At 48.2% G+C, this 57,671-nt stretch carries 43 protein-coding genes and 1 tRNA gene (2 of these 44 cut by a window edge); 18 read left to right on the top strand and 26 right to left on the bottom strand.

Features of this window, described 5'->3' with window-relative positions:
- A protein-coding gene (locus H6A28_RS05470) for an MATE family efflux transporter (RefSeq protein ID WP_204475754.1) crosses the window boundary here: on the bottom strand, window positions 1–637 show its beginning. 734 nt of this gene lie to the left of the window's left edge; only the first 637 of its 1,371 coding nucleotides appear in the window; its start codon is at window positions 635–637; its stop codon lies off the left edge, out of view.
- 356 nt (window positions 638–993) lie between these two features.
- Here H6A28_RS05470 and H6A28_RS05465 point away from each other — a divergent pair, with 356 nt between their 5' ends.
- From H6A28_RS05465 to H6A28_RS05455, 3 genes are all read left to right on the top strand, one after another.
- Window positions 994–2,337 (top strand): MATE family efflux transporter, encoded by a 1,344-nt coding sequence (locus H6A28_RS05465; protein ID WP_204479244.1) that lies wholly within the window; start codon window positions 994–996, stop codon window positions 2,335–2,337.
- A 39-nt stretch (window positions 2,338–2,376) separates the two neighbouring features.
- Window positions 2,377–2,952 (top strand): Crp/Fnr family transcriptional regulator, encoded by a 576-nt coding sequence (locus H6A28_RS05460; RefSeq protein WP_204479243.1) that lies wholly within the window; start codon window positions 2,377–2,379, stop codon window positions 2,950–2,952.
- A 262-nt stretch (window positions 2,953–3,214) separates the two neighbouring features.
- A complete protein-coding gene (locus H6A28_RS05455) occupies window positions 3,215–3,619 on the top strand; it encodes a hypothetical protein (protein ID WP_204479241.1) in 405 nt (134 codons plus the stop codon).
- Window positions 3,620–3,738: 119 nt separating this feature from the next.
- Here H6A28_RS05455 and dnaK read toward each other — a convergent pair whose 3' ends face one another.
- The 3 genes from dnaK to H6A28_RS05440 all read right to left on the bottom strand — a co-directional run bounded on the left by dnaK (window position 3,739) and on the right by H6A28_RS05440 (window position 7,272).
- Entirely contained in the window at window positions 3,739–5,661 is a 1,923-nt protein-coding gene (dnaK, locus tag H6A28_RS05450) for a molecular chaperone DnaK (protein ID WP_204475748.1), read from the bottom strand.
- 189 nt (window positions 5,662–5,850) lie between these two features.
- A complete protein-coding gene (locus tag H6A28_RS05445; RefSeq protein ID WP_204479239.1) occupies window positions 5,851–6,930 on the bottom strand; it encodes a PspC domain-containing protein in 1,080 nt (359 codons plus the stop codon).
- A 12-nt stretch (window positions 6,931–6,942) separates the two neighbouring features.
- Window positions 6,943–7,272 carry a PadR family transcriptional regulator gene (locus tag H6A28_RS05440; protein ID WP_148329615.1) on the bottom strand — a complete coding sequence of 110 codons (330 nt, stop codon included), beginning with the start codon at window positions 7,270–7,272 and terminating at the stop codon, window positions 6,943–6,945.
- A gap of 169 nt (window positions 7,273–7,441) precedes the next feature.
- Here H6A28_RS05440 and H6A28_RS05435 point away from each other — a divergent pair, with 169 nt between their 5' ends.
- Window positions 7,442–7,939: a GNAT family N-acetyltransferase gene (locus H6A28_RS05435; protein ID WP_072543017.1), complete on the top strand. Its 498-nt coding sequence runs from the start codon at window positions 7,442–7,444 to the stop codon at window positions 7,937–7,939.
- A 53-nt stretch (window positions 7,940–7,992) separates the two neighbouring features.
- Here the strand turns inward: H6A28_RS05435 and H6A28_RS05430 are convergent, their stop codons facing one another.
- The 5 genes from H6A28_RS05430 to H6A28_RS05410 all read right to left on the bottom strand — a co-directional run bounded on the left by H6A28_RS05430 (window position 7,993) and on the right by H6A28_RS05410 (window position 14,907).
- Window positions 7,993–8,625 (bottom strand): lysine exporter LysO family protein, encoded by a 633-nt coding sequence (locus tag H6A28_RS05430; protein WP_204479237.1) that lies wholly within the window; start codon window positions 8,623–8,625, stop codon window positions 7,993–7,995.
- Complete coding sequence (locus H6A28_RS05425; RefSeq protein ID WP_204475745.1) at window positions 8,622–8,900, bottom strand: LysO family transporter; 279 nt, start codon at window positions 8,898–8,900, stop codon at window positions 8,622–8,624. The genes H6A28_RS05430 and H6A28_RS05425 overlap by 4 nt, the downstream gene beginning before the upstream one ends.
- 551 nt (window positions 8,901–9,451) lie before the next feature.
- Window positions 9,452–10,741, bottom strand: coding sequence for a TolC family protein (locus H6A28_RS05420; protein ID WP_204479235.1), 1,290 nt, complete (start codon window positions 10,739–10,741; stop codon window positions 9,452–9,454).
- A 36-nt stretch (window positions 10,742–10,777) separates the two neighbouring features.
- Complete coding sequence (locus tag H6A28_RS05415; RefSeq protein WP_204479233.1) at window positions 10,778–13,867, bottom strand: efflux RND transporter permease subunit; 3,090 nt, start codon at window positions 13,865–13,867, stop codon at window positions 10,778–10,780.
- 14 nt (window positions 13,868–13,881) lie between these two features.
- On the bottom strand, window positions 13,882–14,907 hold the full coding sequence (locus H6A28_RS05410; RefSeq protein WP_239465270.1) for an efflux RND transporter periplasmic adaptor subunit: 1,026 nt from the start codon (window positions 14,905–14,907) through the stop codon (window positions 13,882–13,884).
- Window positions 14,908–15,117: 210 nt separating this feature from the next.
- Here H6A28_RS05410 and H6A28_RS05405 point away from each other — a divergent pair, with 210 nt between their 5' ends.
- The 6 genes from H6A28_RS05405 to H6A28_RS05380 all read left to right on the top strand — a co-directional run bounded on the left by H6A28_RS05405 (window position 15,118) and on the right by H6A28_RS05380 (window position 23,939).
- Window positions 15,118–16,035 (top strand): AraC family transcriptional regulator, encoded by a 918-nt coding sequence (locus H6A28_RS05405; protein WP_204475741.1) that lies wholly within the window; start codon window positions 15,118–15,120, stop codon window positions 16,033–16,035.
- Between the two features lie 171 nt (window positions 16,036–16,206).
- Complete coding sequence (locus H6A28_RS05400; RefSeq protein ID WP_204479229.1) at window positions 16,207–17,475, top strand: TolC family protein; 1,269 nt, start codon at window positions 16,207–16,209, stop codon at window positions 17,473–17,475.
- Between the two features lie 19 nt (window positions 17,476–17,494).
- Window positions 17,495–18,595, top strand: a complete 1,101-nt coding sequence (locus tag H6A28_RS05395; RefSeq protein ID WP_204475739.1) for an efflux RND transporter periplasmic adaptor subunit — start codon at window positions 17,495–17,497, stop codon at window positions 18,593–18,595.
- 12 nt (window positions 18,596–18,607) lie between these two features.
- On the top strand, window positions 18,608–21,730 hold the full coding sequence (locus tag H6A28_RS05390) for an efflux RND transporter permease subunit (protein ID WP_204479228.1): 3,123 nt from the start codon (window positions 18,608–18,610) through the stop codon (window positions 21,728–21,730).
- 273 nt (window positions 21,731–22,003) lie between these two features.
- Entirely contained in the window at window positions 22,004–22,681 is a 678-nt protein-coding gene (locus tag H6A28_RS05385; RefSeq protein WP_204475737.1) for a response regulator transcription factor, read from the top strand.
- Between the two features lie 25 nt (window positions 22,682–22,706).
- Complete coding sequence (locus H6A28_RS05380) at window positions 22,707–23,939, top strand: sensor histidine kinase (protein ID WP_204479226.1); 1,233 nt, start codon at window positions 22,707–22,709, stop codon at window positions 23,937–23,939.
- 144 nt (window positions 23,940–24,083) lie between these two features.
- Here H6A28_RS05380 and H6A28_RS05375 read toward each other — a convergent pair whose 3' ends face one another.
- The gene (locus H6A28_RS05375) at window positions 24,084–25,607 is read right to left on the bottom strand and encodes a DUF4301 family protein (protein ID WP_204479224.1); all 1,524 of its coding nucleotides are present in this window, start codon (window positions 25,605–25,607) and stop codon (window positions 24,084–24,086) included.
- Between the two features lie 132 nt (window positions 25,608–25,739).
- Here H6A28_RS05375 and H6A28_RS05370 point away from each other — a divergent pair, with 132 nt between their 5' ends.
- From H6A28_RS05370 to H6A28_RS05345, 6 genes are all read left to right on the top strand, one after another.
- Window positions 25,740–27,950, top strand: a complete 2,211-nt coding sequence (locus H6A28_RS05370; protein ID WP_204475734.1) for a RelA/SpoT family protein — start codon at window positions 25,740–25,742, stop codon at window positions 27,948–27,950.
- A 102-nt stretch (window positions 27,951–28,052) separates the two neighbouring features.
- Window positions 28,053–28,457, top strand: coding sequence for a DUF1573 domain-containing protein (locus tag H6A28_RS05365; RefSeq protein ID WP_204475733.1), 405 nt, complete (start codon window positions 28,053–28,055; stop codon window positions 28,455–28,457).
- A 315-nt stretch (window positions 28,458–28,772) separates the two neighbouring features.
- Window positions 28,773–30,761, top strand: a complete 1,989-nt coding sequence (locus H6A28_RS05360) for an OPT family oligopeptide transporter (protein WP_204475732.1) — start codon at window positions 28,773–28,775, stop codon at window positions 30,759–30,761.
- A 19-nt stretch (window positions 30,762–30,780) separates the two neighbouring features.
- Window positions 30,781–31,620 carry an alpha/beta hydrolase gene (locus H6A28_RS05355; RefSeq protein ID WP_204479222.1) on the top strand — a complete coding sequence of 280 codons (840 nt, stop codon included), beginning with the start codon at window positions 30,781–30,783 and terminating at the stop codon, window positions 31,618–31,620.
- A 107-nt stretch (window positions 31,621–31,727) separates the two neighbouring features.
- Window positions 31,728–32,279: a 30S ribosomal protein S16 gene (locus H6A28_RS05350; RefSeq protein ID WP_204479220.1), complete on the top strand. Its 552-nt coding sequence runs from the start codon at window positions 31,728–31,730 to the stop codon at window positions 32,277–32,279.
- A 116-nt stretch (window positions 32,280–32,395) separates the two neighbouring features.
- Window positions 32,396–33,727 carry an MATE family efflux transporter gene (locus tag H6A28_RS05345; RefSeq protein ID WP_204479218.1) on the top strand — a complete coding sequence of 444 codons (1,332 nt, stop codon included), beginning with the start codon at window positions 32,396–32,398 and terminating at the stop codon, window positions 33,725–33,727.
- 91 nt (window positions 33,728–33,818) lie between these two features.
- On the opposite strand, the gene H6A28_RS05340 is transcribed toward H6A28_RS05345, so the two are convergent.
- From H6A28_RS05340 to H6A28_RS05315, 6 genes are all read right to left on the bottom strand, one after another.
- Window positions 33,819–35,390 (bottom strand): peptide chain release factor 3, encoded by a 1,572-nt coding sequence (locus H6A28_RS05340; RefSeq protein ID WP_204475728.1) that lies wholly within the window; start codon window positions 35,388–35,390, stop codon window positions 33,819–33,821.
- A gap of 2 nt (window positions 35,391–35,392) precedes the next feature.
- Window positions 35,393–36,250, bottom strand: coding sequence for a dTDP-4-dehydrorhamnose reductase (gene rfbD, locus H6A28_RS05335; protein WP_204475727.1), 858 nt, complete (start codon window positions 36,248–36,250; stop codon window positions 35,393–35,395).
- 13 nt (window positions 36,251–36,263) lie between these two features.
- Window positions 36,264–36,809: a DUF4924 family protein gene (locus H6A28_RS05330; protein WP_204479216.1), complete on the bottom strand. Its 546-nt coding sequence runs from the start codon at window positions 36,807–36,809 to the stop codon at window positions 36,264–36,266.
- A 6-nt stretch (window positions 36,810–36,815) separates the two neighbouring features.
- Complete coding sequence (locus H6A28_RS05325) at window positions 36,816–37,475, bottom strand: LysE family translocator (protein ID WP_204475725.1); 660 nt, start codon at window positions 37,473–37,475, stop codon at window positions 36,816–36,818.
- Window positions 37,476–37,800: 325 nt separating this feature from the next.
- Entirely contained in the window at window positions 37,801–39,114 is a 1,314-nt protein-coding gene (locus H6A28_RS05320) for an anaerobic C4-dicarboxylate transporter family protein (RefSeq protein WP_204479215.1), read from the bottom strand.
- A gap of 276 nt (window positions 39,115–39,390) precedes the next feature.
- Window positions 39,391–39,579, bottom strand: a complete 189-nt coding sequence (locus H6A28_RS05315) for a DUF6722 family protein (protein ID WP_204475723.1) — start codon at window positions 39,577–39,579, stop codon at window positions 39,391–39,393.
- A gap of 221 nt (window positions 39,580–39,800) precedes the next feature.
- Between H6A28_RS05315 and purL the strand changes: the two genes are divergently transcribed.
- Entirely contained in the window at window positions 39,801–43,508 is a 3,708-nt protein-coding gene (purL, locus tag H6A28_RS05310; protein WP_204479214.1) for a phosphoribosylformylglycinamidine synthase, read from the top strand.
- A gap of 233 nt (window positions 43,509–43,741) precedes the next feature.
- Here the strand turns inward: purL and H6A28_RS05305 are convergent, their stop codons facing one another.
- The 4 genes from H6A28_RS05305 to H6A28_RS05290 form a co-directional block, all read right to left on the bottom strand.
- The gene (locus H6A28_RS05305) at window positions 43,742–44,917 is read right to left on the bottom strand and encodes a TlpA disulfide reductase family protein (protein ID WP_204479213.1); all 1,176 of its coding nucleotides are present in this window, start codon (window positions 44,915–44,917) and stop codon (window positions 43,742–43,744) included.
- 9 nt (window positions 44,918–44,926) lie between these two features.
- Window positions 44,927–46,342 carry a RagB/SusD family nutrient uptake outer membrane protein gene (locus tag H6A28_RS05300; RefSeq protein ID WP_239465269.1) on the bottom strand — a complete coding sequence of 472 codons (1,416 nt, stop codon included), beginning with the start codon at window positions 46,340–46,342 and terminating at the stop codon, window positions 44,927–44,929.
- 25 nt (window positions 46,343–46,367) lie between these two features.
- Window positions 46,368–49,622, bottom strand: a complete 3,255-nt coding sequence (locus H6A28_RS05295) for a SusC/RagA family TonB-linked outer membrane protein (protein WP_204479211.1) — start codon at window positions 49,620–49,622, stop codon at window positions 46,368–46,370.
- 158 nt (window positions 49,623–49,780) lie between these two features.
- The gene (locus H6A28_RS05290) at window positions 49,781–51,565 is read right to left on the bottom strand and encodes a helix-turn-helix domain-containing protein (protein WP_204479210.1); all 1,785 of its coding nucleotides are present in this window, start codon (window positions 51,563–51,565) and stop codon (window positions 49,781–49,783) included.
- Window positions 51,566–51,969: 404 nt separating this feature from the next.
- Here H6A28_RS05290 and H6A28_RS05285 point away from each other — a divergent pair, with 404 nt between their 5' ends.
- A complete protein-coding gene (locus H6A28_RS05285; RefSeq protein WP_204476342.1) occupies window positions 51,970–52,989 on the top strand; it encodes a branched-chain amino acid aminotransferase in 1,020 nt (339 codons plus the stop codon).
- 137 nt (window positions 52,990–53,126) lie between these two features.
- Here the strand turns inward: H6A28_RS05285 and H6A28_RS05280 are convergent.
- From H6A28_RS05280 to H6A28_RS05255, 6 genes are all read right to left on the bottom strand, one after another.
- Window positions 53,127–53,202, bottom strand: a tRNA-Trp gene (locus H6A28_RS05280).
- Window positions 53,203–53,275: 73 nt separating this feature from the next.
- Window positions 53,276–53,866, bottom strand: coding sequence for a uracil-DNA glycosylase family protein (locus H6A28_RS05275; RefSeq protein ID WP_239465268.1), 591 nt, complete (start codon window positions 53,864–53,866; stop codon window positions 53,276–53,278).
- Between the two features lie 2 nt (window positions 53,867–53,868).
- Window positions 53,869–54,498 carry a hypothetical protein gene (locus H6A28_RS05270; protein ID WP_204479209.1) on the bottom strand — a complete coding sequence of 210 codons (630 nt, stop codon included), beginning with the start codon at window positions 54,496–54,498 and terminating at the stop codon, window positions 53,869–53,871.
- A 58-nt stretch (window positions 54,499–54,556) separates the two neighbouring features.
- Window positions 54,557–55,240 carry an RNA-binding domain-containing protein gene (locus H6A28_RS05265; protein WP_204479208.1) on the bottom strand — a complete coding sequence of 228 codons (684 nt, stop codon included), beginning with the start codon at window positions 55,238–55,240 and terminating at the stop codon, window positions 54,557–54,559.
- A gap of 10 nt (window positions 55,241–55,250) precedes the next feature.
- A complete protein-coding gene (locus H6A28_RS05260) occupies window positions 55,251–56,546 on the bottom strand; it encodes a serine dehydratase subunit alpha family protein (RefSeq protein ID WP_204479207.1) in 1,296 nt (431 codons plus the stop codon).
- Between the two features lie 6 nt (window positions 56,547–56,552).
- A protein-coding gene (locus H6A28_RS05255; protein ID WP_204476347.1) for a protein-disulfide reductase DsbD family protein crosses the window boundary here: on the bottom strand, window positions 56,553–57,671 show its 3' portion. The gene runs 888 nt beyond the window's last position; 1,119 of the gene's 2,007 nt are visible here — the last part of the coding sequence; its start codon lies beyond the right edge, outside the window — the gene reads right to left on this strand; its stop codon occupies window positions 56,553–56,555.

Genomic DNA, 57,671 nt, shown 5'->3' with positions numbered 1-57,671 from the left:
AGATGTAGCACAGCAAAGCCGAAAGTCCTTGCGAAAAGACCGTGGCAATGGCCGCACCTGCAACGCCCCATCCCAGTGTCAGGATACAGAACAAATCGAGTACAATGTTCAACACCGTAGAGAGCAGCAGGAACCAGAACGGGGTCTTGCTGTCCCCCAGCGCACGGATGATACTGGAAAGCAGGTTGTAGAAAAACGTACACGGTACGCCGATAAAGGTGATGAGCAAATACATATAAGCTCCTTCAAAAATATTCTCAGGCGTCTGCATGGAACGCAAGATGAATCCGCAGAGCAGACTCGTGACAATGGCCACCGCCACCGACATCACGGCCGCCAGTTTCAAACTGACCGACACATAGCGCCGCATGGTCACATAATCATGGGCCCCGAATTTCTGTGCCACCGGAATACCGAAACCACCGCAACAACCGTTACAGAATCCCAATATCAGGAAAACGACCGACGTACTGGCTCCTACGGAAGCCAACGCATTAATACCTAAGAATCGCCCTACAATGGCCGCATCCACCAGTGAATACGTCTGCTGAAGCAAGTTGCCCAGCAACAAAGGAAAAGTAAAATTCAAAATCAGTGGCAGACTCGGCCCTGATGTCATCTCTCTCGACTGTGCCATATATTCTCTCGATATCCTTAAAATCTAATAAGCGTGCAAAATTACACTAAAGTTGTGATACCAAAGAAAATCCTCGCGTTAAATTAGCTAACCCGAGCAGCTTTTTTGCCTTAAATCAGGCCCTTAAAAAAACACAAGTGCGTTTCCACCCAAACGCAAGTACGTTTTATCTGAAACGCCTTTACGTTTTACTTCAAACGCAAGTGCATTTGAATCCAAACGTCCTTGCGTTTTCCGGCAAACGCAAGGACGTTTTCAGACCTCCATTTCAGACTGTGATTTATTATCATTTGTGAATTTTTTAGTGCCGAAATTGACTTACCTTCGCAACCAAATTCAAGAAACAGAGAAAAGACATGAAAGACAGTATTGACTTCGGAAGCATGGACATTTCGAAACTGTTCCGGAAATTACTTATTCCTACCGTACTGGGAATGATTTTCTCAGCCATCTTCATCATCACCGACGGCATCTTCGTAGGGAAAGGCATCGGCAGCGATGCCCTGGCCGCCGTCAACATCACGGCTCCCCTTTTCCTGGTTAATACAGGCGTGGGACTGATGTTCGGTATCGGTGCCTCGGTCGTGGCCTCCATTCACCTGTCGCAAGGAAAAGTAAAAGTGGCCCGCATCAATATCACGCAGGCTGTCGTGGTTTCCTCCTTATTGCTCATCGCTTACGCCGCAGTCATTCTCTGCAACGTAGAGAAAATCGCCTTGCTGCTGGGAAGTTCTCCCCGCCTGCTGCCTCTCGCCGCCGAATACATGTACTGGTTCGTACCTTTTCTGGTATTCAGTGCTTTGCTCAGCTCAGGCATGTTCTTCGTGCGGCTGGACGGCTCACCCAACTATGCCATGGTGTGCAACATCATCCCGGCCCTGCTCAACATCGGCCTGGACTACCTGTTCATCTTCGTCTGCAAATGGGGCATGTTTGGAGCTGCCTTGGCCACCAGCCTGGGCTACATCGTCGGCGCCGTGATGATTCTGGTTTATCTGATGCAACCTCAGCGCATCCTCCGTTTGTATAAAGTCAAGCTGTCCTGGAAAAGCCTGCGGCTCACCCTCCGCAACACCGGCTATATGTGTAAGTTAGGAGTGTCCAGTTTCCTTTGTGAAGCAGCCATCGCCACCATGATGTTTGCCGGGAACTACGTCTTTATCCACTACCTGGGTGAAGATGGAGTAGCCGCCTACAGCATAGCCTGCTATTTTTTCCCCATCATCTTCATGGTGTACAACGCCATCGCCCAGTCGGCCCAACCCATTCTCAGCTACAACTTCGGGGCCGGACACCCGGAACGCGTGCGGACGGCCTTCCGCCTGGCCCTGCTGACTGCTATCTCCTGCGGCATCATCGTATTCGCCGTCACGGCGTTGTTCTCTTCATCCATCGTTTCCTGGTTTATCGACAGCCGCTATCCGGCACACGACCTCGCCGTCGAAGGACTTCCCCTGTTTGCCTCCGGCTTCGTATGCTTCGGCATCAACATCGTATCCATCGGCTATTTCCAAAGTGTGGAACGCGACCGCCCCGCCATGGCCATCACCCTCCTGCGCGGCTTCATCCTCGTGCTGCTTTGTTTCTGGCTGATGCCTCTGGTATGTGGCGTACCGGGCATCTGGTTGGCCGTCCCCGTATCCGAGCTGCTGACCTTCCTTTTTGTCCTCACTCTCTACTGCCGCGGCAAACGAAGCTAAGATTTTATTACCTTTGTAGCGACATAGATACCCAAAGGAATGAAAACTTTTAGCGAGATACTGCACGAAAAATATGGACTGAGTGCCTCGGAATCTGAGCAATTGCTGGCACAGATGGAACGGCTCACCTACCGGAAAGGGGAACACATCGTACGGGAAGGGGAACGCAACAGCAGTCTCTACCTGGTGGCCCAAGGCATCTGGAGAGGACATTATCTTCGCGACGGAGTGGACATCTCACTCTGGTTTGCTTCCGAAGGAGACACACTCTTCTCTTCGTGGAGCTACGTGGCCGACCGTCCCTCCCTTACCTCCATCGAGGCCATGAGCTACAGTACGGTATTCCGCATCTCCAAGCAAAAGATGGAGACTTTTTTCGCCTCTTCCATCGCCTTTGCCAACATCGGAAGAGTCATTTTCGAACGACAGTTTCTGGACATGGAAAACTGGATGATAAACGGAGGAGCCGCACAGGCGAAACAGCGTTATCTTGCCCTGCTGGAGCAGAATCCGGAATTGCTGCAGCATGTTCCGCTCAAGCACATCGCCTCTTATCTGATGATTACGCCTCAGTCGCTCAGCCGCATACGGGCGGAACTGAGCAGAAAGAAATGAATCAAACTTAACCGTATTCGTATTTTCGTAGTCCGACAACCATATGATGCTGTTTAAGCCATTCTATGTCTGAAGATTCCATCGCGCTCTTTCCACAAACCCATTTTATCGTGTTTAGTTAAAGGATTTGAAGATTTATTCATTTATGAATTTACAAATGAACCATCCTGTCTATTTTTTTGTTGCCATGAAATAATAAACTCCTTGAATCACCAAGAATCCAGTGCTATAAAGAACCATATTTTTTACCAACCTGAACATTATGAAAAAATCTCTATTAATTATTTCATTGTGTGCATTTATTCTTTCTTGTTCTAAGGATCTACCAGAAAATCAAAGTACACAAAACTCAACGAGGCTTATAGGGAAAACTTTTAGTACTCAGAGCCTTTCCTTCACCTTTACAAGCAGTGATTCAGTCTCTTTCCAAAGCAAAAACACATTATATCTTTTGAAAGGAAAATCAAAATATGAAATGAATAATGACACCATCGTCATAAAAAATCCTTATGGAAAAAGACTGAAACCCAATGAAACTACCGACAGCTATATACTTAGCTTCATCGGTTACTTACGGAATGATAGAATAGAAGCTACGTTTTTCATCATTGGGCCAGAGGAAAAAGAACAGTACTTAGGACATGATGTCACATTGTTTATGGAATAAAATCCATAATAAAGTAAGCACTATCTATAGCATAGATACTCTAATAAAAACAAAAAAGGTGTGAAACCACTTGAGTTCCACACCTTTTCTTATGGATGTTTATCGTTTATTTATCGGAATCATTTGACTTCCTCGAAGTCAGCATCCTGTACATTGTCATTGTTCTTGCTGTTTGAACTCTGACCGTTGTTTGCCTGACCTGCATTAGGACCAGCCTGAGCACCGCCTTGTGCACCAGTCTGAGCGTACATTTCTGCACTTGCAGCCTGGAAAGCAGTCTGTAATTCAGCACTTGCAGCATCGATACCAGCCAAATCTTGAGCCTTGTGAGCGTCTTTCAGTTTCTGAAGGGCAGCTTCGATAGGAGCTTTCTTGTCAGCCGGAATCTTATCGCCAAGGTCTTTCAACTGATTTTCAGTAGTAAAGATCAAGCTATCTGCTTGGTTCAGCTTGTCGATACGTTCCTTTTCCTTCTTATCAGCTTCTGCGTTAGCTTCAGCTTCAGCCTTCATACGGTCGATTTCTTCCTTGCTCAAACCAGATGAAGCTTCGATACGAATGGCCTGTTCCTTACCAGTTGCCTTATCCTTAGCAGATACCTTCAAGATACCGTTGGCATCGATATCGAAAGTAACTTCAATCTGAGGCACACCACGACGAGCCGGAGCGATACCTGTCAAGTTGAACTGACCAATTGACTTGTTCTGAGCAGCCATCGGACGTTCACCCTGCAATACGTGGATGGTAACTTCTGTCTGATTATCAGCGGCAGTAGAGAAGACTTCACTCTTCTTGCACGGAATAGTCGTATTGGCATCGATCAACTTGGTCATTACTCCACCCATTGTTTCAATACCCAATGTCAACGGAGTGACATCCAGCAATACGATGTTACCTACACCGGCTTCCTTGTTCAAAACGGCACCCTGGATACAAGCACCTACGGCTACTACTTCATCCGGATTTACACCCTTAGAAGGAACTTTGCCGAAGAAGTCTTCAACCAGTTTCTGTACAGCTGGGATACGTGAAGAACCACCTACCAAGATGACTTCATCGATATCTGCATTAGTCAGACCTGCATCGCTCATGGCTTTCTTACAAGGTTCCAAACAAGCCTGAATCAAGTTGTGAGCCAAAGCTTCGAATTTTGCACGAGTCAATGTCTTCACCAAGTGTTTAGGCACACCGGCAACCGGCATGATGTACGGCAAGTTGATTTCAGTAGAAGTTGAAGAAGACAATTCAATCTTTGCCTTTTCAGCAGCTTCCTTCAAACGTTGCATAGCCATCGGATCAGTAGTCAAGTCGGCACCTTCGTCGTTCTTGAATTCCTGAACCAACCAGTCGATGATTACCTGGTCGAAGTCATCACCACCCAGGTGAGTATCACCGTTAGTTGACAATACTTCGAATACACCACCACCGAATTCCAGGATAGAGATATCGAATGTACCACCACCAAGGTCGAATACGGCTACCTTCATATCTTTGTTAGACTTGTCCACACCGTAAGCCAATGCAGCTGCAGTCGGTTCGTTCACGATACGTTTTACATCCAGACCGGCAATCTGACCAGCTTCCTTAGTGGCCTGACGCTGAGAGTCTGAGAAGTATGCCGGAACAGTGATGACAGCTTCAGTGACTTCCTGACCCAGGTAATCTTCAGCAGTCTTCTTCATCTTCTGCAGAATCATGGCTGAGATTTCCTGCGGAGTGTACAGACGTCCGTCAATATCTACACGCGGAGTGTTGTTGTCGCCTCTTACTACTGAGTAAGGAACACGAGCAATTTCTTTCTGAACCTGATCGTAAGTTTCACCCATGAAACGTTTGATAGAATATACCGTACGTTTCGGGTTTGTGATAGCCTGACGTTTAGCAGGATCACCTACCTTACGTTCGCCACCGTCAACGAAACCTACAACTGAAGGAGTGGTACGTTTACCTTCGCTGTTGGCAATTACCACCGGTTCGTTACCTTCAAATACTGCAACACATGAGTTTGTTGTTCCTAAGTCAATACCAATAATCTTTCCCATAATTGTATCTATTTTTATTATTTTCTAATCAGTTAATTCTGTAGCGCCGAAGCGTTACGCCCTATAAAAGACAAATCCCATGCCAGAATAAAAAAAAGTCCGTGCCAGCATTTTTTTCTGACACGGACTGCCATTTTGGCCGTTTTATGTGACATTCTTGTCTCCAGACACACTATGGAGACTGACAAATCAAAGAAGTTCTTCCCACAAAGGTTCCGTCAGGAAGGGGTCGGACAGGAAAGGCACTTGAAAGAACAGTACGATTCCTACAGCCACAGCTATCATCCAAAGCAACACCAGCACCACTTTCACAGAAGTACCCATGGGCTTCCAGCTTCCGAACGACTGCATGACGGCCTGAATTAGTCCAGCAATAGGGATACCCACCACCAGTAGTCCGCACACGGTCAGCCCGACAATCACGCCCGGAATGGTATGCACACTGCTCCAGTCTACCCAAGGTATGATATTATATATAAAGGTAGGCAGGTTGACAATCACCCCCGTGGCAGCCATCAGCAAGGCAAACAATACCACCAAACCGACCAGCAGGAAAGGCGCGCAGCAAATCAACAACAGCACCAGACACAGTTTCAGCAAAAAGCCGAACACGGCCACCACCCCGTTTCCCAACTTATGCAAGGCCGAACGGGGCCGTTCGGAATGTACGTAGTCGTTCACTTTCTCAAAACCGTCGGTCACCGTCCTGCCGATGTTCTCCACATTGATGGGCTCCCCACGCATCTGCAATTTCTCCGTAGCCGTTTGTGCCAGCGGAATGATAATCCAAGCCAGCAGATAAGCCAGAATCAGTCCATGAATCAGGAAACCGGCCAAAATAAAGACGATACGGGTCCAAGTTACATCCCAGCCGAAATAGGCCGCGAGACCGGATACAACTCCACCCAAGACACGGTCGTCCGGATTACGGAACAGACGGCGGCTGGTCCCCGTCGATTCGCTGCCATAAGCCTTCTCGCCCGAGGCGGATGCATTTTCCTCCTCCCCATCGTTCAATTCTTCGGGCTTGCCCATCCGGGCTATGACCTCTTCCACCTCTTTTATTGTAATTACCTGCAAGCCGCCACGCAAGGCTTCGTCAAACAGTTCGGCGATGCGGGCTTCCATGTCGCGCACAATCTCATCCGCCCCTTCTTCCTTGCGAAAATGATAGCGGAGGTTATTCAAATAATTATCCAGCAGGATATAGGCATCTTCATCAATGTGATATACGGTGCCTCCTAAATTTACAGTCAGTGTCTTTTTCATGTCATGCAGGTTTTAAATGTTCTTTCTTAAATGATTTACCGTGTCGGAAAGTCCGTCCCAGGCACTTTCCAGTTCTTTCAGGAAATTCTCTCCTTCCGGAGTCAGTCCGTAATATTTGCGGGGAGGTCCCTGGGTAGACTCCACCCACTCGTACGACAGGAGTCCGTCGTTCTTCAGACGGGTCAGCAACGGATAGAGTGTGCCTTCCACCACAATCAACCGGGCTTCCTTCAGCTTTTGGATGATGTCGGACGAATAGGCAGACTCCCGGTGCAACAGCAGCAGGATGCAGTATTCCAGCATCCCTTTGCGCATCTGTGATTTTACGTTGTCTACATTCATTTCATCTCATTTATCTTGTATGACACAAATATAGGTTTTATATAGATACTATGTATTACAAGGTATTATAATTTTAGAACATTTAACAAGATTCTATCTCCATAAAAGCAAAGCAATCGAAAGAAAAAGTACTTTTGTAGAAAACACACTTATTTATAACAAAACGCCTATGTTTAATATCAGAAAAGCGACAATCGAAGACATTGAGATTATCCGGGCACTGGCCAAGCAGACCTTTCCGGTCACTTACCAGAAGATTCTGACTCCGGAACAAATTGATTACATGATGGAGTGGATGTATTCCGCCGAAAGCCTGAAGAACCAGATGGAGAAGGAGCACCACATTTACTACCTCGCCTACGAGGAGTGCGAACCGGCTGGCTACGTATCCATCCAGCAGGAAGGGCCCGACCTCTTCCACTTGCAGAAAATTTATGTGCTCCCCTACTTCCAGAAATACAAACTCGGACGGCAACTGTTCGAGCAGGCCATCAAAGGCATCAAGGAACTTCACCCGGAACCTTGCCGGATGGAACTGAACGTGAACCGCCACAATCCGGCACTGGGATTTTATGAGCACATGGGCATGAAGAAGGTGCGCGAAGGTGACTTCCCCATCGGCAACGGATATTACATGAACGATTACATCATGGGGCTGGACATCTAAGCAAGCTGCCCCGTTCTGTTCATCTCTTTGGGCGGCAAGCAAGAATCAGGTTCTTACAGCTTGCAGAACAAAGAGATGAAAAACGGAACGGACATATCTACCAGGATGCCATGGAAAATGGCAATCGGCACCACGTCTTTACCGGACACCCGGATAATGGAGGGCAAGGCCACATCGACAGAGGTCACCCCAGCTACCGAAATAGGGGCCAGTTTTCCGAAATACTTGCAAATCAGCGGGGCTCCCACCAGCGCCACAAGTTCGCGGATGACATTCGTCAAGAGGGCGATGGTAGCCAGTTCCGTGGCCAACTGTGTCCCGATGACCGGGGCTTTCAGTTCCACAATCAGAATGGAGGCCAGGGAGTAATATCCCAGTCCGCTACCAATGGCCATGCAGTCGAACACGCTCCAGCGGGTCAGTAACACACTGACCAAGGCAGAGAACAACAAAGTTCCTCCAATCGTAGCCAAGGGAATCAGCAGCATCTTCCACCGGAAACCGTGAATCAGCGCCTTGAAATCCTCTCCTCCCCCAATGCTGACACCTACCTGAAACATCAGGGCATACAGGATATACAGCGACAACTGGTGCATATCTCCCATTTCCCAACCGGACACATTCCACACGTAACCCAACAGACAGCCCATGAAGAACATGGACAGTACCAACAGACTTCCTTTCATTTCTCACCTCCTTCCTTGAAAAACCACAGATACACCAGCCGTGCTAACAGCACGCTTCCAGTAATGCCGGCCACACTGAGCAGCAGGGCCTGTCCGCCGAACGAACCCAGATTCTTCACAATCAACGGGTTATAGCCCACGGAAAGTCCCAACACAAACAGCATCAGGCAAATGGTGATTGAAATGGTTTGATTCACTTTCTTCAAAAAATCACACGTACGAAGGACATATCCCAACAGAACCCCTGCCAGGACAGTCAATAGAATACTCCACATAACAAATCCGAAATTAAAAGTTTATAAGCAATTTCTACCATACGTCAGGAAGACGCAACTTCCTGTCTTACAAACTTTCGTGAAGGAATCCGCTGAACCAATGTGCACGTGAAAGGCACAGCCGGTACATCGCCGTACCCGCTTTTCGCTGAATGACCTTATGTGCTCCGTACACTTTCATACTTTACTCTTTTATTATTCTCCAAACTCTCCCTATGATATAAGAAAAACTTCTGCCCACCTTCTATGTTTCTCAGCCCGAAAACGTACGTTTCCGCTCCCAGAAACATAAGTTTCCCGATAGGAAAACGTACGTTTCCCTCATGGGAAACATAAAAAAGACCTCGAAGGCTGTCTTTCTTCTCCAAGGGATTTTTTATTTTATGTAGCGAACCTCTTCGCAAGCAAGCAGTCCCATCCGCTCCCTCAGGTTCTGAATCACGGTGCAAAGGTAAGCCATTTTAAATTAATATGCAATTAATATGCAATATTTTATAAGAAAAGGCCGCCAGAAGTACTTCCAGACGGCCTTTCGCACCAAGAAAAAACAATCAACGGCGCCCCGTGACTTGCAGATATTCCCGTTTTTTCAGTTCATAATCCGCGTAACTTTCCACGTATTTGTCACAGCTTTGCTGAAACAAGGTCTGCGCATCGAGCAAATCACTCATCGTACAGGTGCCCGACTTGTAATAATCGGTGTTCAAACGCAGGTTCTCCGTGGCCTGCTCAATGGACAGACGGGCAATCTTCATCTGTTCGTAGGCCTCATCCACCCCGTTCCACGCATTTTTCATGCGGATAACCAGCAGCTCTCCCTGGTCGGCCAACTGGTTTTCTGTATTCTTCACCTGGAGTTTCTCCTTCTTGAGGGCATGGCTGCCTCCCCACCATCCGGTCAGAGGAACGGTCACCGTGGCAAACCCCACCCAGAAGCGCTGGTCTTCCGACAAGAAGTTATGATACACATACCCTCCGCCAATGGCCACCGTAGGCAGATTCTTGCCCAACTCCATCTTGTATTGCAGACGGCTGGCCTTCACATTCTGCTGCAACAGCGCATATTCACTGGTCATTCCCAAAGCCGACTCCGGGTCGCAGTAAAGACTGTCCGGACGGGAAGGCAGCTGGTCGTCGACAGAAAAGGCCACCGCCAGGGAATCGGAGCCAAGACCCGTATATTGCGCCAGCATGTTCCGCGAAATGGACAAAGCGTTCTCCAGCTGCAGACGGCTACTCTTGGTCTCGTTCCGGCGAAGCTGTACCTGCAACAAATCGTTGCGTGTCACCACGCCTGCCTCCACCGAGGCCTCCACATCACGCAAGATACGCTCCAGTTGCGTTTCCACCTTGCCCAAAGTCTTGAGTTTCTCCTGCAGAGTGACCACCCGCCAGAAATACTGTTCCGTGGTCAGCGTCACCTCGTTGTCGGACAAGTTCTGCTGCAGGCGTTTCACCTCTACCCCCACTTTGGCCAACTGGTTCCCGTTGACAATCTGTCCACCGGTAAAGAGCGGCAGGGAGGCGCTCACTCCTCCCGCAATTCCGTTTTTGAGCATCGACATGTGCATGTCTGGAGCCAGATCCATCTGCACCAGCCCTTTATCGGCCATAAAGCCGGTACCCGCCGCCATGACACTCGGGAAATAATTGGTAAACGCCTTCTTCTTGTCCTGTCGGGCCATTTCCAGTTCATTACGGGCATTCTTCATCTTCACATTGTTTGTCAAGGCAGCCTGAATACATTCATCCAAGGTGTAGGCTTTCTGCCCAAAGGCCAGATTCATACACGCCCCACCTATCAATAGAAAAGCTATGATTCTGTTTCGATTCGTTTTCATAATGATTCTTCTTTATCTTGATTCCTAATCGCCTCGTCAGGCATTTTCCAAAGCCTCCAGCCGGGCACGTTTCCGAGTACTTCCCCTGAATATCACCAGATAAGCCACCGGAAGCACCGTCAGCAGGAAAAGCATGGTAATCAGCGTACCGTAGCAAATCACCGTACCCATCGGCATCCAAAGTCCGCTCTTGCCCAATATCATCGGGATGACTCCCATGGAAGCCGCAGCCGAAGTCAGGAAGATAGGCCGCATACGCCGGCGAGCCGAATGGTAGATGGCATCGCGCACACAGAGTTTCTCCGTAGCCCGCAACTCTTCGGCATAGTCAATCATGATAATGCCGTTACGTACAATGATACCCATCAGGCTGATGATACCCAGTGTACAAGTCACACCAAAGTCTACCCCCTGAATCAGCACACCCACAGCTGTTCCGAAAAGGCAGAGCGTCAAGCTGGCAAAAATCAGCAGGGCAATGCTGATGCGCCGGAAATGGGCCAGCAGGATGAAGAAGATGATGAAGGCGGCAATGGCCAGCGCTCCCATGATGGGAGGAAGATTCTCGTTGTCCTGCTCGTCATCTCCCCCGTAAGTCAGAGTCACTTTCTCCGGCAAAGGGATAGAAGCCAGTTTTTCCTTGATGACGCTGGTCAGGGAAGCCACATTCACATCCCGGCGCACATCGGCCATCACCGTAATCGTATAGACTCCGTTCCGGCGGACCAGCTGACCGTCTTTCACAGAGGGTACCACTTCTGCCACCTGACGCAAGGGCACCTGCGTACCTCCCAACACCGGAATCAGTTCGTTTTCTAGGTCGGAGAAACCGGCACAGTCGGCTTTCTCGCTTTTCAGGGCTACCGGAATGTCATAATCGCCTTCCCACACGTGGGCTACCTTCAGCCCGTCGCCGTAGCGCATGGCCAGCGTGGTTTCCAGCTGGGCGTTCTGGATGCCCAGGCGCGAAGCCTCATCTTCTTTCAGCACCACCTTGGCCGAAGTCTGCGGCTCACTGAAATTGGTCTGTGCCAGCCGTATTTCCGGCATTTGGCGCAACAGGCTCAGGTATTTTCCGGCTACGGTTTTCAATGAATCCAGGTTCTCGCCACTCAAGCGGAGTTCAATCGGATAAACTGCCCGACTGAAACTGATTTGCTTGAACCTTACCCGCACATCGGGGAAGGCATCGGTGTAGCGCGGGGAATACTCATCCAGCAGCTCCTCGGTTTCCTTGTTGCCCTTGGTGTTCACAATCAGCTGGGCATAGTTGGTTCCTCCTAACTGAGGGGCGTATGCCGTATGGAAACGGGGCGAAGAACAACCCACAAACGAAGTGACGGAGACCACTCTCGGGTCCTTGCGGAACACTTGTTCCATCGTATCGGCCGCCCAGGCAGTCTTTTCCACCGCCGTTCCCGTAGGCAGATAAATCTCCACAGCAAACTGGTTACGGTCGGCCGCCGGCATCAGTTTCTGTGGCAACTGTCCCATCAAGAAGATACCTATCACGACGGAAGCCACCCCTCCCATCAAGGTGATATAAGGATGGGCAAAACATTTATCCAACAATTTATTGTAATAGGTCTGCAGAAACTCCATGAACGAGAATCCCTTTTTGTGCGAAGGCACCGGCTTCCGGATGAACCAAAACTGCATGAACGGTACCAGCAGCATGGCTACCAACAGGGAGATGCCCAGAATCAGCGTAATAGACCAAGGGAAGCTCAGCAGGAAGTCGTGTATCATGCCCGGAATCACAATCAGGAAGGGGAAGAACGTGATACTGATGGCCAGCGTAGCCGAGAAGATGGATTTGAAGAAATGCGTGGCACTGTAAATGGATGCATGCCAGCGCGACATCCCCTCTCCGATTTTCTCCAGGTAGCTGTCGATAATGACGATGGAATTGTCCACAATCATTCCCAGAGTCACAATCAGGGCCGCCAGCGTCACGGTGTTCAGTTCGATGCCAAAGGCATAAAAAAGCCCCAGTGAAATAAAGATGGTAATCGGAATGGTGGAAGCAGCTACCAGTGCCACCCGTAACGGCAACAGCAGCATCACCACAATCACCACGGCCACAATGGCGATAACCAGCTCACGCAAGAACGAATTGACACTGTCGCCCACCACCTGCGCCTGGTCCGTGATGCGGTACATGTTCACTTCCGAAGGCAGTTCTTTCTTGAACTCTTCCAACACCTGGTTAATATCATCGCCCATCTGCACGATGTTCTTGCCTTTTTTCATCTCCACACTCAGCAAGATGCATTTCGTACCGTTGTTTTTGATGTAACTGTCGGCATGAGGGTATTCCTTCACCACGCGGGCCACATCCTGCAGGCGTACCACATTGCCTGAGGGGTCGCTGTACACAATCTGCTGCTGCACGTCGTAGAGGGTGTTGAACGTCTTTTCCACGTGTACCGGCAAGACATACTCAGGAGTCTGTATGCGTCCGCCGGTGGTCACAAAGCCCTTGGCGAACAACTGTCCGGCAATGAGCTGTTCGTTCAGCCCGTAATGCGACAGGCGTTCGGGATCCAGGTAAATGGAAATCTGTTCCTGCCTTTCTCCGCTCACACTCAGACGGCCTACACTGGGAATACGGCGCAGGCGGTTTTCCAGTTCGTCCATGTAGTCCGACAATTCCCGATAGGTCTTGTCCTTGCTCTCCATGGTAATCAGCAACGCCGAGGTATCGCCGAAATCATCCATCACCTGCACGGCCAGCACATTCGGCGGCAGCTCCGACTTGAACGCGGCCACTCCGTGCTTGAACTTGCTCCAGAACTCATCCTTGTTGTTCAGGTCGTCGTTCAGTTCCACCTGCACAAAGACAATTCCGTCGCGGGTGGTCGAAAAAGTCTTTTCCTTCTTCACCTCCTTGTAGGTAAAGATATAGTTTTCCAATGGCTTCGTCACCTGTTCCACCATCTCATTGACCGTGTTCCCGGGAGCCACGGCAATCACCATTCCCTGTCGTATGGTAAAATCCGGGAACTCATTTTTCTGCATCTGCGGCAGACTGTATATACCGAATGCCACCAGGCAGCATGTCACCAGTATCACAATCTGGCGATAATGCATGGCCCACTCTACTATGTTCCGTTTCTTTTCCATGTGCTTAACCTAATTTATATAGCCAACGGCGTGCCTTCACACACCTTCTGTTGGCCTTCCACAATCACTTCCTCTCCTTCACTCAATCCGGCCACCACCGTTACTCCGCTTGCCGTGAACTTACCACACGTCACCACGCGCTTGGAGGCTTTGCCGTCTGCCCCCTTCACCCACACGAAATAGTGGTTGCTTTCATCCAGCTGAATCACGCTGGCAGGAAGTACGCAGGTCTGACTCTTGTCGGCATCCTGCAGCCATACCTCCGTCACCATACCGGGAAGCAAGCCCGTATGCGGCGTCTGAATGCCGATGTTCACCTCGTACGACCGTGACAGCGGATTGGCCTGGATGCCTTTCTCCATCACCACCCCTTCTGCCTGTCTGCCGTTCAGCACCGGAGCCTCTATCACTGCTTTCTGACCTTTCGTCACGTGCATGATTTCCGTTTCCGGCACGGCAATCCGTACTTTCAGACGATCGTCGGACACCAGCTTCATGACCTGTACCCCGGGCACTACGTTCTGCCCCACTTCCAGGTTCTTTTCGGCAATTACCCCGGCAAACGGAGCCACCAGCCGACAGTCTGTCAGGTTCTTCCGGGCCACTGCCTCCATGGACTGGGCCTGCTGCAACTTGCTCTGCACTTCCACCCACTTCATGTCGGCCAGACTTCCTTTTTCATGCAGCTCCTTCATACGCCGGTAGGCATCTTCCGCCTGCTTCAAGGCCGCCTTTGCCGCCTGATACGTACTTTCTACGGACGCTTCGTCCAGGGTAGCCAGCAACTGTCCCTGCCGCACCCGGCTTCCTAAATCCACCTGTACCGACTTCACTCTTCCCATCAGCGGAAAACTCAACGCGCTCCCGTTTTCCTCTTGTACCGTACCCGAAAAACGGACGGTTTCATTCCGAACTGATGACGCTACGGTCATGACTTTTACCTTTACAGGTTCCACCTGCTGCGAAGCCTGCTCTCTGCTTCCGCATCCTGACATCAAGACCACCAATGAGCCTATGGCCATCCAATGCAATTCTTTCATAAATCTTATCCTATTTAGTATGTCTACGATTTGTGAGCGCAAAGAAAAAGGCATTACACACTACATAGGATAGATAGAACACCTTAGAAGTGTTCCATTTTTCCGTCTTCCTGCGAAATACACCAAATAGAATACTCCTAAAGAAAAATAGAACACCGATAAATGGAAAACATTCTGTTCATTTGCATCCGAATCAGAACTAAAGGAGTTATGGAAAAGGAAATCGAACTTATCAGGATGTCCAGCATCGAAATTATGGAGAAAGTAGCTGCCTACAAGGACGAAGAAATTATCAGAATGAACCAAACAAGCGAACAGAATGGAAACAAATCAACCTCAATGATAAGAGCTGGGTTCTTTTTAGCCATCCTGTGCCAAAAAGGGACAGCCTCCCTGTCCATCAATAACCAATCTTATGATATACGTCCCAATGACCTGCTGATATGTCATCCGCAGACTTTACTCAAACACGAAACCGTAGACAAAGATTTTATTTGCTATGGTTTCTGTCTTTCCTCTGAATATGCCAAACGTATCTTTGTCATGTCATCTTCCACCAGCAGCTGGTGTTCACGGTTGTATCTGGAACAGCATCCCATTCTTTCGCTCAATGAAGAAGAAAGTCAGCTTTTTTATCAATACTACAACCTATTGTATTCCAAACTGACCGGAGCTCCCCATCGCCACCAGAGAGAACTCATCAACTCCCTCCTGCAAGCATTCATTTATGAGTTTCAGGATGCATTGGAAAAATATATCCAGCTGCGTCCCACCAGCTTCAATTCCTCCAGCAACTTGTTCAATGCTTTCATCGAACTGCTGATTTCGTCCTACCCCAAGGAACGCGCCGTGAGCTACTATGCCAGCCGGCTGTTTGTTACCCCCAAATACCTGTCGTCCATCTGCAAGGAAAAATCCGGGGAAACCGCCTCCGACCTGATTACCAGCTACGTCATGAAGGATGTGGAATATCTGCTGAAATGTCCTGACAAAAGCATCAAGGAAATTGCCAACGAACTGAATTTCGCCACGTTGTCGTTCTTTGGAAAATATGTGAAAAGGAACTTAGGTATCTCTCCCAAAGAATACCGGGAAAAACTGTCACAACAAAACGAAGAGGCACAATAAAGATCGGTACAGTTATTTTTACAGGTATAATCACCATATAATCAAACACATATCAATAGAAAGCTTGTTTCTAATATTTTTCTAATGCCGCATTAATTTAGTCTAATTGACATGACTGCTCTTTGAAACAACAAATACATACATTTGCGCTTGTTTTAAAGTTCAGGATATATGGTGTTATTCAGTAAAAAGATTGTTTTATTAGGATTATTAATTTGGAAAGCAAGCACAGGATTCTGTCAGACAGTGGAACTGACTCTCCAGGAAGCCGACTCCCTCTTTTTGGCACGAAACATCGACCTGCTGGCCGAAAAGTGCAACATCAGCATGGCCGACGCTGCCATTACACAAGCCAAATTGTATCAAAATCCAGTAATTTCTCTGGAGGAGAACGTTTATAACAGGCTAAGCCATCGCTATTTCGACTTCGGCCGTGAAAGCGAACAACTGGTCAACGTAGACCAACTAATCAGCATAGCCGGACAACACTCCAATGTAGTGAAAGAAGCACGAAGCGGACACGACGTAGCCGTAGCCCGTTTTGAGGAACTGCTGCGTAACCTGCGAGCCGAACTTCACCAAACATTTGTCAAGCTCTACTTCGCACAGCGCAACATGAAGATTTATCAGAATGAAATTGTATCACTGCGCACGACGCTCGACCAGCTCATCGCGCAGGAGAAGAAAGGCAACATCTCACGCATTGAGACCGCCCGCATACAGGCACTTCTGCTGTCGGTAAGAAGAGAGCAGAATGAGTTTCTCGAAAATGTATCCTCCCTTCAGGGACGCCTGCGTCTGCTCATGGCGATGCCTTCCTCTATGAACCTCACAGCGGTGTTTAATCCCGACCCAGCGGTCCTTCCCGATGTATCTGAGTGTGACCGGCTGCTGACCGACAGTCTGATGCAGCGCTCCGACGTGCTCATGGCACTCCACCAAACCGAACAGGCCAAGGCCGCACTCAAGGTAAGCAAGTCGCAGGCATGGCCTGAGGTACACATCACAGGACAATACGACCGCAACGCAGGCTATTTCCCCAACTATTTCGCCGTCGGCGTAAGCCTCTCCGTACCCATCTTCAACCACAACCAAGGCCACATCCGTAGTGCAAAGGCACGCATCGTTCAGTGTGAACAGAACTATACCGGAACTCTGGAAAAGGCACAAAACGAAGTAGTGGTCGCAAAGGAGAACTTCCTGCGCTCACTGTCGCTCGAAAAAAGTGTGTCGGACAACTTTGACAAGGAGAACATCCAGAATCTGTTCCAAAGCGTAAACGAAAACTACCGCAAACGCAACATCAGCCTGCTTGAGTTTGTCGACTTCTACAAAACCTACAAGGAAGCCATGCTCGAAGTCTCTACCGTTAGAGAAAAGGTGTATCTGACAGCCGAAGAGCTTAACAAGGCAGCCGGACGTGAAGTTGTGAAATATTGACATTGAAAACAGACAAGATATGAATATGAAAAGAAACTACACTATTCTAATGACAGCCGCAATGGCGGCCATGCTGATGTGGTCGTGCTCAAAAAACAACGACCACAGCGACAATATACAGATACCCTATCTTACCGATTCACTGCGCAAGGTAGTCACAGTAGCAACTGTACAGAATCACGCTTTTGCCGACGAGCTGGTGCTCAACGGGCACGTGGATTGCGACCCCAACAACGTGGCGCACGTATTCCCGATGTACGGCGGAACAGTGATACACATGGGGGCCACTGTGGGCGACTATGTCCACAAAGGCCAGGTACTGGCTGTGGTCCGGTCGGGTGAAGTGGCGAATTACGAGAAACAGATGAACGACGCAGACCTGCAGATTCTGGCCGCTAGACGCGAGAAAATGGCCATGCACGACATGTACAACGGCGGAATGGCGTCCGACCGTGACTTGTTACAGGCCGACAAAGCGCTGAAGAATGCCCAAGCAGAAAAGCGACGCCTGCGCGAGATTTATGCCATCGATCACATCCTTGGCAAATCTACCTACGCCATCAAGGCGCCCATTTCGGGTTTCATTACCGAGGCAAACATCAACCCCAACATGCAGATACGTCCCGACCAGGATGAACAATTGTTCTCGATAGCCGGCCTCAACGACGTATGGATTATTGCCGACATTTATGAAAACGACATCAGCAAGGTAAAGGCGGGAGCTGCCGCCACGATTAAGACACTGGCTTATGGCGATGAGAAACCATTCTACGGCACGGTAGACAAAGTGTATCCAGAACTCAATCCCGAAAGTAAGACCGAACAGCTGAAAATCAACATGAACAACAAGGACTATCTGCTAAAACCGGGCATGTTTGCCAACGTATATGTTTCCGTGCCGACAGGTCACAAGGCTTATCCTGCTGTGCCTGCAGAAGCGGTAATCTTTGATGACGACAAGGACTATGTGGTTGTGGTGGACGACAAAGACGTGCTGTCCTATCACGAAGTGAAGCTGGTTAAAGAAACGGGGACCGTCGACTATGTAGCCTCAGGCCTAAAAGCCGGCGACAAGATTATCGTTCACAACGCATTGCTTGTGTATAACTCGCTAAAATAACCCAACTGCCTTATGAAAAATTTTATCAACAATATCATCACGTTTTCTCTCCGAAACAAGTTCTTTATCTTGTTTCTGACCTTGCTGGTGGTGATATTCGGAGTGTATTGCTTCGAAAAGACACCTGTGGATGCCTTTCCAGACATCACCAACACCAACGTAACCATCATCACGCAGTGGCCGGGCAGAAGCGCAGAGGAGGTGGAGAAATTTGTCACCATTCCGATTGAACTGGCCATGAACCCTGTACAAAAGAAGACCATCGTGCGAAGCACCACCTTGTTCGGCCTGTCTGTGGTCAACGTGCTCTTTGACGACCATGTAGACGACTCGTTCGCCCGCCAGCAGGTATACAACTTGATAAAGGGAGCCGACCTTCCCGACGGCGTATCGCCCGAAGTACAGCCGGCCACAGGACCTACGGGAGAGATTTACCGTTACACCCTGCAGAGCGACAAGCGCTCGGTGAGGGAACTGAAAACGCTGCAGGACTGGGTGCTCGACCGGCAGTTGCGTGCTGTACCGGGCGTGGCCGACGTGGTGAGCTTCGGCGGCGAAGTAAAAACATTTGAGGTGCAGATCAATCCGAACCAGCTTAACAGTTACGGAATCTCCAACTTGGAATTGTATGATGCCATAGAAAAATGTAATCTCAACGTAGGAGGCGACATCGTGAACAAAGGAGCACAGGCCTACGTAGTACGCGGTATCGGACTGATTTCCAACATCAAGGACCTTGAAAACGTGGTGGTGAAGAATGTCAACGGCACGCCTATCCTCGTCAAGAATGTAGCTACCGTGAAAGAATCGAGTCTACCCCGACTCGGGCAATGCGGCATCGGCGATAAGGACGATGTAGTGGAAGGCATGGTACTGATGCACCGCGGCGACGACCCGGGCGCTGTCATCCCGCTGCTGAAGAAGAAAGTGGCCGATATACAGGCACAGCTGCCAAAGGATGTCAAGATTGTACCATACTATGACCGTACCAATCTGATCAACGTATCTGTACACACCGTGCTGCACAACTTGGTCGAAGGACTTATCCTGGTGACTGTCATCGTATTTCTGTTCATGGCCGACTGGCGTACTACCGTCAACGTGGCCATCGTGGTGCCGTTGTCTCTGCTCTTTGCTTTTATCTGTCTTCACGTAAAGGGAATGAGTGCTAACCTGATTTCCATGGGAGCCATCGACTTCGGTATCATCATCGACGGAGCGGTAGTAATGGTCGAAGGACTGTTTGTAGCACTCGACGCCCACGCCCGCAAAGTAGGCATGGAAGAATACAACAAGCAGCTGAAACTCGGACTAATCCGAAAAATCGCCAACGACCGTGCCCGTGCCGTATTCTTCTCCAAGCTGATTATCATCACCGCACTCATCCCCATCTTCTCGTTCCAGAAGGTGGAAGGCAAGATGTTCAGTCCGATGGCCTATACGCTCGGCTTTGCACTGCTCGGTGCCCTGCTCTTCACGCTCACCCTCGTGCCAATGCTTACGTCGGTGCTGCTGAAGAAGAATGTCAGAGAAAAGCATAATCCGTTCACGGAATTCCTGACGAAGCACGCCCTCCGCTTTTTCTATATCTGCCGCCGCCACAAACGCAGGGCCCTCATCGTGTCGGTTGTAGTGATGGTAGCCGGTCTTTCGTGCTATTTTCTGCTCGGTTCCGAGTTCCTTCCGGAGCTGAACGAGGGGTCCATCTACATGCGTGCGTCCATGCCGAGCAGCATTTCGCTCGAACAGTCGGTCAAACTTGCCAACGAAATCAGGGCCAAACTGCGCAAATATCCGGAAGTGGAAAATGTGCTGAGCCAGACAGGCCGTCCCAATGACGGAACCGACCCTACGGGATTCTACAACGTGGAGATGCTGGTAAAGATTTATCCTGAAGAGACTTGGAAGAGCGGACTCACGAAAGAACAGCTCATCGACCAGATGGCAAAAGACCTGTCGATTTATCCCGGAGTCAATTTCGGATTCTCCCAGCCTATCTCCGACAACGTGGAAGAAGCCGTCAGCGGTGTGAAAGGCTCAATCGCCGTCAAGGTCTACGGCGACGACCTGACAAAGATTGCGGCCTACTCCAACAAAATCTACAAGATACTGAAAACGGTGCGCGGCATCACCGACCTCGGAGTGATACAGAACATCGGTCAGCCGGAACTGCGTATCGAGCTGGACGAAGCAGCCCTGTCACGCTACGGCATCGACAAGCAGACAGTCCAGTCGGTCATCGAGATGGCTATCGGCGGAAAGAGCGCTTCCATCATGTACGAAGGCGAAAAGAAATTCAACATCATGGTGCGCTATGAAAAGAACTTCCGTATGAACGAGAGCCAGATAAGCAAGATTTTGGTACCGACCGCCAACGGCACCATGGTGCCTATCGGCGAACTGGCTCGCATACGTACCCTTACTGGTCCGCTGCTGGTATTCCGCGACAACAACTCCCGTTTCGGCGCGGTAAAATTCTCCGTACGCGGACGCGACATGGGAGGTGCAGTAGCAGAAGCACGGGCCAAAGTGGACGCACAACTTCATCCCGACAAAGGTTATAAGTTTGTATGGGCTGGCGACTTTGAAAATCAGCAGCGTGCCACTGCCCGACTGGCTCAGGTGGTGCCAATCAGCCTTGTGCTCATCTTCATCATTCTGTTTGTGTTGTTCAACAATCCGCGCGATGCCGGTCTGGTACTGATGAACATCCCGTTTGCAGCTGTAGGCGGCATTGTGATACTGCTCCTCACGGGCTTCAACTTCTCTATCTCTGCAGGTGTGGGCTTTATTTGCCTGTTCGGAATCTGTATCCAGAACGGAGTCATCATGGTTACCGACATCAAGCATAACATCAAGGAACGTCTGCCACTTGACCAGGCAGTGGAAGTCAGTGTACGTTACCGTATCCGCTCCGTGCTCATGACGGCCATGATGGCCATGCTTGGTCTGATGCCGGCGGCACTGAGTCACGGTATAGGTTCCGAGAGCCAGCGACCCTTGGCGGTGGTCATTATCGGTGGACTTGTAGGAGCCACGTTGTTCACCCTGTTTGTTTTCCCGCTGATTGTACAAGGCGTTTACCGTCGCCAGCTCTACAACAAAACCGGAAAGCTCAATGAACGAAAGCTCTGAGCACACAAGAAAATAGTTATCATAAAAAAGATGCCGTTACTGGTTCGGAACACCTTTGCTTATTCCCTCCTTTGGAAATTTCGTCCAGTTTCGGCATACTTTTTGTAAGACAAATCCATCGGTCTACCCTGTAAGCAAAGGCTTGAAAAGACTGCTTTCCGGGAGGTCTCACAACTTGAGGTAAGCAAGGTAATCAGGCTTCCTATCTGCCCAGGTGGAGCATAAAAAGAAAATAGAATCATTTTTCGTTTGCATAGAAATAATTTTTGAGAAATGGATAAAGTACTGTTGGTAGAAGATGAGGTGAACATCGCCTCCTTCATCAAACGCGGACTCGAAGAGTTCGGATACGAAGTCACCGTGGCCTACGACGGTGAAAGCGGATGGAACGCGATACAGAACGGCGTGTTCAACCTGCTGATATTCGACATCATCATGCCTAAAATCAGCGGTCTGGAACTTTGCCGACGTTACAGGGAACAGTTTGGCTACACTACCCCCATCCTGCTCCTTACGGCACTCGGTACCACGCAGAACATCGTGGACGGCCTCAACGCCGGAGCTGATGACTATGTAATCAAACCCTTCAGCTTCAGAGAACTGCAAGCACGTATCGCCGCTCTGTTACGACGTGGCTCTACTAACGGAACCTCGGCTGCAGAACTCACCTATAACGACATTGTACTGAACCTGTCAGCTCACAGGGCAGAACGCGAAGGAGTCGTCATCGATTTGACGGTGAAAGAATGCCGACTGCTCGAATACTTCATTCATAACCACGGCGTGGTGCTCAGTCGCGAACAACTGCTGAAAAACGTGTGGGACAAGAACTTCAATACGAATACCAATGTCGTGGACGTGTATGTCAACTACCTGCGCAACAAGATAGACAAAGGTTTCAGTCATAAATACATACGCACCGTCGTCGGAGTGGGATATGTCATGGAATAACCCCGATGCAAATTCATTGAAGATTATGCTGAAGATTGCTCATAAGATTATTTTCATTTATTCGGCCATTACGCTGTGTGCCATAGGTATGGTGTTTGCCGTGTTATGGTACTGGATGTCTGACTATGCCGACAACCTGTATTATTCGTTTCTGGAAGAGCGCGCCGAACTCATCGCACAAAAGAATTTGGAACGATGCAGCGGCAACAGGGTCTACGATATTTATATGGAACACCGCACCGACACGGTAACTAAACCTGTATCCTCACAGATTGTGCTCGATGCCGACAAAGCAGAAGCTACCCGAAAAGCCTTGCTCAGATTCATGTCGCCCACACAGATTGAACGGCTGAAGAGCCATGGGGAGCTGAAATTTAAAAATGGCGACAACTTGGGCATTGCCGTATATTATCCCAAGCCGGAAGGCAACTTTATCGTCATCGTCATGCTCAACAGGCATCTTGGCGAATACCTGCACCGGCAGATGGGGTATTGGATTATTGGTGTCACAACCCTGTGCCTACTCATCGTCATACTGGCCAGCCGACTCTACACCCAACGGCACATCGACACCCTGCATGAAGCGTACCAGCGAGAAAAACAGTTCGTACACCATGCCTCACACGAACTCAACAATCCGCTCACGGCTATACAAGGAGAATGTGAGATTGCCCTGATGAAAAAGCGCGACGCAGCCGACTATGAAGAATCGCTCCATCGAATTGAGCAGGAAGCACTAAGGATGTCGCAGACCATCAAGCAACTGTTGTATCTGTCCATGGCAATGAATGAGTCTGACGGCGAAAGCCGTGAAAGAATCATCTGGAAAGACTTCCTGGGGCAGTTTACCACCAACGAACGAATCTGTCTTCACATCTTACCCGGTTGCGGCAACTGCTACATCCTCGCCAATCCGTATTTGCTGAAGATGGCTGTCAGCAACATTGTGCGCAATGCTTTGAAATATTCTTCCGACGAGGTAACCATTACACTCGGTGAAAAATCCGTAGAGATAAAAGACAAAGGTATCGGCATACCCCAATCGGACATCCCCTACATCTCACAACCTTTCTACCGTGCCGCCAACACCCGCTCGTTTCAAGGCAACGGCATAGGCATGAGTCTTGCCGTGAAAATATTCAAACTCTACGGCATGGTGGTCAAAATTGAGTCGAAAGAACGTGCGGGCACCGCAATCATCCTGCGCCTGGCCCACGGCAAATTTGCCAATGCCGCAGACAACGAGAAAAATGCATAATGGAATAATAAAATGAAGCCATTGGCTGTACCTGTCAGATACACTGTACATGATGGGCTTACACAAAAGCCTCAAAATAAAAAGTCCGCCTGTCTGATGCAGACAAGCGGACTTTTTTATGATTCAATCGGTCTATATCCCAATTTATTGATGCTGTTCACGCAGCAAATCGTTCACGGTCTTTACCGGATTGAACGTGCTCAATGGTACTTCTACGAACACCGTGTTCCAGTCGCTCATGGAACCGTTCCACAAGCCCGGCAATTCGAGGGCTTTCAAATCCTTTCCGTTCTTCGACTTGTAAGAGATGAAACCGGTAGCCTTATCCACGTGTTCCAGCAAGTTGAACTTGTTGCCTTTGTAATCGCGGATGGCGCATACCAAATCCACCGGATTGAAGTGGGTACCCTTCTCGAACATGGCCTTCTTTTCCGGGTCTTTCATGTCAATCTGTGAGCTTTCCAAAATCTGGAGAGAGATGGTTCCATCCGGATTGTAAGCCAGGAACGGACCGCCGCCCGGTTCACCCACATTCTTCACCATACCGCAGACACGCATCGGACGGTTCAGTTTCTTGCGCAGATAGATTACCAAATCGGCATCTTCCAGTTCTTTCAGATCCGTTCTGCGGCAACGCAACTGCTGCTGTACGAAACGGATAATCGTTTCCAACTGTTCGTGGCTATAGTGACCGCTGTCCAGCAGCTCCAGGTATTCAAAGGCCTGTTTCTGCAAAGTCACCAATACGCCTGCCAACAATTTCTTGTAAGTCACGGTATCCGCTTTCAGACGGTCGGGCACCACGTTGTCGATGTTCTTGATGAATACGATATCGGCATCCAAATCGTTCAAGTTCTCAATCAAGGCCCCGTGACCACCCGGACGGAACAACAGCTTACCATCTTTGTCGCGGAAAGGTTTGTTGTCCATATCGGCAGCTACCGTATCGGTACTCGGTTTTTGTTCTGAGAAACTGATATGGAATTTTGTACCATATTTAGCCTCATATTCACCCACCTTGGCAGCCACCAGTTTTTCAAACAAAGCCCGGTGTTCGGTAGATACCGTGAAATGTACGTTCACTTCCCCGTTCTTTCCGGCTGCATACAACGCACCTTCTACCAGATGTTCTTCCAACGGGGTACGTACGCCGTCGGCATAACGGTGGAACTTGAGCAATCCTTTCGGCAGAGCACCGTAGTTCAGTCCGGCAGCTTCCAACAGGTTCGATACAATTGCTTTGTAGTTCTGTTCCGACAACAAAGCATCAATGTTCTTTCCCGTATTATCCATGCAAGCCGCATTCAAGTCGTTGTAGAACGCGAAGTCATGGATATGGTCGAAGAATTTCTTTTCAAAATCCGTTGTCGGTTTGTCGTAATCTGCTCCCAAGAACTCGAACATATTCTTGAACATACGGCTGGCAGCCCCTGAAGCTGGCACAAACTTGACAATCTTCTTATCTCCATCCTTGTAGGCATCCCATGCCGCAAGATACCGTTCGAAATCTTTGCCTTCAGCTTTCATGATGCCTCCGTTTTCCACAGAAGCCGCTGCCGACAATTTCAAAAACGGAAAACCTTTTTCAAAACAAGCCAACTGTTCGGCAATTTTCTCTTCCGAAATGCCCTTCTTGGCCAACAATTCTTTGTCTTCGTGTGTTAACATATTGTTTTATTTAGGTAATGAATATTCTTTTCTTATTCAGAATCATGTTCAAAAATAGAAAAAATACGGTAAGAATGTACCATATCTATGAAAAAAAAGTAACTTTACCCACAAACAACAAAACGAGGCATTATGGAGAACAATGAATTTTTCACGCCGGAAGAGCACAAACAACTGATACAGCTTTACAAAAGATTGTTATTGCTGTCAAAAGACACGTTACAAAAAGATGACTGCCGCAAACTAAAAAATCATCTCATAAAAGCCATGTCGGAAGGAACCATTCCTCGGAATGTCTTCCAGATGAACCCCATCATCAAAGACATGCAGACAGCCGTTATTGTGGCTGAAGAAATCGGTATGCGCCGAGCTTCGATTCTGGGCATCATGCTTCATGAGTCTGTGAAATACAACTTGTGCAGCCTGGAGTCTGTCAAAGAGGAATACGGAGAAGACGTGGCCGGCATTATCCGAGGGCTTGTAAAAATCAACGAACTCTATTCCAAGAGCCCCATCATCGAATCGGAAAACTTCCGCAACCTGCTTCTGTCGTTTGCTGAAGACATGCGGGTGATTCTGATCATCATTGCCGACCGTGTGAACCTGATGCGACAGATTAAGGACAGCCCCAACGAAGAAGCCCGACTGGAAGTGGCCAATGAAGCGGCTTATCTGTATGCCCCGCTGGCACACAAACTGGGATTGTACAAGCTGAAATCGGAACTGGAAGATTTGTCACTGAAATACACGCAGCACGACGTGTACTATTATATAAAGGAAAAGCTGAATGCTACCAAACAGGCGCGCGACCGCTACATTGACGCATTCATCGAACCGATCAAGAAAAAACTGGAAGAGGCCGGACTCAAGTTCCATATGAAGGGACGTACCAAGTCTATCCACTCCATCTACCAGAAGATGAAGAAGCAGGGATGCCCCTTCGAAGGTGTGTACGACCTGTTTGCCATCCGTATCATCCTCGATTCTCCACTTGACAAGGAGAAACAGGAATGCTGGCAGGCCTACTCCATCGTGACCGATATGTACCTGCCTAACCCCAAACGTCTGCGCGACTGGCTTTCCGTGCCGAAGAGCAACGGATACGAGTCTTTGCACATCACCGTCATGGGACCGGAAGGAAAATGGGTAGAAGTACAGATTCGTACGGAACGTATGGATGAGATTGCCGAAAAAGGTCTTGCCGCTCACTGGCGATACAAAGGCATCAAGGGAGAAAGCGGTCTGGACGAATGGCTGAACTCCATCCGGGAAACCTTGGAAAACTCCGACAACGACCTGGATGCCATGGATCAGTTCAAGCTGGACTTATACAAAGACGAGGTATTCGTCTTCACTCCCAAAGGCGATTTGTACAAGCTGCCGCAGGGAGCCACCGTGCTCGACTTTGCCTTCTCCATCCACTCTAACTTAGGATGCCGGTGTACGGGTGCCCGCGTGAACGGCAAAAACGTACAGCTCCGTCAGAAGTTGAACAGCGGCGACCAGGTGGAAATCATGACCTCGAATACCCAGACGCCGAAACGCGACTGGCTGACCTTCGTCACCACGGCGAAAGCCCGCAACAAGATACGTCAGGCACTGAAAGAAATTGCAGCCCGACAGACCCAGTTTGCCAAGGAAACTCTGGAACGGAAGTTCAAGAACCGGAAAATGGAATACGACGAAGCCATCCTGATGCGCCTCATCCGAAAACTGGGCTTCAAGACCGTGACCGATTTCTACCAGAGCATTGCCGACGAGTCGATTGATGTAAACGACATTATCGACAAGTACCTCGACATGCAGAAGAAGGAGACCGAGCAACGCGAAGAAATCAGCTACCGCAGTGCGGAATCGTTCAACATCCAGCAACCGACCGATGCTAAGGACTACAAGGACGACGTACTGGTCATCGACCAGAACCTGAAGGGACTGGATTTCACTCTGGCCAAATGCTGCAACCCGATTTACGGCGACGAAGTGTTCGGCTTTGTAAGCATCAACGGAGGTATCAAGATTCACCGTTGCGACTGTCCGAATGCCAAAGAAATGCGCTCCCGCTTCCCTTACCGTATCGTCAAGGCACGCTGGGCCGGAAAGAGTCAGGGCAAGCAATACCCCATTACCCTCCGTATCATCGGACATGACGATATCGGTATCGTGACCAACATCACGTCCATCATCAATAAGGAAAACAACATCCTGCTACGGTCTATCAGCATTGACTCACACGACGGACTGTTTTCCGGCATGCTGACCGTGACGGTAGACGACAATACCAAGCTGGAATCGCTGATCAAGAAGATAAAAACCGTGAAAGGAGTGAAGCAGGTAAACCGATAACAACACTTCAAGTATGTTAATAAAACTGCACGGACACACTCTTTTAGCATAAAAACACTATCTTTGCGAAGTTGTCAAGAGTAAGGATTAAAACAAAAGAAAATGAAAAAGATTTTATTTACTACTTTGTTGTGCGTACTGAACATCCTGTTCGTCATCGCACAGGGAACGGCACAGATTACGTTTGAAAAGACTTCATACAATTTTGGCTCTTTCTCTGAAAACAGCCCGAAGGTGACTTGCAAATTCAAATTCACCAATACAGGTGACGGACCGCTGGTGATTCATCAGGCCATCGCTTCCTGTGGATGCACCGTACCACAGTACCCGAAAGAACCCATCAAACCGGGTGAAAGCGGCGAAGTGACAGTGACTTACAACGGAGCCGGAAAATTTCCGGGACATTTCCGCAAGACCATCACCCTGCGTACTAACTCCAAGAACGAAATCACCCGCTTGGTAGTGGAAGGAGACATGACTCCGGCATCGGCTGATGCAAACAAATAAGAAAACCATCACTTTTAATATCGAAACAGGAGATACATTTCAGGATGTTTCTCCTGTTTTTTTATGCCCCAAAAGCCGTTCAAAAAAACGTCCTTGTGTTTCGTTTCAAACGCCAAAGCGTTTTGATCCAAACGCAAGGACGTTTTACTTCAAACGCACTTGCGTTTAAGTTGAAACGTAAAGGCGTTTTATCTGAAACGCACTTGCGTTTTTCCAACGCGCAAAAATAAGGTGCCTTTTGCATGAATATGAATGATTTTTACTACTTTTGGACACTCAAAAGAATATTAATCAAATCATAATGCAATATTATTCATGAAAGAGACACAAGAAAAACCGACGGGATTGCCCGAAAACGCGTTCCGTCCGCTCAAACCCGGGGAAAAGTATGAACCGCTCATGTCGCCCGGGAAAACGTATCCTGAAGTAAACCTCTGGTCTGTGACATGGGGACTCGTCATGGCCGTCATCTTCTCGGCTGCCGCCGCTTACCTGGGCCTGAAAGTGGGACAGGTGTTTGAAGCCGCCATCCCTATCGCCATCATCGCCGTGGGTATCTCCAGTGCTACCAAACGCAAAGGCGCACTGGGTGAAAACGTCATGATCCAGTCCATCGGTGCTTGCTCGGGCGTCATCGTGGCAGGGGCCATCTTTACCCTGCCTGCCCTCTACATCCTACAGGAAAAATATCCGGAAATGACGGTCAACTTCATGCAGATGTTCATCAGCTCCCTGCTGGGCGGCGTGCTGGGCATTCTGTTCCTGATTCCCTTCCGTAAATATTTCGTGAAAGACAAACACGGCGAATATCCCTTCCCGGAAGCGACCGCCAGTACCCAAGTACTCGTATCGGGTGAAAAAGGAGGCGACCAGGCCAAACCGTTGCTCATCGCCGGACTGGTGGGCGGTATTTACGACTTCATCGTGGGTACCTTCGGCTGGTGGAACGAGAACTTTACAAGCCGTATCTGTGGATGGGGCGAAACCATCGCCGACAAGTTCAAACTGGTATTCAAAATCAATACGGGAGCTGCCGTATTGGGACTCGGTTATATCGTCGGACTGAAATATGCGGCCATCATCTGTGCCGGTTCGCTGGTGGTATGGTGGGTCATCGTGCCGGGTATCTCCCTGTTCTGGGGCGACCAGGTACTGAATGCCTGGAACCCGGACATCACCATGGCCGTGAAAGACATGTCGCCCGAACTTATCTTCAAGGAATATGCCAAGAGCATCGGTATCGGAGGCATCGCCATGGCAGGTATCATCGGTATCGTACGTTCATGGGGCATCATCAAGAGTGCGGTCAGCCTGGCTGCCAATGAGATGAAAGGAAAGAAAACCGAAGAAAGCGTGGAACGCACACAGAAAGACCTGTCCATGAAAATCATCGCTTTCGGTTCTTTGTTCACCCTGCTGCTCGTGGTACTCTTCTTCTATTTCGACGTGATGCAAGGTAACCTCCTGCATACCATCGTAGCCATCCTGCTGGTAGCGGGAATCTCCTTCCTCTTCACCACCGTGGCGGCCAATGCCATCGCCATCGTCGGTACGAACCCGGTATCAGGCATGACCCTGATGACTTTGATTTTAGCTTCCGTCATTATGGTAGCTGTAGGATTGAAAGGGGCTACGGGTATGGTCGCTTCCCTGGTGATGGGTGGCGTGGTCTGCACCGCACTGTCCATGGCTGGCGGTTTCATCACCGACTTGAAAATAGGTTACTGGCTGGGTAGCACACCCAAGAAGCAGGAAAGCTGGAAGTTCCTCGGTACCCTGGTATCTGCGGCTACCGTAGGCGGCGTCATTATGGTACTGAACGATTCGTATGGATTCACCAGCGGACAACTGGCTGCCCCGCAGGCAAACGCTATGGCAGCTGTCATCGACCCACTAATGAACGGAGTGGGCGCTCCGTGGCTGCTCTACGGCATCGGCGCCGCACTGGCATTGGTACTGACCTTCTGCAAGGTGCCTGCCCTGGCCTTCGCGCTGGGTATGTTCATCCCCTTGGAACTGAACCTCCCGTTGCTGGTGGGTGGGGCCATCAATTGGTACGTGACTTCCCGCAGCAAGGACGAAGCCGTCAACACGGCACGGGGTGAAAAAGGTACGCTGCTGGCTTCCGGATTCATTGCCGGAGGTGCCCTGATGGGCGTGGTAAGTGCCATCATGCGCTATTGCAACATCAACCTCATCCACGAAGAATGGCTGAGCAATCCGATGAGTGAACTGGTATCACTGATTGTGTACCTGTTGCTGATTGCCTACCTGGTAAAGGCCAGCATGAAACTGAAAAAATAACCTCTGACTCATACGACACATGAAAAAACTACTGCTTATGGGGTGGCTGCTGGTATCCAGCCACCTCTTTGCCCAAAAAGGCATTGAAATCAAGATATGGCCCGAAGGTGCCCCGAACACCAATGAAATGACCCAACAGGTAAAAGATGGACCGCTTTACGTGGAAGAACCCGTACTGACCGTCTATCCGGCAGAAAAAAGTAACGGAATGGCCATCATGACCTGTCCCGGAGGAGGATACTGGACGTTGGCCATGGGACACGAAGGGCACGATATGGCCGCCTGGTTCAACAGCCAAGGCATCACCTACGCCGTACTCCGCTACCGCATGCCCAACGGACATCATGAAGTACCGCTGAGCGACGCCCAGCAAGCCCTACGCATTATGCGGCAGCACGCCACAGAATGGAACGTGAAGAAGTTAGGCATCATGGGGTCGTCGGCAGGAGGACATCTGGCCAGTACGGCTGCCACTCATTTCACCGATGCGGAAACCCGCCCGGATTTCCAGATTCTTTTCTACCCGGTCATCACCATGGACCCGAGCTATACACACATGGGCTCTCATGATGATTTGTTAGGCAAGAATCCATCGAAGGAATTGGAACAGAAATATTCCAACGAACTACAGGTTACTCCACAAACCCCACCGGCTTTCATCCTGCATAGCAGCGACGACACGGTAGTGCCTGTAGCCAACAGCGTAAACTACTATACCGCCCTCGTCAAACAGAAGGTCTCTGCCAGCCTGCACATCTATCCGGTAGGAGGACACGGCTGGGGATACAACGACAGTTTCCCCTACAAACGCCAATGGACAGGCGAACTTGAAAAATGGCTGCGCGAAATCAATAAATAATTGGCGCAACTCTTTGTAGAACAAAAGAAAAGTTGTACCTTTGCACCCGCTAATACGGGTTATTAGCATAATTCAAATCATTTACATTAAAAAACTAATTAAGAAAAATGGCAACTAAAATCAGATTGCAAAGAAACGGACGCAAAGGATATGCGTTCTATTCAATTGTTATTGCAGACGCAAGAGCACCACGTGATGGTAGATTTACTGAAAAAATTGGTACTTACAATCCGAACACCAATCCTGCCACAGTAGATTTGAATTTTGAACGTGCATTACACTGGGTATTGGTAGGTGCACAGCCTACTGACACAGTACGCAACATCCTGTCTCGTGAAGGTGTATACATGAAGAAACACCTGCTGGGCGGTGTAGCTAAAGGCGCATTCGATGAAGCACAGGCTGAAGCTAAATTCAACGCTTGGAAAGAAAACAAACAGTCAGGTCTGGCTGCTTTGAAAGCTAAAGAAGAAGAAGCTAAGAAAGCTGAAGCTAAAGCACGTCTGGAAGCTGAAAAGAAAGTAAACGAAGAAATCGCTAAGAAGGTAGCTGAAAAGAAAGCTGCTGAAACTGCTGCAAAAGCTGAGGCTGAAGCTGCTGCCAACGCAGAAGCTGCTCCTGCTGAAGAAGCTGCTACTGAAGCTCCTGCTGAAGCATAATTCTTCTTTCAGAAAAAGACAAACAAAAGACTGTCCTTGCAAAAGGATGGTCTTTTTTTGTGCAGAATTGTCGTATCTTTGCACCGCATTCCTCTGATTATCCAATACTCGTTTTTATGCATACAAAATATACCAACCGCGAAATATGGAAGGTGGCCTACCCCATCCTGATCAGCCTGCTCATGGAACAGCTTATCGGAATGACCGATACAGCTTTTATGGGACGCGTAGGCGAAGTGGAACTGGGTGCCTCGGCCATTGCGGGAGTATATTACCTGGCCATCTTCATGTTAGGATTCGGGTTCAGCATCGGTTCACAGATTCTGATTGCCCGCCGCAACGGAGAAGGTAATTTCCGGAAGATCGGTTCCATATTCTACCAGGGCATTTATTTCCTGCTGGCCATGGCCTTGGTCATGTTTACCCTCTCCCAACTGTTCTCTCCCTGGATTTTATCGCACGTGGTATCATCTCCCCGCGTCTGTGAAGCCGCCGTAAGCTACATCAACTGGCGGGTATTCGGATTTTTCTTCTCGTTCGTGGCCATCATGTTCCGGGCCTTCTTTGTGGGCACTACCCAGACCAAGACCCTCACGCTCAACTCCATTGTCATGGTGACATCGAACGTGGTATTCAATTATATTCTGGTATTCGGGAAATTCGGATTTCCGGCATTGGGTATTGCCGGAGCGGCCATCGGCTCTTCACTGGCAGAACTGGTGTCCATGCTCTTCTTCATTATCTACACCACCCGACGAGTGGACCGTGCCAAATACGGCCTGAACCAACTGGTGAGCTTCCAATGGGCAGAACTGAAACGCATCATGGGCGTATCGCTATGGACCATGATACAAAATGCGGTATCCATCAGCACCTGGTTTCTGTTCTTCATCTTCATCGAGCACTTGGGCGAACGTTCATTGGCCATCACCAACATCGTGCGAAACGTGTCGAGCGTGCCGTTCATGACCATTACGGCTTTTGCCTCCACCTGCAGCGCTCTGGTCAGCAACCTGATTGGGGCCGGAGAAGCCCACTACGTCATGCCGACCATCCGGCAACACGTACGACTCTGCACCTGCATTGTCTGGCCCGTCATCCTGCTGATAGCCTGCCTGCCCACGTATGTGCTCCGTATCTACACCGATATGCCCGACTTAGTGGATGCTGCCGTCCCTACGCTTTGGGTACTCTGCTCCAGCTACCTCTTCCAGTGTGCGGGATTCATTTTCTTCCAGTCCGTATCGGGTACCGGCGATACCCGGGCCGCTTTCTTGCTGGAGATGATTGCCCTGAGCTGCTACCTGGTCTTTATCGTCCTCATCATCCTGATTCTTAAGATGGATGTAGCCGTCTGCTGGTTCTCCGAACACGTATATGCAGGCGCCATCGGCCTACTGAGTTATATTTACCTGAAAAAAGGAAGCTGGCAAAGGAAACAAATCTAAATTTCCTCAAAAGATAATTCCCTGTATAAACCGATTTAATAAAAAAAGCCTCCTTTTTGGGAGGCTTTTATAATAGGTCTTAATCTTATCTTTAGAACTCACTGGTAAAATGGAATTTAATGTGTTTGAAGTCCATCTGCGCCATCTGAAGCACATAACCGCTGTCGGCCAGGAACACATCGCGCCCGTCACGGTCTTTGGCCATATACTGGTACTTACGCTTCTTGAAGGCTTCCAGTTCGGCCGGGTCGTCACTTTCAATCCAGCACGCCTTGTAGAGGCTCAACGGTTCCCAACGGCATTTGGCATTGTATTCGTTTTCCAAACGATACTGGATTACTTCAAACTGCAACTGACCAACTGTACCGATAATCTTCCGACCATTGAACTGGTTGATAAACAACTGAGCTACACCTTCGTCCATCAACTGGTCGATTCCCTTGTTCAACTGCTTGGTCTTCATCGGGTCGGCATTCTCGATGTACTTGAACATTTCCGGTGAGAAGCTGGGCAATCCCTTGAAATGCAGGATTTCACCCTCAGTCAACGTATCACCAATCTTGAAGGTTCCATTGTCCGGCAAACCGATGATATCGCCTGCCCAAGCCTCATCCACCGTAGTCTTACGCTGGGCCATGAACTGCGTGGGTGAAGAGAAACGCATGGTCTTGTTGTGACGAACATGCAGATACGGCGTGTTACGGGTAAACTTACCGGAACATACCTTACAAAAAGCCACACACGAACGATGGTTCGGGTCGATATTAGCTGTAATCTTGAACACGAAACCCGTGAACTTGGGCTCTTCCGGCATCACGATACGTTCCTCTGCCTGTACCGGACGCGGACTCGGCGCAATCTCCACAAAGCAGTCGAGCAATTCCTGCACGCCGAAGTTGTTCAAAGCCGAACCGAAGAACACCGGAGCCAGTTCACCTTTCAAGTAATCGTCTACATTGAATTCCGGATAAACCCCCTCAATCAGTTCCAGTTCGCTGCGCAACTTCTCCGCCAGCGGCGTACCGATATGATTGTCCAGGTCTTCCGTATGGATATCCACTTCCACCTTCTCCGTCACCACCTGCTTGGACGGCTGGAAAAGATTCAGCTTCTGCTCGTAAATGTTGTATACCCCCTTGAAACGCGGACCGCTCTCAATCGGCCATGTCAGCGGGCGTACGTTGATGACCAGCTCTTCCTCCAGTTCATCCAGCAAATCAAACGGATCCTTGGCTTCCCGGTCCATCTTGTTCACGAAGATAATCACCGGCGTGTTACGCATACGACAAACTTCCATCAGCTTACGGGTCTGCGATTCCACACCCTTTGCTCCGTCCACCACGATGATAACACTGTCCACCGCCGTCAGCGTACGGTACGTATCTTCGGCAAAATCCTGGTGACCCGGCGTATCAAGGATATTAATCTTATAGTCATGGTAGTCAAACTCCATCACGGAGGTAGTAACCGAGATACCACGCTGTTTCTCGATGTCCATCCAGTCGGACGTGGCCGTTTTCTTAATCTTGTTTGACTTTACGGCTCCGGCCACCTGAATCTGCCCACCGAAAAGCAACAACTTTTCCGTCAACGAGGTTTTACCGGCATCCGGATGCGCGATAATCGCAAATGTTCGTCTTCTTGCTATTTCCTGATTTGCCATATTTATTGTTTTAATTTTTCAATACATTCCGCCAGACTATCCATCCAGTAAGGAACCTCCACTCCGTAGGTCTTTTTCAGCTTGGTCTTGTCAAGCACGGAATAGTGCGGACGGCAAGCCTTGGTGGGATAATCTTCTGTGTGAAGCGGGGATACGTGACAAGTGGTAATACCTGCCAGCCGATGGATGGCCTTGGTAAAATCATACCAGGAGCAGACACCTTCATTGCTGAAATGATAGATGCCCGGCACAATACCTTTCTCCAATGCCACGAAAATAGCCTGAGCCAGGTCGCGTGCATACGTCGGGGTACCAATCTGGTCGAAAATGACGCCCAATGTTTCTTTTTCCTTTCCCAGACGAATCATTGTCTTCACGAAATTATTGCCAAAGGTAGAATACAGCCACGCCGTACGAATAATCATCGCATTCGGACAATACTTCATCACCTCCTGTTCTCCTCCTAACTTAGTAGAACCATATACGGAATTCGGACAGGGAGTATCTTCTTCCTTATACGGGATATGGGCCGTACCATCAAACACATAGTCGGTAGACACTTGTACCAGCCAACCTCCCCGGCTCTGTGCCGCCTTGGCCAGGTAACCCGGCGCCACACGATTCAGCTTGTCACAGAGTTCCACATTATCCTCTGCCTTATCGACAGCCGTATAGGCCGCACAGTTCACAATGACGTCAATCTGATGGGCTGTCACAAAATCCATCACCGCCTTCTCATCGCAGATGTCCAGCTCTGCCACATCCGTAAAAAAATACTCAAAATTGGTGTGTTCTTCTGCCAGCAGACGCATCTCATTGCCTAACTGTCCGTTGGCTCCCGTCACTAATATCTTTTTCATATTTCTGTGTATGTTAATCCAAATCCAAATCGCCTTCCTTGTCCTTTATATAATAATCAGCCAGCATGGCCAGCAAGTCACTAATGGATTTCATGGCCTTAGCCGTTCCCTCACTGATTTCCTTTTTCTGCAACTTCAGCATCAGCACCCCATAAAGGGCATCGAAACAGGTCTCCAGTTCAGGCACATCCTTGTCGCCTCCCTTGGCCCGCAACTCCACAATAAAAGGCAATACTTTATAATAAGCTGCCGTATAATACGGAAACTTAGGTGAACGCAACAGACGCAGATGTAAGTCGGTCAGCCAGACAATGATATTCTTGTTAATCTGCAGGTGACCTTTTTCCATCACTCCCTCCTGCTGCATCATGTGAATCAGGTCTTCATACCAGCGGGCCAGCTCCTGTTTCTGCTCGTCCGTAGCCGGATAAGGATCAATAATGTTCTTCCGGATTTTCTCCATATCGCAGCCATTGGCCCGAATCAAATCCTCTACCTGCCACATATACAACAGGTATTCAGCAATATTCTTTTTTTTAAGTTGTTGAGAAATATACATATCCTATCAAGAAAAAGATTTGCCGGCAATGGCCAGGACGATTCCCACCACAGCCGCTATCATGACCACGACACCGATGATGCGGTTGAGCACCCAGATGCCGCGTAAGTTAAACCGCGAACGTACTTTATTGACGAAATACGTAATGCTGAACCACCAGCCCAACGCCCCTGTGAGGATGGCCAGATAGCCTACCAGCTGAAAACCGATGGGACTGCCCGGCATCACAAACGAGAAACGGGCAAACAGACCGATGAACAGGAAAATGATGAGCGGATTGGACAGGGTCACAAAAAAAGCCGTCACGAAATTGTGCAGATACGTACCACGCGTACCCGAAGACGGACGAAGGGATTTTACCGGATTGCTGCGAAACGTGTAAATACCGAAGGCCAGCAACATGATGCTACCTACTACCTGAAGAAAAATATGATGTTTCAGGATGATTTCATCCATGAAACTCATTCCATATCCGGTAATCAACGCATAACATATATCGCTCAACGCTGCTCCTACTCCTGTGACAAAACCAAACCAGCGACCCTTGTTCAACGTACGTTGAATGCAAAGCACACCGACCGGGCCCAAAGGAGCAGAAACCACGATTCCGACAATCAACCCTTTCAGCAACAATTCAAGTATAGTAACCTGTTCAATCCAATTCATAGTGCAAAGATGCTACTTTTTTACGAAAGTACCTACAAATTTTTATACGATTATCATCTTCTGTCTACCGAGAAAAACCCTTTCACAAAATTTTAACCTCCCATCCATACCCTCTTTTCCTCCAGTGTTTTCTTCAAAAAACTCTTACAAATTCTCTGTTTCACACTGTGGGATACAAAAACCACAGTGTGGGATATATATTTCACACTGTGAGATACAAATCCCGCAGTGTGAAACAGAGAAAATTCAAGGGAAAAAAAGATAAATGAGACGGGGCGTTTTCGTTTATCATCTCTACCACCTCCGAGAAATACCTTTACTCAGCCTACAAATCCACCAGTACCGCTAAAATACCCAGACCTACGGCTACAAACGTAGAAATCAATCCCGGCATCATAAACGAATGATTGAGCACATACTTCCCAATGCGAGTGGTGCCTGTAGTATCGAAATTGATAGCTGCCACTACCGTCGGATAGTTCGGAATGAAAAAATACCCGTTCACCGCTGGAAAAAGCGCAATCAGCATATAGGGGGAAATGCCCAATGCCATGCCCAAAGGAAGCAAGGCCCGGATGGTAGCCGCCTGACTGAACAACAGGATGGACATGACAAACAAAGCCACGCCGAAAAGCCAGGGCATATCCGTCACCATACCGAAAATACCTTCTTTTATCACCGCAATGTTACCCGAAATGAAGGTATCGCCCATCCAGGCAATACCAAAGATAGCTACTACCGCCTGCATACCCGCATTGAATACCGAACTCTTGGCCGCCTTCATACCACTGGTACCAGTCAGCAGCAAAATCAGTGCAGCTACCGACAACATAAGAATTTCAATGATGTGTGCCATCTGCATCACGACCACGCCTTCGGAGGTCTGGAACGACGGGCGGAGGCTGTCGATGGAGCCAAACAACACAATGCCCACCGTGGCAGCCAAAAACAACAGCACAGAAGTCAGCGCCTTGCCGGGATGAAGTACCTCGGCCGTACAATAATTGGCCCCCGACAACTCCCCTGACTTCAAACGTGCCTGGTACACAGGGTCATCTTTCAATTCCTTGCCCACATGCATGGAATAGAGAGCCCCTACCAGCACACCCACCAAAGTACAGGGAATGGAAATCTTCAGGATATCAAACAAGGTAATATCGTATCCGGCCAACATACTCAAAAGGGCAACCGTAGCCGCAGAAATGGGACTGGCGGTAATGGCCTGCTGGGAAGCAATGACGGCAATTCCCATCGGACGCTCCGGACGGATGCCTGTCTCACGAGCCACTTCGGCAATCACCGGAAGTACGGAATAGGCCACATGCCCCGTTCCGGCAAAGAAAGTAAAGAGGTAAGTCACCAGCGGACTCAGCAAGGTGATACGCTGGGGATGTCGGCGCAAGATTTTCTCCGCCCATTTCACCATCAAATCCAATCCTCCGGCAGCTTGCATACAACCCGCCGCTGCAATCACTGCCACAATCATCAGCATCACATCAATCGGAGGAGCAGTCGGTTCCAGTCCGAACACAAAGGTGAGGACAGCCAGCCCGAGACCTCCAAACACACCCAGTCCGATGCCGCCCACCCGTGCGCCGACCACAATGGCCAGCAAGACAAACAGTAATTGTAACCACATAAAATAGAAACAGTTTTTGGTTTAAAGCGCAAAGATAGGCATATTCCGCGGAATGTGAAAACGAAGAACAGAATACAAAGTCCTCTACCCTCCCATAAACCGGATATCAAAAAAAAGCTGTTCCAAAACCCCTTAGTTGTTTTGAAACAGCTTCTTTACCCTAATTTTTAATTTATCGTATGTTCTTTTTCGCTTCTTTCTTGTCTTGGTAATTAAAATACGCCAAACTGACGAGCGCAATAACAATCACCATTACCGATACAATAATTGCTCCCATTATTTGTCCTCCTTCTTATCTTTAAGCAACGTAAGTCCTGTCACAAGAGTTACTAATACGGCAAGGACTACAAGTCCATACATATACCATGCCCATTCATTCACCCCGCTAAAAAGGGACGTCAGTAACACGGCTGTGGTCATATACTTGGCTATATCTAAAAACCATTTGCCTAACTCTTTTCTCATGACGCAAATATAACAATTTATTTCTAATAGCCAATTATTCTTACCTTTCTATTTTATTTTAAGAAACTTCTTACCCCTCATCCCATCTACCAGCTAAAAGCCAATTCCTCCCTATGCAACATACGCAATTACTTTTATTTTTCTTCGTAATTCCGAGGATTTTCCCTACCTTTGTACCACTTTTAAAGCGCATTGAATTTTCATTATAACATACAAGTGCTATGATTCTATTTTTCAGAACACCCACAAACAGTGTGATTGCCACAGAATGCAATCAGGAGCTGAATGCTGAAGACGTCAAGAAACTATGCTGGCTTTACAGCGACGCTACTGTGGAAAATGAAGACAACCTGAAAGGATGGTTCATCGGTCCACGTCGTGAAATGATTACCCCCTGGAGTACAAATGCAGTAGAAATCACCCAAAACATGGGTCTCAAAGGCATCCGCCGTATCGAGGAATATTTCCCGGTAAAGGATGAGAACGCTGACCATGACCCGATGCTGCAACGTATGTACCACGGACTGAATCAGGACATTTTCACGGTGGACATCAAACCGCAGCCTATCATATACATTGATAATCTGGAAGAATACAACGAAAAGGAAGGTCTGGCGCTGTCACGCGAAGAAATGGACTACCTGCTGAAGGTAGAAAAAGACCTGGGCCGCAAGCTGACTGACTCGGAAGTATTCGGTTTCGCACAGATTAACTCAGAGCACTGCCGCCACAAAATCTTCGGCGGAACTTTCATCATCGACGGACAGGAAATGGAATCGTCTCTGTTCCAGATGATCAAGAAAACCACGCAGGAAAACCCCAACAAGATTATCTCGGCCTACAAAGACAACGTGGCCTTCGCCGAAGGTCCGGTGGTAGAACAATTCGCTCCGGCCGACCACTCTACTTCTGACTATTTCATTATCAAAGATATCAAGACCGTCATTTCACTGAAAGCGGAAACTCACAACTTCCCGACTACCGTGGAACCGTTCAACGGAGCTTCTACCGGTACCGGTGGTGAAATCCGCGACCGTATGGGTGGTGGTAAAGGTTCCTGGCCGATTGCCGGAACTGCCGTGTACATGACTTCTTATCCGCGTACAGACGAAGGCCGCGACTGGGAAAACATCCTACCGGTGCGCAAATGGTTGTACCAGACACCGGAACAGATTCTGATCAAAGCATCAAACGGTGCTTCCGATTTCGGTAACAAGTTCGGACAGCCGCTGATTTGTGGTTCTGTACTGACTTTCGAACACGAAGAGAACAACGAAAAATATGCTTACGACAAAGTCATCATGCTGGCAGGAGGTGTAGGTTACGGTACACAGCGTGACTGCCTGAAAGGTACTCCGGAAGCCGGTGACGAAATCGTCGTACTCGGTGGTGACAACTACCGCATCGGTCTGGGAGGTGGTTCCGTTTCTTCCGTAGATACCGGACGTTACTCTTCTGGTATCGAGCTGAACGCCATCCAGCGTGCCAACGCCGAAATGCAGAAACGTGCCTACAACGTGGTACGTGCCCTGTGTGAGGAAGATGTAAACCCGATTGTGTCTATCCACGACCACGGTTCTGCCGGACACGTGAACTGTCTGTCTGAGCTGGTGGAAGACTGCGGTGGTCTGATTCACATGGACAAACTGCCTATCGGTGACGAAACCTTGTCGGCCAAGGAAATCATCGCCAACGAATCACAGGAACGTATGGGCTTGTTGATTGAAGACGAAGCCATCGAACATGTACGCAAGATTGCCGACCGTGAACGTGCCCCGATGTACGTGGTAGGTGAAACAACCGGCGACCATCGCTTTGCCTTCGAACAGGCTGACGGTGTCCGTCCGTTCGACCTGGCCGTAGACCAGATGTTCGGTTCTTCTCCGAAAACTTATATGGTAGACAAGACCGTGGAACGTCACTATGAAAACGTTTCTTACGATGTCACCAAACTGAATGAATATTTGCGCCGCGTACTGCAACTGGAAGCCGTAGCCTGCAAGGACTGGTTGACCAACAAGGTAGACCGTTCCGTCACAGGTAAGATTGCCCGCCAGCAGTGCCAGGGTGAATTGCAGTTGCCGTTGAGCGACTGTGGTGTCGTAGCCCTCGACTACCGTGGTGAAAAAGGTATCGCTACCGCACTGGGACACGCTCCGCAGGCTGCCTTGGCTAATCCGGAAGCAGGTTCCGTACTGGCTGTATCGGAAGCATTGACCAACTTGGTATGGGCTCCGCTGGCCGACGGCATGGACAGCATTTCTTTGTCAGCCAACTGGATGTGGCCTTGCCGTTCACAGGAAGGGGAAGATGCCCGTCTGTACAAGGCTGTGAAAGCATTGTCTGATTTCTGCTGCGAACTGCAAATCAACGTACCGACCGGTAAGGACTCTCTGTCCATGACACAGAAATATCCGAACGGAGAAAAAATCATCAGCCCGGGAACCGTCATCGTTTCTGCCGGTGGTGAAGTATCCGACGTGAAGAAAGTGGTTTCTCCGGTCATGGTCAACAAACCAAAATCAACCTTCTATCATATCGACTTCAGCTTCGACCAGCTCCGTCTGGGTGGTTCTGCCTTTGCACAGTCACTCAACAAGGTGGGCGACGACGTGCCGACCGTACAGAATCCGGAATACTTCCGCGATGCCTTCATGGCTATCCAGGAACTGGTCAACAAGGGCTTGATTCTGGCCGGACACGATATCTCTGCCGGTGGTCTGATTACTACCCTGCTAGAAATGTGCTTTGCCAACGTGGACGGCGGTATGGAAATCAACCTCGACAAGATCAAGTGCGACGACATCGTGAAGATTCTGTTTGCTGAAAACCCGGGTGTAGTGATTCAGGTAGCCGACAAGCACAAGGCAGAAGTCAAGAAGATTCTGGAAGATGCCGGTGTAGGTTACGTGAAGATTGGTGTACCGACCGAAGAACGTCACATCCTGGCTACCTTCCACGATGCGACTTACCAGTTCGGTATTGATTACTTGCGCGATGTATGGTATTCTACTTCTTACCTGCTCGACCGCAAGCAGAGCATGAACGGCTGTGCCAAGAAACGTTTCGAAAACTACAAGCAGCAGCCGCTGGAATTCGTATTCGACAAGTCATTCACCGGCAAACTGTCACAGTTTGGCCTCAACCCGGACCGTCGTACACCGAGCGGCATCAAGGCAGCCATCATCCGTGAAAAGGGAACCAACGGTGAACGTGAAATGGCTTACATGCTGTACTTGGCCGGCTTCGACGTAAAAGACGTGACCATGACCGACTTGGTCAGCGGACGTGAGACACTGGAAGACATCAACATGGTAGTTTACTGCGGTGGATTCTCCAACTCCGACGTATTGGGTTCTGCCAAAGGATGGGCCGGAAGCTTCCTGTTCAACCCGAAAGCCAAAGCAGCCCTCGACAACTTCTATGCCCGCGAAGATACTCTTTCACTGGGTGTCTGCAACGGTTGCCAGCTGATGATGGAACTGGGACTGATTACTCCTGAAGACAAGAAGAAAGGAAAGATGCTGCATAACGACTCCCACAAGTTTGAATCTGCCTTCTTAGGTGTGACTGTACCGATGAACCGCAGCGTGATGTTCGGCTCTCTGAGCGGCTCCAAACTGGGAATCTGGGTAGCTCACGGAGAAGGTAAGTTCTCATTGCCTTATCCGGAAGACCACTACAACGTGGTACTGAAGTATTCTTACGATGAATACCCAGGCAACCCGAACGGTTCAGACTACAGTGTAGCAGGTATTGCCAGCCAGGATGGACGTCATCTGGCCATGATGCCTCACTTGGAACGCGCTTGCTTCCCGTGGGAGAATGCTTATTATCCGCTCGACCGCAAGAACGAAGACCAAATCACTCCATGGATGGAAGCCTTCGTTAATGCCCGCAAGTGGGTGGAAGCCAACCGCAAGAAATAATCCGGAACTACCGGAAAATAATATAAAGTGGAGGTGCACCTCAAGCGCACCTCCACTTTTTTTATCCTTTCTCCCATCCGAGGTCCGGAATTTCCTCCCCCACATCGGAACGGATTCCTTTCTTCAGTCCATAAAAAAACGGTACACAAATCTGACTGCCCAGATTCATGCACCGCCTGTGTTCGGAATCCCTTACAGGGCTTTCCGTATCAAATTCTCGCTTAGTTCAACTCTTACTGGAACAACTCCTTCAATTTCTCGGCCAGGGCCTCGCCACGCAGGTTCTCGCCCACCATTACCCCATCTGCTGTAATCAGATACATGGTCGGTACGAATTTCACCTTATAGAGCGCAGCCACACCCGTTTCGTCCAAGAAATTCGGCCAAGTCAATCCTTCTTCCTTCAACGCCTTTTCCCAGTCTGCTTTCTTCTGATCAATGGAAATGCTCACAATTTCAAAACCTTTTCCGCTATACTGCGCATACAGTTTCTTCAGGTTCGGAATTTCTTTCCGGCACGGATTGCACCAGGAAGCCCAGAAGTCAATCAGCACATACTTCTTTCCCTGACTTAATGCAGAAAGCGACACTTCCTTTCCGGTTTTGTCTTTCACCTTGAAGTCGGGTACCTTTGTCCCTTCCTTTCCTGCCGGATAAAGTTCTTCTTTCACCTTCTGTCCGTAATAAGACTGTTTAGCGGCAGGAGAAAGTGCTTCGTACCACGGTCTCATGTCTTCACTCAGGTAGCTGGTAAACGAAATCATCATCAAAGGTCCCCAGAAAGAATCCTTGTTGGCCATGACTACCTGATGATACAATGAATCTACCGTAGTAAAGAATACCTGATCGGCAGCTGCTCTGGCTTTACCCTCCTCGCTTTGCCGCAGTTCCCGAATCTTCGCCTGGTCTTTAACCTGATAAGCTGCCCGCATCAGGCTGTCAAAAGCAGCAAATTTACGGGCATTGAACGCATACAACGAATCCAGATACGTCCGCGTAGACATCAACGAATCATAACGTGCACTCAGCGGAGAGCCCTTTACCGACAAAGAAGAGAGATTATAGGAAACTCCCCCGTCAGATTCCTTCTTGGCCACCAGCTTTCCTGTTACCTCCATTTGGGCATTTTCCAACATAAGATTGCGCGAACCGTATGCATCTTTCACCAACAAATGGAAAGCTCTCGGTTCCTCCATTTTTCCTGTAAACACAAACTGTCCGTTAACCACCGTCGTATCGGCAAAAGGCAGTTCACTGTCGTGGCTTACCGGCACCAACTGCACATGTGTGCCGTCGGGCAAGCCTTCAATATTACCTTTCAACACATAGCCATCTACTGCAGGCTGGCTGGTACATGCCGTTGCCATCAACCCCATAATGGCCATACAAGAGAAATTCTTCATTTTCATAATTCGATTTTATTTAGTTACATTTTGTTCAATTGTTCCATTTCCGGGATTATTGAGTGCCCCAGCCGGGAAAGGCATAGTCCACAAATGAGACGTAGGGCTCAAAGAATATTCCTGCCCCTCATAAGTTTTAGTCAAAGTCCGGGCATACGTACCTTCCTGATTATACCGGCGGGCATCCGCAAAAGGCACAATAGAGAAAATCAGTTCATTGTCTTTGGTGCGGCGAATCAGTGACAGCGCCTCTTCCAAAGTGGAAGCCTCAGCCGGACAATAGACTTCTGAACGGATACGGGTAATCCGCACGGCATTCAGCGTATTCATTGCTTCGGAATAATCGTTGCCTTCGGCCAACCGTGCCTGACACTCTGCCTTGATAAGATACACCTCACAGGTGGTCAGTCCTCCATGATTGAAATAGCCCGACTCCAGCGCCTTGTAATACGTATCATTATTATCTGTTTTCAGCTTCCAACGTGACAGGAAACGGGCATCCCCTTCTTCGAAACGTGCCGCTCTTTCCACCGGGATGTTCTTCTCATAGCTGTCATACACAGACTGTTCTCCGAGGCGCAGATAATAGTTCTCTACATAATCATACTGCATAGGAGTGGCAATCTTGTCATAATTGTCCGGATCATCAAGGGCAGTCTTATGTTCTTCATAGAATGCGTTCCAGTCGTAAAGCTGGTCATTCTGTTCCAAAGCTAAGTTGGCATAACGCAAAGCCTCACTGTAGTTCTGCATCTGCAGGTACACACGGGCCAGCAACGCATACCCCGCACCCAAATTGGGATGAATGGCCGTCATGGACTGGGCCGGTAAGCCCATTTCAATGGCCTCCTTTACATCTTGGATAATGAAATCATACATATCCTGAATGGACACCTGCGTGTAAGGCGCATCAATATCGGCACTGGTAATAAGGGGTACACTGCGCTTCTCGGCAGCCGTTGCCGCATCATACGTATCGGCATAATAATTGACCAGCACATCGTAGCAAAGCGCACGTATCACCTTGGCATACGCCATCACCTCGTTCCGTTCGGCATCTGTTGCTTCCGTAGCAGTCGGCACATTCTCTACAATCAGATTGCAACTGGAGATGGCACCATAAAGCACATAGTAAGTTCCTTCATCGGAATTATTCAGCACAATGCGGTCGGCCGATTCGTCCCACATATAATTGGCACGGCTCAAGCTTGGCGTATTCACCTGCGAATTGGTCAGATAGATATCATTCAACAAATACAACGCATTAGTCACAGGAGTCCGGCCGATGGTATACTGGTCACGCAGCAAGGCTTCAAAATCTTCCAGGGTGGTAGGAATCTTGTTCCCCTTCGGCGCTATATTCAAATAATCATTGCATGAGCTGAACAACAGGCAAACCAGCGCAGCCCCAAAATATAATATCTTATTCATACGTTTCATACTATAAAAATCGAGGTTAGAAATTCAGATACACACCACACAAGTAGTTAGGTTTGGCATAACCGCCCAGCAAATATTTGGCATTGCTGCTCTTAGCCACCATAAACACATTTTCCATACCCAACATAATACGTGCATTCTTTACATACAGTTTGTGACACACACTGGCCGGAATGCGATATGTCAATGACAAGTTTCTCAACCGCCAGTTAGTAGCATCCAACACATTAATAGAGGAATAGGCATACATATTCTCGTAGTTATAGTTATAGAGTTCACTCTCTGCCGAAATATAACGCGGCACATTGGTATAAGCCTCATCTCCCGGTTCCCGCCAACGGTTTTCGATATCTTTGCTTACAGGACTCATGCCAGAACCGATGAACGCCACGTTGGTATTCCGCATCTTGTATCCGCCTTCAAACAAGAACTGAGCTGCCAGTTCCCAGTTCTTCCAGCGCAAATTCGTATTAATAGAGCCATTGTAAACCGGTACGGTAGTTCCTAAATAAACCAAGTCTTCAATTTCGGTAGGAGTCATGTCTGTGTACAAGTTTCCTTTTGCATCGTACACCTGCGGAGTACCTGTCGCACTCAATCCAGCCCACTGGTATCCATAAATCGCATTGTACGGATTTCCTACCCGAGGATAAGCCGTCGGATAATCAATCACCAGATAAGAAACCGGGGCTTCCACATTGATGTAAGTCACCTTATTCTTATTGTAACCCAATACCCCGCTCACATTCCAGGTCCAGTCATTATTCCGGATGATATCCCCCGACAAGGTCAGTTCAAATCCCCGGTTTGTCATTTTTCCATTGTTGATGGAATAGGTGCTGTATCCCCATCCCTCCGTAGGAACGCCATTGGTATTGGCCAGCAAGTCTGTACCTAACTTGTTATAAATTTCAAACGAACCGTTCAACCGGTTGCCCAACAAGGCAAAGTCTACACCGATATTCAGTGTCGTAGTCTTTTCCCAACGCAAGTTCGGATTCGGACGGCTGGAGATGGTACCCTGAATACCTCCCACCTGGTTATTGGTATTATAATAGGCAATCATGTAAGGAGCCGAATCTTTGGCAATATTACCTCCGATACCGTAGCTGGCACGTAACTTCAACATATTCACCCAAGGCACCTGGAAAAACTTTTCCTGGCTGACATTCCATCCGGCACCCACCGACCAAATAGGACGCTTCTGATACTTGGAACCCGTAGAAAACAAGTTGGTCTTATCCCAGCGGATACTTCCGCTCACCATATATTTCCCGTCGTAAGTGTATGCCGCATTGCTATATACAGACACATAACGGTTCACCAGTTCACGGATGTAGGACATATCTTGCTGCCCAAAAGAGCCATATCCCCATTGCCCGCGGAAATTGCTCAACTGCCCTGCATCAACCAAGCTGTAGGTCAGCAATTGAGGGTCGTAATTATACAGCGTACGGTCATTGTAATCCAATTTATTTTCCCGGGTTTCCGTACCTAAAATCATGGTCACATCGTGTACCTCGGCAAAAGTCTTGCTGAAGTCCAGCTGCTGACGAAAATTATACGCATGCGTCGTATTGGCAGAAGTGAAAAAGATGTTTCCATACGGTAAGGCAAAAGTCGACGTACCGTCATTGTTGGAAGTAGAGAACGTGTTGACCTTATTGCGCACTTCGTACGAATCCTTGCTCTTCAGCTGTTCGGTCTTATATTCCGCATATTCGTATTGGAAAGAAGCCGTATATTTCAACCAGTCGGTAAACTTGAACGTCAGACGGGCAAACGTACGGTTGCTGAAATCCTGATTCTTGGTCTGATTCATCTTCATCTCATCCAGCGGTGTGATATCCAGATTATACAATCCATTATTGTGCAGCAGGTTCAAGTCATACACGCTATAACGGTCGGCTTCTGTATTGGTGTAATACGTACCGTCACCGTTTACCAGTCCATCGTATGGCATATAAGTATATCCCGGTGAAAGAAGATTATAAGACTGCGTAGTACCTTTACCATAATTCAGATACGTCCCCACATCCAGTGTCAGCCAGGAAGTCATCTTCGTAGAGTTCTGCAAATTGATGCCGATGGTTCTGTTTTCAGAGAATTTATCCTCCAACTGATTGTTACGATAAGACACAGACGCATTGAACGTATTCTTCTCTGTTCCCTTTCCGATATTCAGGTTATACTGTTGGGAAAAAGGATTACGCTTACCATATTTCTCCACGTCTCGATAATAACGGTAGCCCTGCGAAGCCAGTCCCGCCAGATTGCTTTCCATCTGATCCTTTGAAATATGTCCCGCATAATAATTCAGGATGTTACGGATACCCTGTGTAGGATAAGACATGTTATCGAGTACCGTCTGCGCATAACCTTGCGCGTCAGTCCCACTCAAATGAGGATTCTGGGCAGCCCATTCCCTTTCCAGTTCCACCATCGTGGCCGAGCCTGCCAAGTATTTATCCGCATACGTTGCATAGGGTTGCACGGTCAGTGTGGCAGAGAAAGACACATTCAGTTCGTCCTTCTTGGCTCGTTTGGTCGTAATCACTACTACACCGTTCGCCGCACGGGCTCCATAGATGGAAGTAGCCGCCGCATCTTTCAGGACCGTAATACTTTCGATATCTTCCATATTCAGGTCGGGCACACTTTCCACCCAGTTTCCGTATCCGTCGTTCGTGGTTTTTTCTACTGGAAAGCCGTCAATCACATACAACGGAGTAGTCAACCCGTTCATGGAAGTCACTCCTCGGATTTTCCCGTCGCTGTATCCAGCCACACGCCCATCCAACACGGAACCCATGTCACTAAGACGCTGTGTTTCCAGCTTCTGTGCATCCACTTTTGAGAATGCTCCGGTAGCACGTTCCTTGGAAATGGTCTGATAACCGGTCACCACCACTTCATCGAGCAGTTCAGTCGAAGGCTGAAGGGCTATATAATAATCATTGTCTGAAGTCAACTGCACACGCTGGGATTTGTAACCCAGATAAGATGCCTCAATCTCCTTTGTGCCCCGCGGCAGCGTCAGCGTGAAATGCCCCTGCATGTCTGTAATGACAGCCGCAATGGAACCTTTCGGATCCTCATTGACCTGCTTCACATGTGCAGCAGGAAGCGGTTCCTTGTTTTCATCCACTACAATACCATGAATAGTGCGCTCATGTTGGGCATAAGCCGGAAATACGGACAAGACCAGCATAGCACCCAATAGCAGAAAGCCCATTTTGAGCCGAATGTCGTGCAATACGTTTTTTCCCATACTTATATCTTTTTAGAAGTTATAGACTGATGTCTTCCTACATTTTTTGCAAATCTCCTTAGCGCAAAAATGTAAAAAAAAGATATAACATTGATATTAAACGCGCATCCAAATTCGACAATTGTCACATTAGGATAACATTTTGTTATAAAAAGAGACTATTGTACATTTTTATGCATTGACATCACCTTGTTACGGTATTGTTTGGGAGGAATCCCCACTGTGTTCTGAAATATTTTGTAGAATGTACTCATGGAATTAAAGCCGACTTCCGAGGCCACAGCCTTAAGCGGAATGTCAGTTTCCGGGTCACTCAGCAGACGGATGGCCTCATTAATCCGATAATTATTGACATACTGCGTGAAATTCTGCTGTGTCTGTTCATTGATGACTTGCGACAGATATGTCCGGTTCGTACCCAACAAGTCGGCAACCCGCTCCTTGGTCAGCAGATTTTCTTTATAAATCTCTTCCTCCTGCATCAAATTTTCCAGACGCTGGAACAAGGAATTCTTCTTTTCGTTTGTCAACGAAGAAGCCGCATATTTCTCCCCCACAGAAGACACTGATGGTGCAGCAGGTGCTTCCTGTGACTGCTCCCGAAGTGAAGCAATAACCTCTTTCAACTGTTGCTCTTTCCGAATAGATTCCTGATGCTGACGGACAATGCTGGTATACAACTGGTTCTGTCGTCTGTAACGATACCATAAAGCAAAAACCACCAACAGCACAATAACCAGAATCCCTATGAGGGCCTGCTCTTTTTTCTCCTTTTGCAACAGAATCAACTTATTTTTCCGAATTTCATTTGCCTGATGCTCCGTATCATACTTGATACGCAGCTCACTCAGCACCTTCTCTTTGTCCGTATTGAAAATACTGTCAGTCTCTTGTTGAAGCCTGCGCTGCCAGGCAAGAGCTTCGGCATACTGTCCCATATTCTCATAGCAGACCGACAACGTATTGATTACCCTGTTCCGATAAATCTCACAATTCTCTTCTTTAGTGAACGCCAAAGCTTGGAACAACAAATCAATGGCTTGCTGGTTTTTCCCTTCCTCGGCCAAGGCTATGGCGTATTCATTCAGCAACAATACCTTATACGAGGTCTGATTCATGGCATTCAAGGCCAATCCCTTCTTATAGTATTCAATGGCCTGTTGCCGGTTGCCTTTGGCAAACTCAATCATCCCATAAATGGCATACACATTTCCCTGATTGTAATACTCGTTCTGCTTCATGATAAACTCTGCCTCCTTTATGTAGGGCAAAGCCTTGTCATAGTCATGCAGCAGATAATACATATAGGAAGCGTTCAACGCCCCAATAAAGATAAGGTAGGCCGAATTCTGTTCGTGCCCCATCTCATAGGTCTGCAACGAATAAGTCAGTCCCGCCGGATCTTCTTTCAGAAAATAGATACTCGAAATATTCCCGAGCAGAATGGCTTCCAGCTCCTTATAGTGGCATCGATGTGCAGCTTCTATCCCTTCAAAGAAATAATGCAAGGCAGAATAGTAGTCTTTATGAATGTTACTGGTGTAAAGTCCCATCCCATTATATACAGAGCACAGGGCAGAATCATTCTTCTCACTCTTTGCCAACAACATGGCCTGTCCCAGATGGTTTATCGCCGAGGTATCGCCCAGCATGACGTATGCCTGCCCCAACCCGATATGGGCGTAAAGGATACTGAACTTATAGTCCTGCTTTTTATACCCCAACTGAAAAAGTTTCTCCCCGTATTCAATCGCTTTCCGATAATCAGACTTATATAAATAGAGGAAACACAATTCTTTTAAAGCCTTTGTATCTTCAGGATGGCACTTCAATATCTGTTCCTGCTGTTGAATGGCAGGAAGAATAGTTTCCTGTGCAAAAGCCCGCACTTGCATCCCCACAAACAAGAAAAAAAATATTATGTGCTTCAGCCTTCTACTCATCCGGATACGATCTTTAATTGACATTTCACCAAACAAAAAAATGACTTTCATCGCATTTTGATACTCTATAAACAATTAAAAAGCCTTTTTGCCGCCTTAAAAGTCAATTTTATTTCGTGCAAACTTACAGAAAAACTTTGTTTTTACATGAATATCCCCTGAAAAAATCCTCTCATACACTCAATTTACCCAGCTATCTCCTGTTTTACCAGTATATAAATTATACAAGCACAAGTACAGGCCATTTCCAAAAACCATATTTCATTTCAAAATGAGGAGATATTGTTTTACTCTCTTTATTTCTGTCAAAAAAGAGCGATTTTATATTGGATTTTGTAAATATAAAACGTACTTTTGCTTGCTGGTTTACAAAGACATTCAAAAAACTTATAAAATAGATAACCATGAAAGAAATAGACTGGTCGAATCTGTCTTTTGGATACATGAAGACAGATTACAATGTACGTTGCTATTACCGCGACGGAAAATGGGGAGAACTTGAACTCTGCTCTGAAGAAACACTGAACATCCATATGGCGGCCACCTGCCTGCACTACGGACAGGAAGCTTTTGAAGGCTTGAAAGCTTATCGTGGAAAAGATGGCAAAATTCGTATCTTCCGCCCGGAAGCCAATGCAGAACGCTTGCAGAGCACTTGCCGTGGTATCCTTATGCCGGAATTTTCTACCGAAAAATTCTGCGAAGCGGTAAAGATGGTAGTCAAAGCAAACGAACGCTTCATCCCTCCATACGAAAGCGGTGCGTCTCTTTATATCCGTCCGTTACTGATTGGTACAGGTGCACAAGTAGGTGTACATCCAGCCAACGAATACTTGTTTGTGATATTTGTCACTCCAGTAGGCCCTTACTTCAAAGGTGGATTTGCCACAAACCCATACGTCATCATCCGTCAGTATGACCGTGCCGCTCCGCTGGGAACCGGTACTTACAAGGTAGGCGGAAACTATGCAGCCAGCCTTCGTGCAAACAAAATTGCACACGATGCCGGATATGCTAGCGAATTCTATCTGGATGCCAAGGAAAAGAAATACATTGACGAATGTGGTGCCGCCAACTTCTTCGGCATCAAGAACAATACCTACGTCACTCCGTTATCTACATCTATTCTGCCCTCTATCACCAACCGCAGTCTGATGCAGCTGGCAGAAGATATGGGCCTGAAAGTAGAACGCCGTCCGATTCCGGAAGAAGAGCTGACTACATTCGAAGAAGCGGGTGCTTGCGGTACTGCTGCCGTTATCAGCCCGATTGAACGCATTGACGACTTGGAAAACCACAAGTCCTACGTCATCTCCAAAGACGGGAAACCGGGTCCTATCAGCGAAAAGCTATACCACAAGCTGCGCGCCATCCAGTATGGCGATGAAGCTGACCCATACGGATGGGTAACCGTACTTGATTAACTCCATAATCTGACTATAGACAAAAGGTCCGAAACTCGCTCCACATGAGTTTCGGACCTTTATTATTTTTCCGTCTATGCTCAAAAAGCAATGAAACACAAAAAATAAAGACCACAACTTTTTCAAGTTGCAGCCTTTGGCACGGGAAGAGAGACTCGAACTCCCGACACTCGGTTTTGGAGACCGATGCTCTACCAACTGAGCTATTCCCGTGTTTGCGGTTGCAAAAGTAGTATAAATTTCGGAAACCGCAAGAGGTATAGACAAATATTTTACCACCTTTTTGTCATAATAAAGATAAGCGACTGAACATAAGGCGATAATATTCTGCTTTTTTTTCAAGCTTCAACGGATAGGCACGACTGGAAGAAGGCATCCGGAACAAAGACAATTCACGGTCTTTAAAATAGAACCTGCTTTCTCCACCTACCGAAGGCTCTTTGGCCTCCATTTGCTCACACAACACGTCCGTAGCTTTCTGTCCGGTTGTCACTACAGCCTTGCACGCAGGCAACTGCTGAAGCAACAAACCGATATCCGTAGGAGTAACCACTTCCAGGAATTTATCTGAAGCATTGTCCTGCAATCTCCTGACACAAGATGCCGTATCGTATAGTGCAATTCCTTTTTCTTGAAGAAAAGCCACAATACGCGGCTTGTCGAAGACTTTCTCCGGACTAAGGAAGTGTTCCTTGTCTCCAAAGAAAATAAGTCCGAAAATACGCCACATATCGTTCTGCAGGTTCGGATAGAAGAAATCCATACTCCAGCGTTTCTTCTGCGGAGGAAAACTCCCGAGCATCAGTAAGACCGCATTCTTGGGCAGAAAAGGCTCCAGCGGATGACATTCCACTTCAGGAAGCTGATTCTCGCTCATGGTCATGCCTTTGGTTTCGGCTCTTTCTTAGCCAGCAATACAATGTTGTAGACGTATTCTGTCATCCATGCCTCAGAATATCCCAACGCATGCTGATACTGACGGATGTTTCCACAAGTCTTGCGTACCCCGTCGTCCTTCCAATCTACTTTGGTCAGGATGTCGTGAACCGTTTTTTCCGTCATGTTACGCAACAATTTCTTGAAGACTCCCGGCATACGGAATTTCCACTGCATCAGGTTACCGATTACCATCATCAAATCCTGGCTGAATCCTTGGAACATGAACAGATAGTTCTTGATATCGTTTACATTGCGGCAGTTACGCTTGATAGAACCGTCTATCTCTTTAAAAAACAGTTCGTTCAAGCCATAAATATCCATCAGCATCTTGCGACAGCGAGCCCGTTCCGCAATTCCCAGTTTATTATTTTGGGTAGGCACCTTCAACGTACGCTTGAATACAGCTAAATCCGGCAGGAAGTGAATGTTGCTGATACCCAACTGTGCTGCCATAACTGCCTGATAATACACCCGAATCAGTGTCATGAAATCTTCCATGCCACCTACACGTACCGTTTCATCAGCTCCCTCAGTTGTTTTTTTACCCAAAAGTTTAGAAAATATACTCATAATGTCTTTTTATTAAATTCTACGGGTGCAAAGATAATACAAAAAACCGACACCACCATCATCGGTTTACTGTGGGAAATAAGGAATCCTCCCCTTTCACATCTTCTTTCAACCGATAAAAAAATGTATGTTCCCGAAAAACCTGTTCCACCAGTCCGAAGCGGATGAAATCGGCCAACAACCGACATACTTCCGGACGAGGAAGATGTACCAGACGGCCACATTTACTTAAGGTAAGCATACCCTGACTCCCCAATATCTCCAGCACCCGTTTTTCACGATCAGTATAAGTAACGACCACCTCTTTCTTCTTCTCGTGATTCCAGATTTGAAGATGCACCGGTGACGCTAAAATATTCTCGTCGGCAATACGCACGTAAGCCCATGCTTTCCCCGCTTCATCGACGGCCTGTACCGGCTTGCAGTCACACTCCTTGACTTGTACCTCCAGCACATCTTTTCCTTCCACCCGATACACACGGTTCTCAGTCACTACAGGAGGACGACAATACATGGTGGCTGCGGCTTCTATCATATAGATTTCTTCCTCTGACCGGATACCAGCAATCTTGCCGTTATCTTTCACACCCACCAACAGTCTTCCTCCCTCGGTATTTGCAAAAGCAGACAAGCTTTTAGCTATCTTCCTGGCATCGGAGATAGCAAACTTAAAATCTTGGTGTACGTGTTCACCTTCTGCAATGAGTTGTTGTATATAGTCTGTTTCTGCGTTTTGTTTCATTTCCAGTCACTCAGTCACAATGCTTGTGCGTCATAATATCCAGTACCAGCTTGTCGGTTTCGTTCATTCCTTCTGAACCAATCTTGGTCAAGTTGCGGATACTGTAATCCACATTGTCTTCAATGATTCCCTCCACAGAAGTCACACATTTACCTTCCATGGCCAGAATGGCTGAAAAGACTGCCGTAGAAACACCGCTGGTCAGCTTCAACGCACAACTTGGCTTGGCACCGTCACAAATCATTCCCGTCAGATTGGCAATCATGTTCTGCACGGCATACGCTACCTGCTTATACTCGCCTCCCATCAGATAAGTGATTCCGCAACTGCTGCCTGTAGCTGCCACTACGCAACCGCATAAAGCAGACAAGCGTCCCAAGTTCTGTTTGATGTAAATTGCCGTCAGATGACTCAAAATCAAGGCACGAATCAAATCTTCCTCCGATTCCTGGTTTTCCTGTGCAAACACCACCACAGGAAGGGTAGCAGCAATTCCCTGGTTTCCACTGCCAGAGTTACTCATCACCGGTATCATGGCACCCGCCATACGAGCATCGCACGCAGCAGAAGTATAAGAAAGAATATGGGTAAACGTGTTGCTTCCCATGATATGCTGCTCTTCCTGACTGCTGCGTAACATTTTACCTAATTCATGACCATAATTTCCTTGGAAAGAACGTTCAGCCGCCTGTAAGTTCAGCCGTTTGGCCTCAAGGATGAAACGGATTTCGTCCAACGGAGCAGTTGTAGCAAAATCATACACCTTTTTCAGATTCAGATCTACTTCTTCCACATCCGCTTCGGCTCCGGCTTTTTCTCTATGATCAAACAAGACCTCACCATTCCGTTCCGCATATACGAAGTTCGTATGTCCTCCACTGATGATAGCCGTAGCTGTATCCTTCCCAGCCGTACAAGTCACTTCAATATACAATTTTTCTTCAATGTCTTTTTTCAGCTCAATCTTTATGCCTTGACCGGCAATCATCTGCTTGCCTTCTTCCACGCTCTCCGGAGTAATGTCCTTCAAAACTTCCAAACCATATTCTGATTTGCCTTTTAAAGCTCCCAAAGCAATGGCAATAGGCAACCCAATCATCCCCGTGCCAGGGATTCCCACTCCCATGGCGTTCTTCAAAATATTCGCACTAAGCTGAGCCGTAATTGTTTCCGGACGGCATCCCAAAACTTCCGTAGCTTTAGCCACACAAAGAGCCACAGCTACGGGTTCCGTACAGCCGATAGCCGGAACGACTTCCCGCTTGATCAGTGCGATAATACGTTCTCTTTCTGACTGCGAAATCATTATCTGTTATTTTTTATAGTTCTTTAATCCTGTTTGCAAGAATTCCACGTACTTCTGAATGTCCTCATCATACGAATAAGACTTGTTCAACGGCATTCCTTCATTGTCAATCAACACATAAAAAGGCTGGGCATTGGCCCCGAATTTAGACCGCTGCAAATAGCTCCATTTATCACCTACCGTACGCAAAGTACGTTCTGTGCCATTTTCTGTCACCTTGACCGGTTCCGGCAATTTCGTCTTTTCGTCTACATACAGCGTAATCAATACATAGTCATCATTCAGAATCTTGCTGACCGTCGGGTCTGTCCATACAGCCAGTTCCATCTTTCGACAGTTCACACAACCATAACCCGTGAAGTCAATCATCACCGGTTTTCCCTGCTGACGGGCATATTCCATACCTGCATCATAATCATTGAATTTCGCATGTACTTCGTTCTTGTATAGATTGAAATCCTGTGTCTGCATAGGAGGTGCAAAAGCACTGACCGCTTTCAACGGAGCTCCCCACAATCCAGGTATCATGTATACAGCGAATGCCAATGAGAAAAGTGCCAGGAAGAACCGCGGCACACTTACCTTATTATCATCTCCATCGTGCGGGAACTTGATTTTACCCAACAGATACATACCCAGCAAAGCAAAAATCACAATCCACAAAGCCAGGAAGGTCTCACGGTCGAGCAAACGCCATCCATACGCCAAATCAGCCACAGACAGGAATTTCAACGCAAAGGCCAGTTCCAGGAATCCCAATGTGACTTTGATGACATTCATCCACCCTCCAGATTTCGGCATAGATTTCAACCAAGACGGGAACAACGCGAACAAGGTGAACGGCAAAGCCAAAGCAATGGCAAATCCCAGCATACCAATGGCTGGAGCCACAATGCTATTTGAAGTAGAAACTTCCACCAGCAAGAAACCGATAATCGGACCAGTACAAGAGAAAGATACCAGTGACAAAGTGAAAGCCATCAGGAAAATACTCAGCAATCCAGTCGTCTGTTCTGCCTTACTATCTACCGCATTACTCCACTTTGAAGGAAGTGTGATTTCAAATGCGCCAAAGAAAGAAGCGGCAAACACCACCAACATAAGGAAGAAGAAAATATTAAAGAT

The sequence above is a fragment of the Bacteroides mediterraneensis genome, from assembly GCF_016900355.1.
Classification (GTDB): Bacteria; Bacteroidota; Bacteroidia; order Bacteroidales; family Bacteroidaceae; genus Phocaeicola.
Note: the sequence above shows the minus strand (reverse complement) of the source record. Positions and strands in the feature narration are given on the sequence as shown.

What these genes read in the sequence shown, in the direction of transcription:
- H6A28_RS05390 (WP_204479228.1), top strand. Translation starts at nt 18,608, where the DNA reads ATGAAAAATTTTATCAACAATATCATCACGTTTTCTCTCCGAAACAAG.
- H6A28_RS05285 (WP_204476342.1), top strand. Translation starts at nt 51,970, where the DNA reads ATGAAAGAAATAGACTGGTCGAATCTGTCTTTTGGATACATGAAGACA.
- H6A28_RS05445 (WP_204479239.1), bottom strand. Translation starts at nt 6,930, where the DNA reads ATGAAAAAGACACTGACTGTAAATTTAGGAGGCACCGTATATCACATT.
- H6A28_RS05290 (WP_204479210.1), bottom strand. Translation starts at nt 51,565, where the DNA reads ATGAGTAGAAGGCTGAAGCACATAATATTTTTTTTCTTGTTTGTGGGG.
- H6A28_RS05435 (WP_072543017.1), top strand. Translation starts at nt 7,442, where the DNA reads ATGTTTAATATCAGAAAAGCGACAATCGAAGACATTGAGATTATCCGG.
- H6A28_RS05460 (WP_204479243.1), top strand. Translation starts at nt 2,377, where the DNA reads ATGAAAACTTTTAGCGAGATACTGCACGAAAAATATGGACTGAGTGCC.
- H6A28_RS05325 (WP_204475725.1), bottom strand. Translation starts at nt 37,475, where the DNA reads ATGAATTGGATTGAACAGGTTACTATACTTGAATTGTTGCTGAAAGGG.
- H6A28_RS05425 (WP_204475745.1), bottom strand. Translation starts at nt 8,900, where the DNA reads ATGTGGAGTATTCTATTGACTGTCCTGGCAGGGGTTCTGTTGGGATAT.
- H6A28_RS05430 (WP_204479237.1), bottom strand. Translation starts at nt 8,625, where the DNA reads ATGAAAGGAAGTCTGTTGGTACTGTCCATGTTCTTCATGGGCTGTCTG.
- H6A28_RS05305 (WP_204479213.1), bottom strand. Translation starts at nt 44,917, where the DNA reads ATGAAAATGAAGAATTTCTCTTGTATGGCCATTATGGGGTTGATGGCA.
- H6A28_RS05260 (WP_204479207.1), bottom strand. Translation starts at nt 56,546, where the DNA reads ATGATTTCGCAGTCAGAAAGAGAACGTATTATCGCACTGATCAAGCGG.
- H6A28_RS05395 (WP_204475739.1), top strand. Translation starts at nt 17,495, where the DNA reads ATGAATATGAAAAGAAACTACACTATTCTAATGACAGCCGCAATGGCG.
- H6A28_RS05420 (WP_204479235.1), bottom strand. Translation starts at nt 10,741, where the DNA reads ATGAAAACGAATCGAAACAGAATCATAGCTTTTCTATTGATAGGTGGG.
- H6A28_RS05315 (WP_204475723.1), bottom strand. Translation starts at nt 39,579, where the DNA reads ATGAGAAAAGAGTTAGGCAAATGGTTTTTAGATATAGCCAAGTATATG.
- H6A28_RS05360 (WP_204475732.1), top strand. Translation starts at nt 28,773, where the DNA reads ATGAAAGAGACACAAGAAAAACCGACGGGATTGCCCGAAAACGCGTTC.
- H6A28_RS05370 (WP_204475734.1), top strand. Translation starts at nt 25,740, where the DNA reads ATGGAGAACAATGAATTTTTCACGCCGGAAGAGCACAAACAACTGATA.
- H6A28_RS05355 (WP_204479222.1), top strand. Translation starts at nt 30,781, where the DNA reads ATGAAAAAACTACTGCTTATGGGGTGGCTGCTGGTATCCAGCCACCTC.
- H6A28_RS05380 (WP_204479226.1), top strand. Translation starts at nt 22,707, where the DNA reads ATGCTGAAGATTGCTCATAAGATTATTTTCATTTATTCGGCCATTACG.
- H6A28_RS05375 (WP_204479224.1), bottom strand. Translation starts at nt 25,607, where the DNA reads ATGTTAACACACGAAGACAAAGAATTGTTGGCCAAGAAGGGCATTTCG.
- H6A28_RS05265 (WP_204479208.1), bottom strand. Translation starts at nt 55,240, where the DNA reads ATGAAACAAAACGCAGAAACAGACTATATACAACAACTCATTGCAGAA.
- H6A28_RS05275 (WP_239465268.1), bottom strand. Translation starts at nt 53,866, where the DNA reads ATGAGCGAGAATCAGCTTCCTGAAGTGGAATGTCATCCGCTGGAGCCT.
- H6A28_RS05340 (WP_204475728.1), bottom strand. Translation starts at nt 35,390, where the DNA reads ATGGCAAATCAGGAAATAGCAAGAAGACGAACATTTGCGATTATCGCG.
- H6A28_RS05385 (WP_204475737.1), top strand. Translation starts at nt 22,004, where the DNA reads ATGGATAAAGTACTGTTGGTAGAAGATGAGGTGAACATCGCCTCCTTC.
- H6A28_RS05405 (WP_204475741.1), top strand. Translation starts at nt 15,118, where the DNA reads ATGGAAAAGGAAATCGAACTTATCAGGATGTCCAGCATCGAAATTATG.
- H6A28_RS05320 (WP_204479215.1), bottom strand. Translation starts at nt 39,114, where the DNA reads ATGTGGTTACAATTACTGTTTGTCTTGCTGGCCATTGTGGTCGGCGCA.
- H6A28_RS05330 (WP_204479216.1), bottom strand. Translation starts at nt 36,809, where the DNA reads ATGTATATTTCTCAACAACTTAAAAAAAAGAATATTGCTGAATACCTG.
- purL (WP_204479214.1), top strand. Translation starts at nt 39,801, where the DNA reads ATGATTCTATTTTTCAGAACACCCACAAACAGTGTGATTGCCACAGAA.
- H6A28_RS05270 (WP_204479209.1), bottom strand. Translation starts at nt 54,498, where the DNA reads ATGAGTATATTTTCTAAACTTTTGGGTAAAAAAACAACTGAGGGAGCT.
- H6A28_RS05455 (WP_204479241.1), top strand. Translation starts at nt 3,215, where the DNA reads ATGAAAAAATCTCTATTAATTATTTCATTGTGTGCATTTATTCTTTCT.
- H6A28_RS05300 (WP_239465269.1), bottom strand. Translation starts at nt 46,342, where the DNA reads ATGAATAAGATATTATATTTTGGGGCTGCGCTGGTTTGCCTGTTGTTC.
- H6A28_RS05350 (WP_204479220.1), top strand. Translation starts at nt 31,728, where the DNA reads ATGGCAACTAAAATCAGATTGCAAAGAAACGGACGCAAAGGATATGCG.
- H6A28_RS05410 (WP_239465270.1), bottom strand. Translation starts at nt 14,907, where the DNA reads ATGAAAGAATTGCATTGGATGGCCATAGGCTCATTGGTGGTCTTGATG.
- H6A28_RS05400 (WP_204479229.1), top strand. Translation starts at nt 16,207, where the DNA reads ATGGTGTTATTCAGTAAAAAGATTGTTTTATTAGGATTATTAATTTGG.
- H6A28_RS05365 (WP_204475733.1), top strand. Translation starts at nt 28,053, where the DNA reads ATGAAAAAGATTTTATTTACTACTTTGTTGTGCGTACTGAACATCCTG.
- H6A28_RS05465 (WP_204479244.1), top strand. Translation starts at nt 994, where the DNA reads ATGAAAGACAGTATTGACTTCGGAAGCATGGACATTTCGAAACTGTTC.
- H6A28_RS05345 (WP_204479218.1), top strand. Translation starts at nt 32,396, where the DNA reads ATGCATACAAAATATACCAACCGCGAAATATGGAAGGTGGCCTACCCC.
- H6A28_RS05295 (WP_204479211.1), bottom strand. Translation starts at nt 49,622, where the DNA reads ATGGGAAAAAACGTATTGCACGACATTCGGCTCAAAATGGGCTTTCTG.
- rfbD (WP_204475727.1), bottom strand. Translation starts at nt 36,250, where the DNA reads ATGAAAAAGATATTAGTGACGGGAGCCAACGGACAGTTAGGCAATGAG.
- H6A28_RS05440 (WP_148329615.1), bottom strand. Translation starts at nt 7,272, where the DNA reads ATGAATGTAGACAACGTAAAATCACAGATGCGCAAAGGGATGCTGGAA.
- H6A28_RS05415 (WP_204479233.1), bottom strand. Translation starts at nt 13,867, where the DNA reads ATGGAAAAGAAACGGAACATAGTAGAGTGGGCCATGCATTATCGCCAG.
- dnaK (WP_204475748.1), bottom strand. Translation starts at nt 5,661, where the DNA reads ATGGGAAAGATTATTGGTATTGACTTAGGAACAACAAACTCATGTGTT.